Origin of the sequence: Enterobacter sp. KB-221C9 (genome assembly GCF_041320715.1) — a bacterium.
Classification (GTDB): Bacteria; Pseudomonadota; Gammaproteobacteria; order Enterobacterales; family Enterobacteriaceae; genus Enterobacter; species Enterobacter asburiae_D.
Window position 1 is genome coordinate 115,344 of record NZ_JBGIWG010000005.1, and the last position, 56,246, is coordinate 171,589.

Here is a 56,246-nt window from a genome sequence, read left to right on the forward strand (position 1 = left end):
CGAAGAGACTGGCACCACGATCGAAATCGAAGATGACGGTACTGTGAAGATCGCAGCAACCGACGGCGAGAAAGCGAAATTCGCGATCCGTCGCATCGAAGAAATCACTGCAGAGATCGAAGTGGGTCGCGTCTACGCAGGTAAAGTGACCCGTATCGTTGACTTTGGCGCGTTCGTTGCCATCGGTGGCGGTAAAGAAGGTCTGGTTCATATCTCTCAGATCGCTGACAAGCGCGTTGAGAAAGTGACCGATTACCTGCAGATGGGTCAGGAAGTACCGGTTAAAGTTCTGGAAGTTGATCGCCAGGGCCGTATCCGTCTGAGCATTAAAGAAGCAACCGAGCAGTCTCAGCCAGCTGCTGCGCCAGAAGCACAGGCAGCAGAACAGCAAGGCGAGTAAGTTGCCATTTGCCCTCCGCTTTGCGGAGGGCCTATTATCAGGCAGGACGCCTTGTTAAGCCGCCGGGGGACAGGACGTTCATCCAATAGTTGTCTTCGGGAGTGGGAAATGAAGCCTTTTTTGCGCTGGTGTTTCGTTGCGACAGCTTTAACGCTGGCAGGATGCAGCAACTCTGCCTGGCGTAAGAGCGAAGTCCTCGCAGTGCCATTGCAACCGACTTTGCAGCAGGAAGTGATTCTGGCACGCATGGAACAAATACTTGCCAGTCGGGCTTTAACCGATGAAGAACGCGCACAGCTTTTATATGAGCGCGGAGTGTTGTATGATAGTCTCGGTCTGAGGGCATTGGCGCGAAATGATTTTTCACAAGCGCTGGCTATCCGACCTGATATGCCTGAAGTATTCAATTACTTAGGCATTTATTTAACGCAGGCAGGCAATTTTGATGCTGCCTATGAAGCGTTTGATTCTGTACTTGAGCTTGATCCAACTTACAACTACGCGCACTTGAATCGCGGTATCGCACTGTATTACGGCGGTCGTGATAAGTTAGCGCAAGATGATCTGCTGGCGTTTTATCAAGACGATCCTAATGATCCTTTCCGTAGCCTGTGGCTTTACATCGTTGAGCGGAAGCTCGATGAGAAGCAGGCAAAAGAGGCACTGAAACAGCGCTTCGATAAATCGGACAAGGAACAATGGGGATGGAACATTGTCGAGTTCTACCTGGGCAACATTAGCGAAGCAACGCTGATGGAACGCCTCAAGGCGGACGCAACGGATAACACCTCGCTCGCTGAGCATCTCAGTGAAACCAACTTCTATTTAGGTAAGTACTACCTAAGTCTGGGGGATATGGACAGCGCTACGGCACTGTTCAAATTAGCGGTTGCTAACAACGTACACAACTTCGTTGAGCACCGTTATGCATTGTTGGAATTATCGCTCTTGGGCCAGGAGCATGACGACCTGGCAGAATCGGACCAGCAATAGCTGACGACATAAACATCAGCCCGTAATCTTTTGATTGCCATCACCTTAACTGGTGAGGGCGTTGTTGTTCGTCAATACACCTACTTTGAGCCGGTTCACACTTTTCAATGAAAATTGCTAATCATTTTCACGATGAGCTAAGTAGACTGGCCGCCATTAATATCGAGGCACTTGTACTACATGGCTGAATTCGAAACCACTTTTGCAGATCTGGGCCTGAAGGCTCCTATCCTTGAAGCCCTTAACGATCTGGGTTACGAAAAACCATCTCCGATCCAGGCTGAGTGTATCCCACACCTGCTTTCTGGTCGTGACGTGCTGGGCATGGCCCAGACTGGTAGCGGTAAAACTGCAGCATTCTCGCTGCCGCTGCTGAACAACATTGATCCGGACCTGCGTGCACCGCAGATCCTCGTCCTGGCTCCAACCCGTGAACTGGCTGTTCAGGTTGCAGAAGCAATGACGGAATTCTCTAAACATATGCGCGGCGTAAACGTGGTTGCCCTGTACGGCGGCCAGCGTTATGACGTGCAGTTACGCGCCCTGCGCCAGGGCCCACAGATTGTTGTCGGTACGCCGGGCCGTCTGCTGGATCACCTGAAGCGCGGTACTCTGGACCTCTCTAAACTGAGCGGCCTGGTACTGGATGAAGCAGATGAAATGCTGCGTATGGGCTTCATCGAAGACGTAGAAACCATCATGGCGCAGATCCCAGCCGGTCATCAGACCGCACTGTTCTCTGCCACCATGCCAGAAGCGATTCGTCGTATCACCAAGCGCTTCATGAAAGATCCTCAGGAAGTGCGTATTCAGTCCAGCGTAACCACTCGCCCGGACATCAGCCAGAGCTATTGGTCTGTGTACGGCATGCGTAAAAATGAAGCGCTGGTACGTTTCCTGGAAGCGGAAGATTTTGATGCGGCGATTATCTTCGTGCGTACCAAAAACGCGACTCTGGAAGTGGCTGAAGCCCTGGAGCGTAGCGGCTACAACAGCGCAGCGCTGAACGGCGACATGAACCAGGCCCTGCGTGAGCAGACTCTGGAGCGTCTGAAAGACGGTCGTCTGGATATCCTGATTGCAACCGACGTGGCAGCACGTGGTCTGGACGTTGAGCGTATCAGCCTGGTTGTTAACTACGACATCCCGATGGATTCCGAGTCTTACGTTCACCGTATCGGCCGTACCGGTCGTGCGGGTCGTGCTGGCCGCGCGCTGCTGTTCGTTGAGAACCGCGAGCGTCGTCTGCTGCGCAACATTGAACGCACCATGAAGCTGACCATTCCAGAAGCGGACCTGCCAAACGCAGATCTGCTGGGCAAACGCCGTCTGGAAAAATTCGCCGCGAAAGTACAGCAGCAGCTGGAAAGCAGCGATCTGGATCAGTACCGTGCGCTGCTGTCGCAGATTCAGCCTACCGCTGAAGGCGAAGAGCTGGACATGGAAACCCTGGCTGCAGCACTGCTGAAAATGGCTCAGGGCGAACGTAGCCTGATCGTGCCACCAGATGCGCCGATGCGTCCTAAGCGTGAATTCCGTGACCGTGACGATCGCTTCGAACGTCGTGGCGACCGTAATGACCGCAATGACCGTGGCCCACGTGGTGACCGTCCAGAGCGCGCTGGTGAAGACCGTCCGCGTCGTGAACGTCGTGACGCGGGTGATATGGAACTGTACCGCATTGAAGTGGGCCGTGATGATGGCGTTGAAGTTCGTCATATCGTTGGCGCGATCGCTAACGAAGGCGACATCAGCAGCCGTTACATCGGTAACATCAAGCTGTTCGGTACTCACTCAACCATCGAATTGCCAAAAGGCATGCCGGGCGAAGTTCTGCAGCACTTTACTCGCACCCGCATCCTGAACAAGCCGATGAACATGCAGCTGATGGGTGATGCGCAGCCTCGTCCAGAGCGTCGTGGTGGCGATCGTCCAGCGGGTGACCGTCGTAGCTTTGGTGGTGGCGAGCGTCGTGAAGGTAATCGTCCTCCTCGTCGCGAAGGCGCTGCACCTGGTGCCGGTCGTTTCAGCGGTGAACGCCGTGAAAACCGTGGCCCACGTCGCGAAGAAGGCCCAAGCCGTCGCCGTGACGCGTAAGCCTTACGCAACTGACGTAAAGTAAAATATACAGCCCCGATACACGCTATCGGGGCTTTTTTTATTCCTTTTGTACTCTTGTACTGGTACAGTGCGTCACATTAAAATGCAGAACCGCATGATTGACTGGAGAAAAGGCTGTATGGCGACACTAACCACCACCCAAACATCACCTTCGCTGCTTGGCGGCGTGGTGATCATCGGCGGAACCATCATTGGTGCCGGGATGTTTTCCCTGCCTGTGGTCATGTCCGGTGCGTGGTTCTTCTGGTCGCTGGCCGCGCTGGTCTTTACCTGGTTCTGCATGCTCCATTCCGGGCTGATGATCCTGGAAGCAAACCTGAACTACCGCATTGGCTCCAGCTTCGACACCATCACCAAAGATCTGCTGGGTAAAGGCTGGAACCTGGTGAACGGGCTATCCATCGCGTTTGTGCTCTATATCCTGACCTACGCGTATATTTCGGCGAGCGGCTCGATTCTGCATCACACCTTCTCGGAGATGTCGCTGAACGTTCCGGCGCGTCTGGCGGGGCTGTGTTTTGCGCTGGCTGTAGCGTTTATCGTCTGGATGAGTACTAAAGCGGTAAGCCGCATGACGGCGATCGTATTAGGCGCTAAGGTCATCACCTTCTTCCTGACGTTCGGCAGCCTGCTGGGGCACGTGACGCCCGCCACGCTGTTTAACGTCGCCGAGGTGAACACCTCCTATACGCCGTACCTGCTGATGACGCTGCCGTTCTGTCTGGCGTCGTTTGGCTACCACGGTAACGTGCCGAGCCTGATGAAGTACTACGGCAAAGATCCGCGCACCATTGTGAAGTGTCTGGTCTACGGTACGCTGCTGGCGCTGGGGCTGTATGTGATTTGGCTGCTGGGGACGATGGGCAACATCCCGCGTCCGGAATTTATCGGCATTGCCCAGAAGGGCGGTAACATCGACGTGCTGGTGCAGGCGCTGAGCGGCGTGCTGAACAGCCGCAGCCTGGATCTGCTGCTGGTTATCTTCTCTAACTTTGCGGTGGCGAGCTCTTTCCTCGGCGTAACTCTGGGCCTGTTTGACTACCTGGCGGATCTGTTTGGCTTTGATGATTCTGCGATGGGGCGCTTTAAAACCGCGTTGCTGACCTTCCTGCCACCGATTGTGGGCGGTCTGCTGTGGCCGAACGGCTTCCTGTACGCCATCGGCTATGCAGGGCTTGCCGCAACTATCTGGGCGGCGATTGTGCCGGCGCTGCTGGCACGTAAATCACGTAAACGCTTCGGCAGCCCGAAATTCCGCGTCTGGGGCGGCAAGCCGATGATTGCGCTGATCCTGGTGTTTGGTACTGGCAATGCCCTGGTACACGTGCTGTCGAGTTTTAACCTGCTGCCTGTTTACCATTAAACCGTGCGGCCTGATCCCCTCACCCCGCCCCTCTCCCGAAGGGAGAGGGAGAAAACCGTAGGCCGGATAAGGCGAAGCCGCCATCCGGCAAAAAGGCTACCCCGCCAACTCCTCTTTCACCTGCATGGCCAAATCAAACGAATGCAAACGCGCCTGGTGATCGAAAATCTGGCCGTTAACCATAATTTCATCCGCCTGCGTTTCGCGCAGCACCGCGTCCAGCCCGTGACGCACTTTCGCTTTATCGCCTACCAGCGACATACTCAGCGCCTGCTGAACGCCATACTGTTCGGAGGCTGACCACAGCTGATGCATATTCTCCACCGGCGGCGGAAGCTGGCCCGTTTCACCGCGACGCAGCTTCACAAACGCCTGCTGCATGGAGGTGAACAGGAATTCCGCGTCGCGATTGCTGTCGGCGGCAATGATGTTGATACACACCATCGCGTACGGCTTCTCAAGACGCTCGGACGGTTTGAAGTTCGTGCGGTAAAGATGCAGCGCCTGATGCAGCATATCCGGCGCGAAGTGCGAGGCGAAGGCAAACGGCAGCCCCAGCTGTGCGGCGAGCTGTGCGCTGTAGAGGCTTGAGCCTAACAGCCACACCGGGATCTTCTCACCGTAGCCCGGTACCGGGCGCACGTACGGATTCGGATCGCGCGCGTCGAACCAGTCCACCAGCTCGGCCACGTCGCGCGGGAAGTTGTCGATATCGCCGCTCATATGGCGGCGCAGGGCGCGCATGGTCGGCTGGTCGCTGCCCGGCGCACGGCCAAGACCCAAATCAATACGCCCCGGATAGAGGGTATTCAGGGTGCCAAACTGCTCGGCAATCACCAGCGGGGCGTGGTTAGGCAGCATCACGCCACCCGAACCAAGGTGTAAAGTTGTGGTGTTTGCAGCCAAATAGCCAATCAGAACCGAGGTGGCGGCGCTGGCGATGCCCACCATGTTGTGGTGCTCGGCCAGCCAGTAGCGGTGATAGCCACGCTTTTCGGCCAGCTGAGCCAGATCCAGAGAGTGCGAAAAGGCTTCTCTTGCCGAGGAGCCTTGTGGGATCGGCGCCAGATCCAGCACCGAAAACGGAATGGTTTTGTCAGTCATAACAGCTCACTTTGTCGACGGTGAATCTTTAATACTGCATTAAAAAATGATAACCGTTGTTAACAAAGTGAGCCTTTTTTACGCCTGCAATTCCAGCCCGGCGAGACGTCGCCAGTAGCCGTTGCAGTCGCTGTTGGCGGTTAGCGGCAGCGGAGACGCGCCGTTTTCGTTGGCGCGGAAGGCGTCCAGCATCGCGAACACGCCGGTATCCAGCGGCGACAGCCGAACCATATCCACCAGACCGTCCATCGACGCCAGCTCGTTGCCGAGGTTATAGACATAGCCGCTCATGGTTTGAATGCCGTTCAGGACAAACACCTGCTGATTCTCCTGCGACAGCACGCTGCGTCCGTTCGGGTACTTAATGCAGCAGGTTTCGCATTCGTCTTTCGGGCGGTCTTCCGAGCGCGCGGTAAAGCAGCGGGCGGAGTAGGCCAGCGGCAAATGACCGTAGCTCAGCACCTCCACTTCAAACTGATTGCGAATGCCCAGCTCTTCGCACTGGTTAAGCAGGTTAGCCAGCCAGTCTCGCGAGAGCTCTACCGGCATACACCAGCGCGTCATCCCCTGTTTGAGCAGCAGGCGCAGGGTCACGGCGTTATAGCAATTCAGGGCATGACCCGCGACAAACGGCAGTTTACGCTCGGCGCACATGTTCACCACGCCGAGATCGCTCGCTTCCAGCAGGAACTCGCCGTTTTCGACGTAGCGCTTCAGCTCGCCCAGTTCGGAAGACGCTTGCACCAGTGCGAGCGTCGAGAGCACCACCTGCTTGCCGCTGCCGGCCAGGCTTTTCGCCATATCCAGCCAGTCGCCCACTTTGGTGGCGCGGCGCTTGCTGCACACCGCTTCACCGAGGTAAATCACATCGGCGCTGCTGGTGGCGGCCTGTTGGTAAAAATCTTCCAGCGTCTCTTTTGGCCAGTAGTAGAGCACCGGTCCTAATGAATATTTCATGATTATCTCACTGCCATTTACGGTGATACGCGCCCAGCGTGGTTTGCGTGCCTTCGGACATCGATCCGAGCGTCTCCATCCAGGACTGCTGCGGAGCATAGTTCTGCGGATCCGCCATGCAGCGGTCGATGGCCTGACGCCACACTTTCGCCACCTGGCTCACATAGGCCGGGCTGCGCTGACGACCTTCGATTTTCACCGAGGCAATATTGGCCGCCAGCAGTTCCGGCAGCAGCTCCAGCGTGTTAAGGCTGGTAGGCTCTTCCAGCGCGTGGTAGCGCTCGCCGTCGACCAGATAGCGGCCTTTACACAGGGTTGGATAACCGGCGTTTTCGCCGTCCTGATAGCGGTCAATCAGCACCTCATTCAGGCGAGACTCCAGCCCCTGCGGGGTCTGCTGCCAGCGAACAAAGCGGGCAGGGGAGCAGGCTCCGACGGTATTCGGCGATTCACCGGTTAAATAAGAGGAAAGATAGCAACGGCCTTCGGCCATGATGCACAGGCTGCCAAAGGCAAAAACCTCCAGCGGTACTGGCGTGACGCGCGCGAGTTGCTTAACCTGATGAATAGAGAGCACGCGCGGCAGCACCACGCGGGCAACGTCGAAGTGTTGATGGTAAAAACGTACGGCCTCTTCGTTGGTGGCAGATGCCTGAACAGAGACGTGGCGCTCAATATGCGGATAGCGTTCTGCCGCATACTCAAGCATGGCGAGGTCGGCCAGGATCAGCGCATCGGCACCCAGCTGTGCCGCCATATCCACCGCGCGCTGCCAGCGGGCGTAGCCGTCAGGATGAGCAAAGGTATTGATGGCGATATGCAGTTTGCGGCGGTGCTGGTGAACGAAGTTAACGGCTTCCTGAAGCTTTTTCTCCGTAAAGTTGAGGCCAGCAAAATGGCGGGCGTTGGTGTCATCTTTCAGCCCGATATAGACCGCATCGGCCCCATTTTCGATGGCCGCCTTAAGCGCCGGAAGATTTCCGGCAGGGCAGAGCAGCTCCATAATTTATCCTGATGTAGTCGATCGCAAAATTGTTAACGAGCTGGGATTTTAATTAACCCATACGCGACAATTTTTGATTTAAGGCAGCTAATGGCGTATTGATGGCACCAATAATGAGGTACGACGGACGACGGTTTGTTGATTTACGCCGCTATGTTGCGCTTCGGATATGGCAAAATAGCAGGACTATAGATATCAGGGAGTAAAGCTCGTGCTGGATAAACTGCGTTCACGTCTCGTACAATTTGGTCCATCAATGCTGAGCGTGCCGGTCAAGCTGGCGCCGTTCGCGCTTAAACGCCAGGTGCTGGAGCAGGTCCTGAGCTGGCAGTTCCGCCAGGCGCTGCAGGATGGCGAGCTGGAATTCCTGGAAGGCCGCTGGTTAAGCATTGAAGTGCGTGACATCGGGCTGCGCTGGTTTACCTCCGTTGAGAATGACCAGCTGATCGTACGCGAATCCGCCGAGGCGGATGTGAGTTTTAGCGCCAATGCCAGCGATCTGCTGATGATCGCCGCGCGTAAGCAGGATCCGGATACGCTCTTCTTCCAGCGCCGTCTGGTGATTGAAGGCGACACGGAGCTGGGCCTGTACGTTAAGAATTTAATGGATGCCATTGAGCTGGAGCAGATGCCGAAAGCGCTGCGCGTGATGTTAATGCAAATGGCAGATTTCGTTGAGGCCGGGCTGAAAACCCCGCCGGACGGTAAACACACTTCAGTAGGTGAGCCATGCTGATTCGAGTCGAAATTGGGATTGATGCGCCGGGGATTGATGCGTTGTTACGCCGCGCCTTTGCGAGCGATGCCGAAGCCCAACTGGTCCACGACCTTCGCGAAGACGGCCTGATTACGCTGGGGCTGGTTGCCACCGATGACGAAGGTCAGGTGGTGGGCTATGTTGCCTTCAGTCCGGTCATCGTTCAGGGCGAAGAGCTGCAGTGGGTAGGCATGGCGCCGCTGGCGGTAGATGAAAGCTATCGCGGGCAGGGGCTGGCACGCCAGCTGGTCTATGAAGGACTGGATTCGCTCAATGAGTTCGGTTATGCGGCCGTTGTCACGCTGGGCGATCCGGCGTTCTATGGCCGTTTAGGCTTTGAGCAGGCCGCGCATTACGATCTGCGCTGCCGCTGGCCGGGGACGGAATCCGCTTTCCAGGTCCATCGTCTGGCGGACGACGCGCTCAACGGCGTCAATGGCCTGGTCGAGTACCACGACCATTTCAATCGCTTTTAATCAGGCTCTCGCGTAGCGCCTCAAAGGAGCCGTCTCCGGTCACGAGGCGCTCTTTCTGGCGCTTCGTCAGCTGCTTGATGCGGTATTCCAGCCTGAGCGCCAGCGATCGGTCGCCGACGGGCGCTGAGAAGGCGAGCTGTAATTCCCCTTTCCCCCGCAGCGCCTTTGCCCCTTTCCCCGTTTGATGTTGTAAAAAACGCCGCGCCACATCGGTGGTGATCCCGGTGTAGAGTGCGTTATCAGCGGTTCGGACAAGATAGAGAAACCAGCACACGGTAAACAGATTCAGTATGTTAAGGTGAACGCACCATAGCATGAGAGAGAACGAAAATGGAAACACTGGCCGCCATTAACCGCTGGCTGGCGAAGCAGCATGTTGTCACCTGGTGCGTCTATGACGAGGGTGAGATGTGGTGCGCAAATGCGTTTTACTACTACGATCCTGAGCGCGTGGCTTTTTATGTCATGAGCGAAGACAAAACGCGTCATGCGCAGATGACCGGCCAGCAGGCAAAGGTCGCGGGTACGGTGAATGGCCAGCCGAAAACGGTCGCGCTGATCCGCGGCGTGCAGTTCAAAGGGGAGATCCGCCGTCTGGACGGCGAAGAGAGCGACGCGCGCCGTAAGCTCTACACGCGCCGCTTTCCCGTTGCCGCTGCGCTAAAAGCCCCGGTGTGGGAAATCCGCCTCGATGAGCTGAAATTTACCGACAACACCCTGGGCTTTGGCAAAAAGCTCCACTGGTTACGCGCCGAGCAGGCGTAGCGCTTCGCGGTTAAACGCCGGGAGATCGTCCGGGGTACGGCTGGTGATCAGCTGGTCTTTGTCGTTGACCACCTCCTGATCGTAAAACTCGGCCCCCGCATTTTTCAGATCGATAACGATCGGCTTCACGGCGGTGAGCTTACGCCCGCGGACCACTTCTGCGCTGATGAGCAGCTGCGGGCCGTGACAGATGGCAAAGACCGGTTTGCCGGTGGAGACAAAGTCCCGGGTGAAGGTCACGAAGCGCTCGTCCCCGCGCAGGGAATCCGGGGAATGGCCGCCGGGTAACAGCAGGGCGTCGAAATCTGAGGGGCTCACGTTATCGATGGTCTCATCGATGGTTACGCTGGCCTCGCCCTTATGGCCTGTCACCGTTTTGCCCGCCTCTTTCTCAATGGTAATGACCTCATGTCCCGCCTTGCGGAACGCCTCTGCTGGAGAGGTGAATTCTGAATCTTCAAACTCGTCGGTAATCAAGACTGCGATTTTCTTACCCATGCTTCCTCCGTTGTTTTGGCTTCAGACTGATTTTTCTCCGCTTGTGGTAAATACTTACCTGTAACAGACTTCTAAGTGTGGTCGACGACGCTGAGTTCGCAAACGGACAATTCTGTAAAGGGGATAAGATGAGTCAGGTATTGATTACGGGTGCCACCGGGTTAGTGGGCGATCATCTGCTGCGGCTGCTGATTCAGGATCGCCGCGTGAACTATATCGCCGCCCCGACGCGTCGGCCGCTGGCGGACTTATCTGGCGTCTTTAATCCGCACGATCCTCAGCTGACGGACGCGCTGGCGCAGGTGCAGGATCCTATTGATATCGCCTTTTGCTGTCTGGGCACTACGCGGCGGGAGGCGGGCAGCAAAGAGGCATTTATCCACGCCGACTATACGCTGGTGGTGGATACCGCGCTCACGGCGAAAAAGCTGGGGGCAAAACATTTTCTGGTGGTCAGCGCGCTGGGCGCCAGTGCCGGATCGCCTTTCTTCTACAACAAGGTGAAGGGCAAGATGGAGGATGCACTGATAGCGCAGAAATGGGAGCAATTGACGATTGTGCGCCCGTCGATGCTGATCGGCCACCGGGACGAGCGCCGATTTAACGAGTCGATACTGGCCCCGCTGTTTCGCATCCTTCCCGGCAACTGGAAATCCATCGAGGCGCGGGACGTCGCCCGCGCGATGTTAAAAGAAGGACTGGCCCCGTCGAAAGCGGGCGTAAACATTATCCCCTCGGCAAAACTGCGTGAAATCGCGCAGGGCGAGGCGTAAACTCCCCCGGCTAATAACCTAATACTCTCCGGGGAATGCTATGACTGGTCAGTCTTCATCTCAGGCGGCAACACCTGTTCAATGGTGGAAGCCCGCACTTTTCTTTCTCGTGGTCATTGTTGGCCTCTGGTATGTGAAATGGCAGCCGTACTACGGCAAAGCCTTCACCGCCGCCGAAACGCACAGCATCGGTAAATCTATTCTCGCGCAGGCTGAGTCCAGCCCGCTGCAGGCGGCGTGGGATTATGCCATGGTCTACTTCCTTGCCGTCTGGAAAGCCGCCGTCTTAGGCGTGATCCTGGGGTCACTGATTCAGGTGCTTATCCCCCGCAACTGGCTGGTGAAAACCCTTGGGCAGCCGCGCTTTCAGGGCACGCTGTTGGGAACGATTTTCTCCCTGCCAGGGATGATGTGCTCCTGCTGTGCGGCACCCGTGGCCGCAGGGATGCGTCGTCAGCGCGTGTCGATGGGCGGCGCGCTGGCGTTCTGGATGGGGAACCCGCTGCTCAACCCGGCAACGCTGGTGTTTATGGGCTTTGTGCTGGGCTGGCATTTCGCATTCATCCGCCTGGTTGCCGGGCTGATGACCGTGCTGGTGGTGGCGACGCTGGTGCAAAAACTGGTGAAGGATACTGCCGCAGAACCCGCAGCCGTTGAGCTGGACGTCAGCGAGCCGCAGGGTGGCTTCTTTGCGCGCTGGGGCAGGGCGCTCTGGCAACTTTTCTGGAGCACCATCCCGGTCTATATCCTGGCGGTACTGGTTCTGGGGGCTGCGCGCGTCTGGCTCTTCCCGCATGCGGATGGCGCTATCGACAACACGCTGATGTGGGTCATTGCGATGGCCGTTGCAGGCTGCCTGTTTGTGATCCCAACAGCGGCGGAGATCCCGATTGTTCAGACCATGATGCTGGCCGGTATGGGTACCGCGCCGGCGCTGGCGCTGCTGATTACGCTGCCGGCGATCAGCCTGCCGTCGCTTATCATGCTGCGTAAATCGTTCCCGGCGAAAGCGCTGTGGCTGACCGCGGGGCTGGTGGCGTTGAGCGGCGTGATAGTGGGGAGTATTGCGTTGATGTAAAAAAAGCCCGGTAGGCGCTAGCGCCTACCGGGCCTACGGTCAGGTGTGGCTTACTTAATGTAAGTAAACGCGGTGGTGACGTGCTTCACGCCGCTCACCCGGCTGGCGATATCGGCCGCCGCTTTCCCTTCACGGTCGGTCACCAGACCCAGCAGGAACACTTCGCCGTTTTCAGTCGTCACTTTCACGTTGGAGGATTTCACCTGGTCCGAGCCCAGCAGCTGGGAACGCACTTTGGTGGTGATCCAGGTATCGGAAGAGGCGTCACCCAGGCCAATTGGCTTGCCCTGACGCACTTCGTTAAACACCTCTGTGGTCCCTTCGACGCCCATCGCAATCTGTTTCGCGCGAGAGGCGAGCTCCAGATTCGGCGCCTGGCCTGCCAGCAGCACTTTGCCCTGATAAGCCGTCACGTTGATACGCGCCTCTTTCTTGATTTGTTCGTCTTTCGACAGCGCACTGTTGACGCGCAGCTCCAGCGTACCGTCATCCACCTGCGTCCCCACAGTGCGTGGATCGGTTGCCGCTTTGGTGCCTACCGCGGCGGTACCCACAACGGCCGCAGCGATACATCCCTGAAGCAGTAATGCAGACATAAGGACTGCGAGGGTCGATAAAGCCTTCATAAGAACTCCTTAATCATCCTGGTGAGGGAAAAGCGTGTTATCGATCAAATCACATAAGCAGTTCACCGTGAGCATATGCATCTCCTGAATACGCGCGCTCCGGTGAGAAGGAATGCGGATTTCCACATCCTGCGGCCCAAGCAGACCCGCCAGCTCACCCCCGTCATAGCCGGTTAAGGCCACGATGGTCATGTCGCGGGTGACGGCGGCTTCAACGGCTTTGACAATGTCCCGGCTATTGCCGCGCGTGGAGATGGCCAGCAGCACATCACCGGCGTGACCCAGGGCCCGCACCTGCTTTGCGTAAATTTCGTCATGCAGACGATCGTTAGCAATCGCCGTTAAGACCACATTATCGGTATTAAGTGCAATGGCGGGTAAACTCGGGCGTTCTGTTTCAAAGCGATTGATCATGCTGGCAGCAAAATGCTGTGCGTTGGCGGCTGACGTGCCGTTGCCACAACAGAGGATTTTGTTGCCATTAAGCAGGGATTGCACCAGCGTCATTGCGGCACGCGAGATAGCATCCGGAAGGGCTTCCGCCGCGGCAATCTGAGTCTGGATGCTTTCTGTGAAGCACACTTTAATTCTTTCGAGCACGTTATCCCTTTTAAATCTTAATTATGCGTCTTCGCCAAAAGCGTTTTTAAGCCATTCGATCTCATTTCCGGTGAAGGCTATCACATCGAACCGGCAATCCACAGTATCAAAGCTCCCATTATGGCGGGCAAGCCACAAGTGGGCAGTCTGTAATAATTTATGTTGTTTGGCGAGCGTCACGCTGGCGGCAGCACCGCCAAAACGGGAGGACTGTCGAAAGCGGACTTCTACAAACACGATGACCTGACCGTCTTTCATGATCAGGTCGATTTCGCCGCCGCGCCCGCGGACGTTAGCGGCGATAAAGCGCAGTCCTTTGCCTTCAAGCCAGCGACGCGCCTTTAACTCCCACGCATCGCCGGTCTCTTTACGGCTTAACTGGCCGGGACGATTTGTCCCTGCTGGTATTTGAGCCATGATAACTTCCTGTTGATCACGCAGTCCTGGGTTGCGGTCAGATCGCCGGTGTTGCCGTTAAGCTCAAAGCCCGGCACCTGACGCATCTGGGTAAAGTGGTTCGCCAGCGCCCATGCATCGACACCCATCGCATACAGACGCGCCAGCGAATAATCGTTACGTACGGTACTCAGCGCCTGCTGCATCAGCGCCGGGTTGCTGCCTGCCAGCATCGGGATTTCGCTGTACTGCAGACCGTCCATTTCCAGACGGAAATCCGGGCCTGCGGTGCCCTGCGCGCTGCGCGAGCTGGCGTAGAGTGTTGCGCCGCTCTGGCTGCCGTTACGCATCGCGATCATCGGTTTGATAAAGGCGATCTCCTGCGGCGTGGCAACGATATAGGCCGCATCCACTTTACCGCCACCGCTAATCTGCGCGTCGGTAGGTGGGGCAGGGATCGTCAGGCCGCCAATCGTCACGCCCTGCTGCTGTGGCAGGCTCGCGGTGACAGGACTGCCGTTAAGCGCGATACCTGCTCCACCGTTTACGCCAGCGCGCAGTTCAGAGACGGAACCGAATTTCTGCTGCAGCACTACGCCGCCGCCCAGCTTCTGCCACTCATCGGCAAAGGCGTTGGCCACGCGATCCCCCAGCGCGCTGCGTGGGATGAGCAGCAGCGGAGCCTGCTTACCCTGCTCGTGAATATGACGCGCCGCGTCGCGGGCTTCATCTTCAGGGGAAAGCGCGAAGTAGCAAATATTGGCTCGGTTCTGAACCTGCTCAGGCTGGTTGAGCGCCAGCACGTTCAGCGTGGTATTGCTCTTCATCAGCTCTTCCACGTTGTTTTTCAGCAGCGGACCGACAACGATGCTCGCCCCGTCCTGTTGAACCTGTGCCAGAACCTGGTCAAGCGGCTGCGAGCTGGTGTCGTAGATTTTCAACTCAGCGCCCGGGTTGGCGCTGGTGGTTGCCACGGCCTGCGGCTGCGCAGCAGGTTGAGCCGCGGGTTGCGCAGGCTGCTGTTGAGGCTGTTCTGCTGTTGCGTCAGGCGCTGGTGCCGCTTGCGTCTCGGCCGGAGCCTGAGTAGCAGGTGCTGTAGTAGCCGGTGCAGGTGAAGCCGGAGGCGTCGTCGGAGCCGTCACCGGGTTTTGCATCGTACCCTGCGCCGGCGCTTGCGCCGTGGTCAGGTCGCTGGTCTCTGCGGCGGACGGGCTGACAACGTCATTTACGTTAGCCGCCTGGGCCGCCTGCGCGGGAACCGCGCTGCCGGTTACCGACGTCGTGCCGTTTTTCGCCGCTTCAAAGCCCTGCTGAATGGTACGGCCAAACACCGCCGCCTGGCCGTTCAGCGGCAGAAGCAGTGCGATTTTGCTGGTGGATGCTGGCTTAAAGTTCTGCACGTTCACCAGCTGGGTTGGCAGCATTTTCGCCCCCGGGTTTTGCGGGTAGCGCGTCTGCCAGTCCGTAATACCGGCCTTCAGCATCTTTGGATCGCTGCGGTTGTTAAACCACATCTGCTGCAGATCCAGCCAGCCCTGCAGGACGTTTTCATCGGCGTTGATGACCAGCGCCTGCGCCTGTTCCTGGGTCATAGAGGCAAGCGCTTGCCAGGTGGCATCAATATTTTTCTGCTTATCGGCACCGCCGAGCAGCGGCTCTTGCGCGACGAGGGCGCGGAGCAGCGTCAGGGAAGGTCGCCCCTGCTCTGCGGTAATGCCCGCCTGCCAGAAGCGAGCCTGCTGATTTTTATCCAGCGCGCTCACGTCGATGTCACCGAGGATCTTCTTCGCGGCGGCGTAATCTTTCAGCGCGACCTTCAGCTCGGCAGAGAGCAGGCTCTGCTCACGACGCTGGGCGTCGTTAAGATCTTTCGGCAACTGGTTAAACAGTTCGGCAGCCTGCTGGGTTTTACCCTCTTTCAGCAGTGCACGAATGGCGAGTAATTGCCAGTTGGTCTTGGTATCATTTGAACTCTGCGACATTTGTTGCAGATAAAAGCCAGAATCAGCCTGAGCAGAACCCTGAAGATGGGCGGTGCTCTGGTCAGGTGCCTGGGTGCCACAGCCTGCAAATATCAGGGCTGCCAGCAGAAGCGGCACGCTGCGCGTGGCTTTTTTTCTAAGAAACGTTAACGGTACCATACTGTATCCAGTGATTTTTTTTACGCAATGCTCAATATTAAATCGGCAATACGGACGAAACAATGAAACAACACGAAACGGCAGATAATTCTCAAGGCCAGCTTTATATTGTACCTACTCCTATCGGGAATTTGTCTGATATTACCCAACGTGCGCTCACCGTGCTGCAAGCTGTTGATTTAATTGCTGCTGAAGATACCCGCCACACTGGCCTGCTGCTGCAACATTTCGCGATTAACGCCCGTTTGTTTGCTCTGCACGATCACAATGAGCAACAAAAAGCCGAAACGCTGGTAGCGAAGCTGAAAGAGGGGCAGAACATTGCGCTGGTCTCCGACGCCGGTACGCCGCTGATCAACGATCCTGGCTATCACCTGGTGCGTACCTGTCGCGAAGCCGGTATTCGCGTTGTGCCACTGCCGGGGCCGTGCGCCGCCATTGCTGCGCTGAGCGCCGCAGGTCTGCCGTCGGACCGTTTCTGCTATGAAGGCTTCCTGCCAGCCAAATCCAAGGGCCGTCGCGACGTGTTAAAAGACCTGGAAGCGGAACCGCGCACCCTGATCTTCTACGAATCCACGCACCGCCTGCTGGAGAGCCTGGAAGATATGGTGACCGTCTGGGGAGAGGCCCGCTACGTGGTGCTGGCGCGCGAGCTGACCAAAACCTGGGAGACTATCCACGGCGCGCCGGTGGGTGAACTGCTGGCGTGGGTGAAGGAAGACGAAAACCGCCGCAAGGGCGAAATGGTGCTGATTGTCGAAGGACATAAAGCGCAGGAAGACGCGCTGCCTGCCGACGCGCTGCGCACGCTGGCGCTGCTGCAGGCGGAACTGCCGCTGAAGAAAGCGGCGGCATTAGCGGCGGAGATCCACGGCGTGAAGAAAAATGCGCTGTATAAGCATGCGCTGGAGCAGCAGGGGGAGTAATCCCCTGCCGCCTGTTTCGCCGGGTGGCGGCTGCGCCTTACCCGGCCTACAGATCTGAACACTTTTTATTTTCCTGGCACCGCCTCAAACACCAGCGTTTCCAGCGGCTGCAGCGTAATCACCACCGCGTTTTTGTACTCCTTCGGTACGGTTGAATTACTGCCGTACACCGCTTTCAGACTAAACTGCGCCGCGTTTCCCGTCGGGATTTCGAAATCTTTCGTCAAATCCAGGAAGTAGCTTTGCGGCTTATCCGACGGGTTACGCAAGCCGAGAATCGCTTTGTCCTTGCGCCAGGATGCCCAGCCGTAAACCTGCAGCGCGGTTGGATCGCCACCAATCCAGTGCGTATCCACCAGCACGCTGGCGTTATCCCGCGACCACTTTGCCGCCTGCGCCAGGGTATCCCACTTCGCCTTGTTCAGCATTGAAGGAGTGATATACAGCTCCTGCAGCTGCGTGCCGGTCGCGAAGTAGCTCCAGACCTGATCGGCAAAATCGCTGTCCGTTTGTACTTTCTCCAGCCCGTAGTAGGCGTTTTCCGCGCTGACGATCCCGTGGTACATCAGCGAGTTAAGCGGGAACAGCGGGCCTTTGCGCACAATGGAGCGGTACGTTTCCGCATCGCGGTAGGTCATCCACTGCTGCACCGGCGTGCCGGGGCCGTACAGGTTGATGTCATCGCCCTGGCGCCAGATCGAGTCGGCGTAGAACAGCCAGGACGGGCTGGCGTTGGTACCTGTCGTCAGGTTGATAAACAGATTCGGGTTGGCGCTGCGCATGTTATGCAGCAGGGCGATAGAGGCGTCAAAATCCGAGGCATACGGGCTGCCCTTGATATGCGCGTTGGCATTACCCATTCCGTCCAGCTTGAACGAGGTAATGTGTTCGTTTTTGATAAGATTAACGATCTGCTCATTGAAGTTCTTAAAGTAGTTCGGCCCCGACAGCGCCAGCTTCCCGTCGACGGTTTCGAACCCATACTCTTTTGCATGCGAGACGCGCACGTCGCGCGGCTTGTTGTAGCCTCCCCACGGTGAGAGCCACAGTCCGACCGAGCTGTGCAGGCTGTCGGCTTTTTCCCGAACCTTGCCAAAACCGTTGCTGAATGCCGGGCCAAACAGCCAGCGCCCGGTAAGGTCGTCCCAGCCGTCGTCCAGCAGGAAGGCGTCCAGCGCCACGCCGCGTCCGGTAATAAACTCCTTATTCCACTCGTCCATCCGCCCCAGCACATCCTGCTCGGTGTACGGATTGAAAAAGCCGATATCCATCCAGCTGTTGTAGTGCAGATAAGGCTTGTACGGTCGCGGACGCACGGCATCAATAAACTGGTTCACGCTGCGGCGCAGCTGGCTGATTTCCGGGAAGGTGCCGAACCAGGTGGTAAAGCTGACCGGCGACTCTGGCTGGATCGGCGTTTTCAATTCTACGTTGAGATTGGTGGTCGCTTCATAGGCGTAAGTGTTAACGATGGGCTTGTCCGGCAAAATAAAGAACGAATCAGCAACGATCGGCGAGCTGTTAATCGCCCCGTCAACATAGGGTGCCTGAGACTGCTTTTTCGTCGGGAAGAAGGTAATTTTCGCCACGTCTCGCGGCTGGCCGACTGCGGCAACGGTGTAGTCGATGCTGGCGTATTTTCCCTTCACCAGGTTCAGCTTCACCGTTACGTTAAAGTCCGGATGGGTAAAGTCGATGGCAATTGCGTTGTCCTGCTTTTCGACGTGCTTGATGGTGAAATCCGCGGTGTGGATTTTTGTCTCATCCGGCAGCGTCAGAAAGAACAGTTCCTGCGGCGTGAGCGGATGGTTAGCCTTATTATCCTTAACCACTACCGTTGAGTTTGCGTCATCAAACGACAGAGCAATATTGTCGTTATTGAGCGCGTAGTTGGCGGCCAGAGCGCCATGAGAAACAGAGAGAGCCAACAGCGAGAGGGTGAGCACTTTTTTCATCGGTTAAGATCCTAATCAGTAATGCTTCAGCATTCGGTTGATGGATTGCTCCAGCCAGTAGCGCTGGGTGCCGAAGTTAATCCGCAGGTAGTTTTCGCCGTTTTGCACGTAGTGGCTGCCGTCTTCAATTACGACACCGGCCTGCTGGGCGAAATGTTGGGTCAACTCTGTGGCGCTACGGTCGTCGGCGCTTACGTCTATCCAGGCCAGATACGACGATTCCGGGTTCATCATCTTCCACGCCGGGAAGTGGGTCTGAATAGCGTCCGCAAGGTAGCGGGCGTTCCCTTGCAGATAGCCGTTCAGCGCGTCGAGCCACGGCAGGCCGTGCTGGTAGGCGAGAATAATCCCCCATACGCCGAACATATTGGGGGAGGTAATCGAGTTCTTCTCAAGCTGCTGGCGGAAGCGCTGGCGCAGCGAATCGTCCGGGATCATGGAGTAGGACGTTTTTAGCCCGCCCAGGTTGAAGGCTTTATTTGGCGACGTCAGTACGATCAGGTTGTCCAGTGCGGCACAGCCCGAGGTCAGACAGCTGACGAACGTGCCGTCCAGAATGTGCTCAGCGTGAACCTCATCGACCACCAGAATCGTGCCGTAGCGTTTACAGAGATCGGAGACCTGGCGTATCTCATCCGCGCGCCAGATCCTGCCCGAGGGGTTATGCGGCGAGCAGAAGAACCACAGTTTTGGACGGTGGGTTTTGAGCTGCTCTTCAATCAGATCAAAATCCAGCTGATAGCGGTTATCTTCCACGCGCAGAGGGTTAGCCAGGACCTGCACGCCCTGGCGCTGCGCCGCCATCGCAAACGGATCGTAGACCGGCGTGTTCATCATTACGCTATCGCCAGGCGTGCAGAACGCCTGGACCGTGTAATGCAGCGTGGAGACGGTGCCGTAGGTCAGCGTGATCCACGACTTCTCCACCTCAACCTGATGACGCGTGCGCTGGAAGGCCATCACCGCGTCGTAAAATTCGTCGAAGCACCAGGTATAGCCAAAGGTGCCGTGCTCCACGATGCGCTGGAAGCCTTCAATAACGGCAGGCGGCGAGGTGAAATCCATGTCTGCGATCCACAGCGGGATAAACCCCTGCGGGACATCACCAAAGCGCGAGCGGACAAACGCATGGTCCCATTTACGGCACTTATCGCTTTTACGCTCGATGATTTTGTCGAAATCAAACACAACAACCCCCTGTTAAATTAAGGCTTCAATGCCGGTTTTGACGCTCTGCACCTGCGGGCCGATGATCACCTGAACGCTGTGAGCGTCCAGCACCACCACCGACAGGGCGCCAGCCGCTTTCAGCGCCTGCTGATCGATAAGCCCCATCTCCTTCACGACCAGGCGCAGGCGGGTGATGCAGTTGTCGAGCGACTCGATATTCTCTTTGCCACCGAGTGCGCGCAGGATAAGCCCGTGATCGTATTTCGATTTTCCACGCGCGCGGGTGTTGGCTTCGACGGCCTGCTGCGCACCCTGCGCGTCCACTTCACGTCCCGGCGTCTTGATATCGTGTTTGAGGATGTACCAGCGGAAGACGAAGAAGTAGATGGCAAACCAGGCGATACCGACCGGGAACAGCAGATACCATTTGGTCGACATCCCCTGCATCACGCCGAAGATCAGCAGATCCAAAATCCCGCCGTCGGTGTTGCCAATGGTTACCCCCAACAGGGCCATCACCATCAGCGCCAGGCCAGACATCACGATATGGAAGGCGTAAAGCGCGGGGGCGATAAACAGGAACAGAAACTCAATCGGTTCTGAAATACCGGTGACGACGGAGACCAGCACGCCAGAAAGCAGCAGCCCCTTAATCACCGGGCGGTTTTCCGGGCGCGCGGTGCGGTAGATGGCGTACGCCACGGCAGGCAGGCCAAAGATAAAGGTCGGCATAAAGCCTTGCGAAAGAAACGCGGTAACGTGCGGGCTAAACGGCAGTCCGGCTTTCAGCTCGGCGTAGAAAATATTCAGCGCGCCAGCCACTTCATGACCATTGACCATCTCAATGCCGCCTGCCGGCGTGAAGCGCACCATCGCCAGCAGAATATGGTGCAGACCAAAGGGCTTAAGCAGCAGCACGCCTACGCCGTAGAGGAACGGTCCGAAAACGCTGGTGCTCTGGATGATATGACCAATTCCGGCAATCCCCAGCGCCACGTATTCCCACAACAGCGGGATAAACAGCCCGACCAGCGACAGCGTGAGTGCGCTAATGATGGGCACAAAACGAATGCCGCTAAAGAAGGCAAAGGCGTCATGCAGCACCGTGTCCTGAAAACGCTCGTGCAGGAAGTAAGTGATTACCCCCACCACGATGCCGCCCAGCACGCCCATCTCCAGGGTCTGGATCCCCAGCACGATCGATTGTCCTACCTGTCTCATGGTGGCGGCGTCGGCAAGCTGGTGGGTGGCGGTCAGGTAGTAGTTGATGCTCATGTTCATCAGCATGTAGCCAACGAACCCGGCAAAGGCGCCCACGGCCTTGTTGCGTTTGGCGAGGCCCATCGGGATCGCCATGGCAAACATCAGCGGCAGATAGGTAAAGGCGAAGCCGCCCACCATGGCGATAAAGCCAAAGGTTAACTGCGTTAACTCGCCGCCCAGAAAGGGAAAACTTTTAATAGTTGAAGGGCTGGTGACGGAGCTACCGATACCCAGAAGCAACCCCATAAAGGCCAGCAGAGAGACCGGGAACATAAACGTCTTTCCCAGGCTTTGGAAAAATTCCCACGCTTTCGATTTAAACGACTTTTCCTGTGTCATGTAGGGACTCCTCGGATTTTTAGGATAATGGAAGGCGCTGTCCGGCTTAAGGACGCGCCTTCATATTTGCGAGGCTTATAGTTATTTTTTAGGTATTGACGTAATGCGCGATGGGATCAGGCTTCGGCAGGAAGCAGGAGCCGGTTTGCCGAGCCGCAAACGGCGATCTTGCTTCTGACCACCTCTTTCATGGCGTCCATGCCGACCCGCATGTAGAAGCGCGGATCGTTGCCCTGCGGGTTTTCGGCAAACCAGGCTTTAACCGCGTCAGAGAAGGCAATTTTCAGCTCGGTGGCCACGTTGACTTTGCACACGCCCAGCTCGATGGTGCGGCGAACAAACTCATCCGGCACATCGCTCGCGCCGTGCAGCACCAGCGGCACGGTGACCACTTCGCGGATTTCCGCCAGCCGCTGGAAGTCAATTTTCGGGCGTTTGGTATACAGGCCGTGCGCGGTGCCGATGGCGACGGCAAGGCTATCGACGCCGGTCAGTTCGACGAAGCGTTTCGCCTCCTGCGGATCGGTGAGGAACGCGCTTTCGGCGTCCACGCTCATGTCATCTTCCACGCCGCCCAGACGGCCCAGCTCGGCTTCGACGCTGCAGTCGTTGAGGTGGCAGAAATCGACCACCGACTTCACCAGCTTCACGTTTTGTTCAAACGGATAGTGGCTGCCGTCGATCATCGCGCTGCGTACGCCCGCGTTGACCTTGCGGCGAATATCGTCCAGAGATTCGTGGTGATCGAGGTGCAGCGCCAGCGGCATGTCGTAGGTGTGGGAGTACGCGCTGCACAGGGCGTAGATCTCTTCCAGCGCAATATGCTTAAAGGTGCCCGGCGTGCCCGCGAGGATCACCGGCGATCGCATTTCGCTGCACGCTTCGAGGATCGCCTGGATCGTCTCCGCGTTGTGGATGTTGAACGCCGGAACGGCGTAGCCTTTTGCCTGCGCGTCCTGCAGAAGATATTTGGTAGAAATAATACTCATGATCCGATCCTCTTAAGCCTGCCACGGATGAATAACAACGCCCTGCACCACGCGGTTGACCGTCCCGCTGGCGGATGGCGTATCGGGCGTATTGCCTACGCTGAGCGACTCGGTGAGTGCAAAGACCTGGGCATACATCAGGAAGCAGAACGCCTGTTCCATATCGATAAACGGCCGTGAAGGCGGCAGCAGGATGTGCGGACCCGCTTCAATCACCGGATCGCTTTCAGCGGCGATGGCGACGACGCGCAGGGCCTGACGATCGCGGCGCAGCTCGGCCAGCAGATCCAGATCGTACTGACGCGTATACGGGTGGCTGGAGATAAACACCACCACCAGCGTTTCGCTATCGACCAGAGACTTAGGCCCGTGACGGAAGCCCGTCGGGGAGTCGTAAAATGCCGCCAGCTTGCCCGCCGTCAGCTCCAGCACCTTCAGCGCCGATTCGCGCGCCGCGCCCTGCAGGCCGCCGCTTCCCAGATACACGATCCTTTTCCACGGCTCGCTGCCAAAGACGCCGTGGCTGAAATCGCCGAGCGAGGCGAGGATCGCCTGACAGCGATCTGCCACGTCGCGGAAGGTGTGGCTATTGATCGCTTCCGGAGCAAACACCGCCAGACAGCTCGCCATCATGGTGGTGATGCTGCTGGTCATCGCGAACCCGCGATCGTGCGTTTCGGCAGGCATCAGCAGGGCATAGGCGTTATCGCTGTCGACGGCGTTCTGGTACAGGCTCCCCGCCTCGTTGCAGGTAATCGACAGGTGGTAGCACTCCGGCACGAACTGGTTTGCCAGCTCAACGGCCGCGACGCTTTCCGGACTGTTGCCGGAGCGGGCAAATGAAATCAGCAGCAGCGGATGCGCAGGGCTGAAGTAGTCCATTGGGTTCGTGACCAGATCGGTTGTCGGGACGGCCGAGAAGTTTTTCCCGGTGTAGCTCGCGAGCCAGGGAGAAACGATATCGCCGATAAAGGCGGACGTGCCCGCGCCGGTCAGGACGATCCGCAGATCGTTCTTGCGCAGCAGCGGCGTCAGGAAACTGTCGATCGAAGCACGCAGGTTATCGATGTTGTTGAGCGAGCGGATCCAGCTGGCAGGCTGCTGGCGGATCTCTTCCTCGGTCCAGGTGCCGGTTGTGGCGGCGGTAGTGGTTTGTGGCATAACTCAGTCCTTAGTCGTGTGAATTCCACATCAGACGCTGGCAATCGTGTCGCTATCTTTCGTTTCGTTTCACTTGTTCACTTAAGCAGTTAAATAAAATCTATAGAAAAGAAATCGAAACTTCAATGGAAGAAAAGAAATAAAACGAAAAGTGTGATCGTGAAAGGAAAGGGTAAGTTTAAGGAAAGGAAAAGAAAGGCCTTACGATCGGGTGCCGTAAGGCCAACAGGAAACACAATGAAAGGGCTAAAGGGGGAGAGCCTGGCCCTGAATCCAGATCTGCTGGAGGTGTAAACCACCGTCCAGCGAAATAATATTGGCGCGTTTACCCGGGGCTATGGATCCGAGCTGACCGTCAATGCCCAGCAGCCGGGCAGGGTGCAGCGAGGCCATATGGATAGCGTCTTCGGGGGTTACGCCCGCATACTCCACCATATTCCTGACCGCGGCATCCAGCGACAGCGTGCTGCCCGCCAGCCCGCCGGAGGCGGTTTTCACCACGCCGTGGTGCATCGTGACCTCTTCACCACAGAGCGTATACCGTCCATCCGGCATACCTGCCGCCTGCATGGCATCGGTAATCAGCACCACGCGATCCTGCGCGCAGCAGCAGCATAAGCGCATTGCCCCCGGATGGACGTGGTGGCCGTCGGCAATCAGCTCCAGCCACGCCCGTTTGTCCGTAAGCCCTGCGCCGACCATGCCGGGCTCTCTGTGGTGCAGCCCCGTCATGCCGTTGTAGCAGTGAACCAGTCCGTCGGCACCCGCATCAAACGCGGCAAGAGTTTGCCGGTACGTGGCAGCGCTGTGGCCCAGCATCACGCGTATCCCGCGCTGTTTAAGGTGGCGAATCGCCTGCAGCGCGCCGGGCTTTTCTGGCGCGAGCGCCACTACCCGCAGCGTGCTCTGTGAAACGTCAACCAGCCTGTCCAGCTCGGCGATATCCAGCTCCCGGAACAGCTCCGGCGGATGCGCCCCTTTGTTCTGCGGCGTAAAGTACGGTCCTTCCAGATAGCTGCCCAGGAGCTGCGCGCCGGGGCCGCCGGACTGAGTGCGCCGGGCGATACGCATCAGCGCGGCGTGAATACTCTCCAGCGGCGCGGTCACGGTGGTGGGTAAAAATGCGCCCACGCCTTCGCGGGCTTTATGCATTGCCAGGGTGTCCAGCACGCCGGGCGCATCATCCATGACGTCCACGCCCGCGCCGCCGTGGACGTGCGTATCGATATACGCCGGGCAAAGCAGCTCTGCATCCCGCGTCGTAACGCCCGCCGGGATGGGTTCAATCGCCGCAACCGCACCGCTTTCAATGCGTAGCTGGTGGTCGTCCAGCCAGCCCTGTTCGGTAAGGATCCGTCGCGCACGCAGCAGCTGGCTCATATCCCTTCCTCGGCAGGCGCTTCCTCACGACAGCGCCCCAGCTCGTCCACCAGGCTCGTCAGGCCGCGGTGTCCGCACTCCAGCGCCTGCAGACGAAATGCTTCGCTGCTTAATCCGTCGCGCTCCAGCACCATCTCCAGCAGCAGCTGCAGGTTGGTGCCGGTGATCACTTCGCTGCCCGGCCTTTGCATCGCGAGCGTGGATGCCACGCGGAACGGCGTGCCGCCGAGCAGGTCGGTGAGAAACACAATATCGTGCTGCGCATCGAGTTCGCTCACCGCCTGCTCAAGCTGAGCGGTCAGCCGCGCGGTGGTGGAGGTTTCCGGAAAATCAATGGCGATAAACTGCGGCTGCTCGCCGAGGATCTGCTTCATCGCCTGCTCAAGCCCGCTGGCAAACCCGCCGTGACCCGTCAAAATAATCCCTAACATCGCAACCTCTTTGCTTTTACAGGAAGTGACAGAATTTGCCGACAACGCCCAGCAGCACGGTGATACCGATCAGCCGCAGCGGGCTCCAGCCGCGGCGTACCAGCCAGAACATGGTCAGGGTGTAGACCAGCGGCAGGAACGCGGGCATCAGCTTGTCGATGACGTCGGCCTGCAGTTTGACAACGGCATCACCCGCCTTGATTTCGAGCGTGGTGTTGAGGCGGACGTAGGTTGCCACCAGCGCGCCGATCACCGTCATCCCGACGATAGACGCCGCGTGGCCGACCTTTTTGGTGTTGGCTTTAATCAGCGGAATGGCCGCGACGCCCATCCGATAAGCGTAGTGCGCCAGGCCAAAACGCAGGCCAAGGTGTACCACGTTAAACAGCACGATAAAGACCACCGCGCCCAGAATCGACCCTTGCAGCGCCAGGCTGGCACCAATACCGCCGCAGATGGGCAGCAGGGTTAGCCAAAACATGGCGTCGCCAATGCCGCCAAGCGGCGCGCCGACGGCAATTTTGGTGCTCTGGATGCTGTTCACATCCTGCTTGGATCGCTCCATCGCCAGAATGATGCCGATAACAAAGGTCACCAGGAACGGGTGGGTGTTAAAGAAGCCCATATGGCCTTTCATTGCCCGCGCCAGGTCCCGCTTGTTGGTGTGGATCTTTTTCAACGCGGGCAGTAGCCCGTACAGCCAGCCGGAGGCCTGCATACGTTCATAGTTGAACGAGGCCTGCAGCAGCATGGAACGCCAGGCCACGCGGTTAATATCCTTTTTCGTCAGCTCGGCACCGATGTTTTGATCTTCGTAGACGTTTTCATTCACGCCGGTCAGCAGGGTCTCTTCAGTTTCAGAGACGCCTGGTAACGTTGTTTGATTAGATGCCATCTTCGAATTCCTCTTTCTGGGCTGCGGGAGCCGTCGGTTCAGGTGATTTACGCATCAGGTCGATCAGCGCCATGGCCAGCGCCGCCGCCGCAATCGCCAGCACCGGAAGCTTGAGCCAGGCGGCGGCGACAAAACCGATAATGAAGTAAGGGATGTAGACGTTTTTCATCATGATCTTCAGCAGCACGGCGAAGCCGATGGCTGGCATGATGCCGCCCGCGACGCCGAGGCCGTCAATCAACCGTGCTGGCAGAACGTCAATGGCGGTTTTTGCATGTTCCGCGCCGAAGTAGATCGGCAGGAACGCGCACAGAAAATAGAAGATGCCGAGCGCCAGCAGCGCAAGATAGTTAACCCGTTCAATACCGTTTGTATCTGCATTGGCCGCCATGCGATCGCAGCGCGACATGACGCCGGACATTACCGAGAAGAGGAACGTAATCCCCATCTGCACCGCAACGGCAAACGGCACGGCGACGCCAACCGCAACTTCTGGCTTCACGCCGGTGCTGATGGCAAATGCGGTACCCACGATGGTGCCGATAATGACGTTCGGCGGCTGGGCACCGGCGAGCGGGGCCAGCCCCATCCAGACCAGCTCTAACGTACCGCCGGTCAAAATGCCGGTGTGCAGATCGCCCAGAATCAGGCCGACCAGCGGCCCGAGTACCACCGGGCGGTGCATGTGCGTTAACCCGTTAAACATATCCAGACCGGCGATAAAGGCGAGTATGCCCAACCCCAGCGCCTGCAACAGACTGATTTCCATTGTGAATCCCTCAGAGCAGTTTAAAGAGATCCAAAGCAGTTTCTGTTGGAACGCCCTGAACGAAGCATTCCACACCGGCCGCTTTCAGGCCGTTGAACGCGGCGATATCGTTCGCGTCGACAGAGACCGTTTTGGCAATTTGTTGTTTGCCACTGGCGTAGTGCATGTTTCCGACGTTAATACGGGTGATGGGCACGCCGCCCTCAACCAGCTTCAGAAAATCGGCGGGTGATTTGCAGACCAGCAGGATTTTCTGGCGGTCAGCGGCGCGGTGAATGTTGTCGATCGCTTTTTGCAGCGACCAGAAGCGCACGGCGATCCCTTCCGCGAGCACCATTTCCATCAGGTTCTGTTGAACCGGATCCTCTGCGACCTCATCGTTAGCGACCAGCACCAGGTTTGCCCCCGCAAACCCCACCCACTGCACGCCCACCTGACCGTGGATCAGGCGTTCGTCGATGCGGCATAAAACAATGTTTGGCATAGCGTTTTCCTCTTTTTTAATTATGCGTTTTGAGTCGTTACGCCTTCGCAGGCGGCGTGGTACTGCTGGAGTATGTCCTGAATGTGGTCGATGATGAGTTCCCGTGGCGTTGACTTGAGAGCGCCCTCGCGAACTTTGCCGTACTGCAGCGGCAGGTACTGGCTGATCAGCGGCAGAGGAATAGGCTCGTCTGCCAGGTTACGCACCAGCCGTTCAAAGGCGTCGTCGATCTGGCTGTCCGGCCAGTAGTAGCGCACGCGGTCAGAGTAGCTGTAGCCGCGCGCCAGGCGACGCGCGTTACCGTCACCGTGGTAATGGCTTTGCCAGTATTCCGGGCGATCGAGCATGACGTTTTCCAGCACGTGACGCAGGCCGGAGCTGGCTTTTGCCGGCAGCAGCTCCTCTTCTATGGCGGCCAGCGAGAACAGCGCTTCGCGCAGGGCGAAGGTCAGGGCGGGGCCAACTTTCAGGATCGCAAAGTGATCGTTGACCAGCTGACGCAGCGCCTGCGGCGTCTGGTAGTCGGTAGAGTGCGCTTCAAACACCAGCGTATCGTAGGCTTCAACCATTTTGCTCAGGGCAACGGCTTTCTGCGGCTGATAGTCGCAGACGTGCGCGTGGTCGAACTCCACGCCAGGCTGGACCACCAGGCCAATAATGCGCGGCCAGATGTCGCTTAAGCCTTCCTTTTCGAACGCGTGGCGGTGCGCTTCAAGCGTGGCGCGGGCCGCGTCCGGCGTGGTGACGGCAAGTTCGGTGAGCGTCTCGTGCGCGCCGCCGGGAACCGGCACTTCCGTGCCGATAACGTAGACCAGATCGGATTCACCAAACCGATCGCGACAGGTCGCTTCGGCGATCTTCGCCAGGCGTGCGGCGCGTGCGGCAACGATCGCATCGGTCAGGGGAACCGGGTCGTCCTCGCAGGACATGCTGCAGTCGAGGTGGATCTTTTTGAATCCGGCAGAAACATAGCTTTTGATCAGATCGTCGGCATTGGCCATCGCCTGTCCCGCAGGGAGATTTTGCCAGCGGTTAGGGCCTAAATGATCGCCGCCGAGGATCAGCTGTGACGTCGGTAAACCGAGCGACTCGGCCAGCTGGCAGACAAACCCGTGAAAATCCGCAGGCGTCATGCCGGTATAGCCGCCAAACTGATCCACCTGGTTGGAGGTGGCCTCGATCAGCAGCGGCGACTGATGCGAATGCGCGTAACGAATGGCAGCTTCAAGTACCAGCGGATGCGCGGAACAGACGGCATAGATCCCGTTTGAATTCCCTCGTTTATGGTGTTCCACCATTTCTGTCAGATGTTTCACTTTCCTCTCCATTTCGGATGGTAATGATACTTGTCTTTCGTTTTGTTTCATTTAATCCTGCATCATGGTGATATAAAAATAAAACGAAAGATAATAGTTTTCCGATCTGTTTCACAAAAGAAACATAATGAAAGGTTTCAGCGCCATGTTGGCTTGCGTCTGGACGTCAGGCGGGACTTGCATTCCCGTAAAAGAAAGGCCTTAATAGACAAAACGAAATGAAACGAAAGTGTATTTATTAAGGAGCTCGTATGAGCAGCACCGATTCATCCGCGGAAAAGCGCATCACCGGCACCAGTGAAAGGCGAGAGCAGATCATTCAGCGGCTGCGGGCGCAGGGAAGCGTGCAGGTTAACGACCTGTCTCATCTGTACGGCGTATCGACGGTGACGATCCGCAACGACCTGGCGTTCCTGGAGAAGCAGGGCATTGCCGTTCGCGCTTACGGTGGGGCATTGATTTGCGAAGGCAACATGCCGGGCGCTGAGCCTTCCGTGGAGGATAAAAGCTCGCTGAATACGGCGGTGAAGCGCAGTATCGCGCAGGCCGCTGCCGCGCTGGTTAAACCTGGGCACCGTATTATTCTGGACTCCGGCACCACGACGTTTGAAATCGCCCGCATGCTGCGCCAGCACACGGACGTCATTGCGATGACCAACGGGATGAACGTGGCGAATGCGTTGCTGGAAGCGGAAGGGGTGGAGTTGCTAATGACCGGCGGGCATCTGCGCCGTCAGTCGCAATCCTTCTACGGTGACCAGGCAGAACAGTCGCTACAGAATTACCATTTTGACCTGCTGTTCCTGGGCGTTGACGCCATCGATCTCGATCGCGGCGTGAGCACGCACAACGAGGATGAAGCCCGTCTGAACCGCAAAATGTGCGAGGTGGCGGAGCGTATTATCGTTGTCACTGACTCCAGCAAATTTAACCGCTCAAGCCTGCATAAAATCATTGATACGCAAAGGATTGATATGATTATTGTCGATGAAGGCATTCCGGCGGAGAGCCTGGACGGGCTGCGGAAAAGCGGGATTGATGTGGTGTTGGTTTAAGGTTTTTACCCTCTCCCCTATGGGGAGAGGGCAGGGTGAGGGGAAGTCACGTCACCGGTGCCGGGTTAAACACCGCCAGCTGATTGTGTAATCCCCATTGATCGGAGAAGGTTTTCTTCCGCCCGCTGGCGACATCCAGAATGAAGTGGAACAGCTTCCAGCCCACATCCTCAATGCTCTCTTCCCCGGTGGCGATGGTGCCCGCGTTGATGTCCATTAAGTCATACCAGCGGTTTGCCAGCTCGGTGCGGGTCGCCATCTTGATCACCGGCACCGCCATCAGGCCGTACGGCGTGCCGCGGCCGGTGGTAAAGACCTGCACCGTAATGCCGGACGCCACCTGTTGCGTGCCGCAGACGAAATCGCTGGCTGGCGTTGCCGCGTAAATCAGGCCGCGCTTCGTCGGGCGCTGGCCCGGAGAGAGCACTTCGACAATCGCGCTTTGGCCGGATTTGGCAATCGACCCAAGGGCTTTTTCCACTACGTTGGCCAGGCCGCCTTTTTTGTTGCCCGGCGACGGGTTGGCGCTGCGGTCGGTTTGGCCCATATCAAGATAGTTATCGTACCAGGCCATCTCTTCCAGCAGGCGTTTGCCCACCTCTTCGTTGACGGCGCGCGGCGTCAGCAGGTGGATGGCGTCACGCACTTCGGTCACTTCGGAGAACATCACCGTGGCGCCGCAGCGCACGAACAGATCGGACGCATAGCCCACCGCCGGGTTGGCGGTCACGCCGGAAAACGCATCGCTGCCGCCGCACTGGGTTCCCACCACCAGCTCAGAGGCCGGGCAGGTTTCTCGCTGACGTTTGTTGAGCTTGTCCAGATGGCGTTCAGCCACCTGCAGAATATCGTCGACCATCGATCGAAAACCGACGTGATGCTCGTCCTGCAGACGCACGATGCTGGCATCGTCTACCGGAATCGCTTTCACATCCTCGGTGCCCTGCAGCAGGCGCTCAGGCTGTAGCTTTTCACACCCCAGACCGATGACCATCACCTCGCCGCCAAAGTTCGGGTTGAGGGCAATATTGTGAATGGTGCGGATCGGCACCACGGCAGCGGGCGCGTTGATCGCCACGCCGCAGCCGTAGAGGTGGTTCAGACCCACTACGCCATCCACGTTCGGGTATTTCGGCAGCAGATCGCGCTCGATGATTTTTACCACGTAATCCACCACGCCCGCCACGCAGTGCACGCTGGTGGTAATACCGAGCAGGTTCTTGGTGCCGACGCTGCCGTCCGCATTGCGGTAGCCTTCGAAGGTATAGCCCTCCAGCGGAGGAAGCGGTTCCGGCACGCGGGTCGCCAGCGGAAGCGTATTCAGCGGCGGCGCTTTTGGCAGTTCAACCAGCGACTCTTCAATCCAGCTTCCCTGCGGGATAGCGCGGACGGCATAGCCAATAATTTCACCGTAGCGCACGATTTCACCGTGCGCCGGGATATCCACCAGCGCCACCTTATGCCCCTGCGGAATATGCTCAATCAATTCCAGCCCGTCCGGGAAACGGGTTCCCGCTTTTAAGCCGTTGTCGTTGACAATAATCGCCACGTTATCGGTGTCATGTACTTTTATATAAAACGCCGTCGGCGATGCCTGTCGAATTTCAATGTCGGCCATTGTTCACTATTCTCCAGCAAAGTGTCTGATCATTAATGCAGCCATGCAGATAGTTATTTACTTTTATCGAAATAAAGACGCTGCTTTCTTAAATAAAGAATGTCAGGACTTGTGATATAAGAATGTGATCCAGATCACCCCCTAAAGCGAGAGATAGCGCACTGTGGCTGTGAATACGTGATTCTGTGCAGCAGCGCCCAGTGCTTTGTGCATATGCTCAAAAACTTATTCATTTCAGGTGTGATAATTGAGCGTTAATCCAGTGCGATGCCATAAAGTGATGATTATACTAAATCACATTGATATTGCGTCTGGTTAATTACCTGATATTGCCTGCTATCGATAAATAATCAGGAAATATGTTTTCTAAAATTATAAATATAAATTCGCTGTGCCTGAGGAAATAAAAATGATTCTGGATACCGTTGTAGAATCGAAAAAGGGTGTACCCACTCGCTATTTAATATTATTGATTATTTTTATCGTCACGGCCATTAACTACGCTGACCGTGCGACGCTGTCGATTGCCGGTACGGAGGTGGCAAAAGAGCTGCAGCTCAGTGCCGTCTCGATGGGGTATATCTTCTCCGCCTTCGGCTGGGCCTACCTGCTGATGCAAATCCCCGGCGGCTGGCTACTGGATAAGTTCGGCTCGAAAAAGGTCTATACCTACAGCCTGTTCTTCTGGTCGCTGTTCACCTTTATGCAGGGCTTTGTGGATGTCTTCCCGCTGGCCTGGGCGGGGGTGTCGATGTTCATCATGCGTTTTATGCTCGGCTTCTCGGAAGCGCCGTCGTTCCCTGCCAACGCCCGTATCGTGGCGGCCTGGTTCCCGACCAAAGAGCGCGGCACCGCGTCTGCGTTATTTAACGCCGCGCAGTATTTCTCGCTGGCAATCTTCTCCCCGCTGCTGGGCTGGCTGACCTTTGCCTGGGGTTGGGAACATGTCTTTACCGTAATGGGCGTGATTGGTTTCGTGCTGACCGGCGTATGGGTGAAGTACATCCATAACCCGACCGAGCATCCTCGTATGTCAGAGCAGGAGCTGAAGTTCATCTCCGAAGGCGGCGCGGTGGTGGATATGGACCACAAAAAGCCCGGTGCGCAGGTCGCAGGCGGTCCGAAGCTCCATTACATCAAACAGTTGTTGACCAACCGCATGATGTTGGGCGTCTTTTTTGGTCAATACTTTATCAACACCATCACCTGGTTCTTCCTTACCTGGTTCCCGATTTATCTGGTGCAGGAAAAAGGAATGTCGATTCTGAAAGTGGGCCTTGTGGCCTCCATTCCGGCGCTGTGCGGTTTTGCCGGTGGCGTGCTGGGCGGGGTGTTCTCGGATTATCTGATTAAGCAGGGCAAGTCGATAACCCTGGCACGCAAGCTGCCGATTGTGCTCGGCATGCTGCTGGCGTCGTCCATCATTCTGTGCAACTACACCAACAACACCACGCTGGTGGTGGCCCTGATGGCGCTGGCGTTCTTCGGCAAAGGCTTTGGTGCGCTGGGCTGGCCGGTGATTTCCGACACCGCGCCGAAAGAGATTGTTGGCCTGTGCGGCGGGGTATTTAACGTCTTTGGCAACGTGGCGTCCATCGCGACTCCACTGGTCATTGGTTATCTGGTCAGTGAGCTGCATTCATTCAACGCGGCACTGGTATTCGTTGGCTGTTCAGCGTTGATGGCGATGTTCTGCTACCTGTTTGTGGTAGGCGACATCAAACGTATGGAATTGCAGAAATAAGCAAAGGTATAAGCGATGAGTAACGATATCTTCCCGAACAAGTTTAAAGCGGCCCTCGCGGCACACCAGATTCAGATTGGCTGCTGGTCTGCGCTGGCAAGCCCGATCAGCACCGAAGTGCTGGGGCTGGCCGGGTTCGACTGGCTGGTGCTGGACGGCGAACATGCGCCAAACGACATCAGCACCTTTATTCCGCAGCTGATGGCGCTGAAGGGCAGCCATAGCGCGCCGGTGGTACGCGTGCCGACGAACGAGCCGGTCATCATCAAGCGCCTGCTGGATATCGGTTTCTACAACTTCCTGATCCCGTTCGTGGAAACGGAAGAAGAGGCGGTGCTGGCCGTGGCCTCTACCCGCTATCCGCCGGAAGGCATTCGCGGTGTGTCCGTTTCGCACCGCGCCAACATGTTTGGCACCGTGCCGGACTACTTCGCCCAGTCCAACAAGAACATCACCATCCTGGTGCAGATTGAGAGCCAGCAGGGCGTGGATAACGTCGATGCCATCGCCGCAACCGACGGCGTGGACGGCATCTTTGTCGGTCCAAGCGACCTGGCCGCAGCGTTCGGGCATCTGGGTAATGCGGGCCATCCTGACGTGCAGCGCGCCATTCAGCACATTTTCGCGCGTGCCAAAGCGCACGGCAAACCGTGCGGCATTCTGGCCCCGGTTGAAGCCGATGCCCGCCGCTATCTGGAGTGGGGGGCGACGTTCGTTGCCGTTGGCAGCGATCTCGGCGTGTTCCGCTCCGCCACGCAGAAATTAGCAGACGCTTTTAAAAAATAACCATCACTGAGGAAAAGATTATGACGCTGAAAGTGGGCTTTATTGGCTTAGGTATCATGGGTAAACCAATGAGTAAGAACCTCATCAAAGCGGGTTACTCACTGGTGGTGTTAGACCGTAATTCAGACGCCGTGGCGGAAGTGATTTCAGCCGGGGCGGAAGCGGCAACCACGGCCAAAGCGATTGCCGAGCAGTGCGATGTGATCATCACCATGCTGCCAAACTCCCCGCACGTGAAAGAGGTCGCTCTGGGCGAGAACGGCATTATCGACGGTGCGAAGCCGGGCCTTGTGGTGATCGACATGAGCTCTATTGCCCCGCTGGCCAGCCGTGAAATCAGCGAGGCGCTTAAGGTGAAAGGCGTGGACATGCTGGACGCACCGGTCAGCGGCGGCGAGCCAAAAGCCATCGACGGCACGCTGTCGGTGATGGTGGGCGGCGATAAGGCGATTTTCGACAAATATTACGACCTGATGAAAGCCATGGCCGGTTCCGTGGTGCATACCGGTGAAATCGGCGCGGGTAACGTCACCAAGCTGGCGAACCAGGTGATTGTGGCGCTGAATATCGCGGCGATGTCAGAAGCGTTGACGTTGGCCACCAAGGCGGGCGTGAACCCGGATCTGGTGTATCAGGCAATCCGTGGCGGCCTTGCGGGCAGCACGGTGCTGGATGCGAAAGCGCCGATGGTGATGGATCGTAACTTCAAGCCGGGTTTCCGCATCGATCTGCACATTAAAGATCTGGCTAACGCGCTGGATACCTCTCACGGCGTGGGCGCACAGCTGCCGCTGACCGCTGCGGTCATGGAGATGATGCAGGCGCTGCGCGCGGACGGTTTGGGCACCGCCGACCACAGCGCGATTGCATGCTACTACGAAAAACTGGCGAAAGTGGAAGTTGCTCGCTAATGACGTCCTGCCCGGTGGCGCTTTGCCTACCGGGCCTACGGTCCAGGCCGGATCCGTGCTGTAACAGGCTACAACTATGAAAATCGTAATCGCGCCAGACTCTTATAAAGAAAGCCTTTCTGCCACCGAGGTAGCTCAGGCGATAGAAAAAGGATTTCGGGAAATCTTCCCCGACGCACTTTATGTTTCTGTTCCCGTTGCTGACGGCGGGGAAGGCACGGTTGAAGCGATGATCGCCGCCACCCACGGCAGCGAACATTATGCCGTCGTCACGGGCCCGCTGGGTGAAAAGGTGAATGCCTGCTGGGGAATGTCCGGCGACGGCAGCACGGCATTTATCGAGATGGCGGCAGCCAGCGGTCTGGCATTAGTCCCTCCGGCACAGCGCAACCCGCTGGTTACCACTTCACGCGGCACCGGGGAGCTTATCCTCTGCGCGCTGGATAAAGGCGCGCGCAATATTATTATTGGTATCGGCGGCAGCGCGACCAATGACGGTGGCACGGGGATGATGCAGGCGCTCGGGGCGAAGCTCAGCGATGCCAATGGCACTGAGATCGGCTACGGCGGCGGAAGCCTGATGGCGCTTAACGGTATTGATCTTTCGGGTCTTGATACGCGTCTTCAGCGTTGTGCGATCCACGTCGCCTGCGACGTCACCAACCCGCTGGTGGGGGAGAAAGGCGCGTCGCGCGTCTTCGGCCCACAAAAAGGGGCGACAGAGGGGATGATCCTCGAGCTGGACGCCAATCTCAGCCACTTTGCAGACGTGATTAAAAAATCCCTGCGTATCGACGTGAAGCACGTACCGGGAGCTGGTGCTGCGGGCGGTATGGGCGCGGCGCTGATGGCGTTTCTCGGCGCGGAACTTAAGAGTGGGATTGAGATTGTCACCCAGGCTCTCAACCTTGAAGAGCATATCCACGACTGCACCTGGGTGCTGACGGGGGAAGGGCGCATCGACAGCCAGAGCATTCACGGCAAAGTGCCCGTCGGCGTAGCGAACGTCGCAAAAAAATACCATAAGCCGGTGATAGGCATTGCCGGTAGCCTGACCCAGGACGTTGGCGTAGTACACCAGTACGGCATTGACGCCGTGTTCAGCGTGCTGACCAGCATTGGTTCACTGGAAGAGGCGTTTCGTGGCGCCTATGACAACATTTACCGCGCTTCCCGCAATATCGCCGCGGCTTTGCAGGTGGGGATGCACACCCAAGGGTGACAGCGGCGCGCAAACCCTCTATACTGCGCGCCGAAGCTGACCAGACAGTCGCCGCTTCGTCGTCGTCCCTTTCGGGGGAGACGGGCGGAGGGGAGGAAAGTCCGGGCTCCATAGGGCAGGGTGCCAGGTAACGCCTGGGGGGGAAACCCACGACCAGTGCAACAGAGAGCAAACCGCCGATGGCCCACGCAAGCGGGATCAGGTAAGGGTGAAAGGGTGCGGTAAGAGCGCACCGCGCGGCTGGTAACAGTCCGTGGCACGGTAAACTCCACCCGGAGCAAGGCCAAATAGGGGTTCACAAGGTACGGCCCGTACTGAACCCGGGTAGGCTGCTTGAGCCAGTGAGCGATTGCTGGCCTAGATGAATGACTGTCCACGACAGAACCCGGCTTATCGGTCAGCTTCAACTTCTTAAAAAACCCCGCTTCGGCGGGGTTTTTGCTTTCAGGGTGCTGTAGGTCGGGTAAGCGCAGCGCCACCCGACAAACGACATCAATTCTCATATTTGCGACATTAAGCACATTTCACTGTTTTTATCCCCTCGGTATCGCTTCTGCATCTGTAGACGATCGCCATCACAAAATTTCACGCTAAAAAACAGGTGATTTTTAGTATTGATAATTTGTTATGATTGTTACCTTAATGATCGCGAAACTTTTCTCGTTTGATATGCATATATTGAAAACAAATACATTTCTCCCGTGAATATGTGACGTATTCCACTCTTTTCCGCAAGCCTGAAAATTCACGTCGTAAAAAATTGATAAATTGAAAGAATGTTTCAAACAAATAGCGGTTATTTATTGGCCTTTAATTGCCTGAAATATCGTCTTTATTGATTTTTTCTGAACGGTAAAATTTATCAGGGTTATCGCCATAAAATAAATTTATTACCGCTATTTTTGTTGATCAATATCAGCGTAGTAGCGTATTTGTATTATGGTATCTTTTTGATAAATAGTGATTTTATTGGTTTTTTGATGTGTGGGTTAAGGGGCCTGGAAAGCAAATTGTGAGTAACAGCACATACCCCTTCAAACATTATTGGGTAGAATTCATTCCGTCATAGGGAAATAAGTGCAGAATATTATGAACACTATTATTCTACCGAAAACACAGCACCTCGTGGTATTTCAGGAAGTCATTAAAAGTGGCTCCATAGGTTCTGCAGCAAGACAGCTGGGCCTGACGCAACCCGCCGTCAGCAAAATCATCAGCGATATTGAGTCCTACTTCGGCGTGGAAGTGATGGTGCGTAAAAACACCGGCGTAAAACTCACCGCCGCGGGCCAGGTTCTGCTCTCGTACTCAGAGTCGATCACCCGCGAAATGAAAAACATGGTGAGTGAGATTAACAGCCTGAGTTTCAGTACCGTTATGGACGTCTCCTTTGGCTACCCGTCGCTGATCGGCTTTACCTTCCTGTCTGAGATGATCAAAAAATTCAAGGAAGTGTTCCCGAAAGCGCGCGTCTCGATGTATGAAGCTCAGCTCTCTTCTTTCCTTCCGGCCATTCGAGACGGTCGTCTGGATTTCGCTATCGGCACGCTGAGTGATGAAATGCTGCTGCAGGATCTGCACGTCGAACCGCTGTTTGAGTCCGAGTTTGTGCTGGTCGCCAGCAAAACGCGAACGTGCACCGGCCCGACGACACTGGCATCGCTCACGCACGAGCAGTGGGTGATGCCGCAAACCGATATGGGCTACTACAAAGAACTTCTGACCACTCTGCAAGACAACCACATCAGCATCGAAAACATCGTCCAGACCGATTCCGTCGTCACCATTTATAACCTTGTGCTGAACGCCGATTATCTGACGGTCATTCCCCGCGACATGATTGCACCGTTCGGTTCTGACCAGTTTATTGTGCTGCCAGTAGAAGATGAATTACCCGTTGCGCGTTATGCCGCCGTGTGGTCAAAAAATTACAGGATTAAGAAATCGGCGTCAGTATTAGTTGAGCTGGCAAAACAATATTCGTCGATGAATATCGAAAGACGACGATGAATAATTAGCACCCATTTTAAAAACACCCAGAGCGTTAACGTGTTAACGCGCTGATACCCTGACTTTGCCTGAAAAGAATGAATTATTATAACGAGGATATTATGCATATTACCTACGATCTCCCGGTAACGATTGAAGATATTCAGGACGCCAGAAAACGACTGGCAGGAAAGATATATAAAACCGGTATGCCACGTTCGAATTATTTGAGCGAACGTTGTAAGGGCGAAATATTCCTGAAGTTTGAGAACATGCAGCGTACCGGCTCGTTTAAGATCCGCGGCGCGTTTAACAAGTTAAGCTCGCTGACCGACGCTGAAAAACGTAAAGGCGTTGTCGCCTGTTCCGCGGGGAACCACGCGCAGGGTGTGTCCCTCTCCTGCGCCATGCTGGGCATCGACGGCAAAGTGGTGATGCCGATGGGCGCGCCGAAATCCAAGGTTGCCGCTACCCGCGATTACTCCGCAGAAGTCGTGCTGCACGGCGAGAACTTCAACGACACGATCGCCAAGGTCAGCGAAATCGTCGAGATGGAAGGGCGTATTTTTATCCCTCCTTATGATGACGCCAAAGTCATTGCTGGGCAGGGCACCATCGGTCTGGAAATTCTCGAAGATTTATACGACGTGGATAACGTCATTGTGCCTATCGGCGGTGGCGGTTTAATTGCCGGGATCGCGACGGCAATTAAATCCATCAACCCCACCATTAATATCATCGGCGTGCAGTCAGAAAATGTTCACGGCATGGCGGCATCGTATCAGGCCGGAGAAATAATGAGCCATCGCGTTACCGGCACGCTGGCCGACGGCTGTGATGTTTCTCGTCCCGGTAATTTACCGTTCGAAATTGTTCGCGAGCTGGTTGATGACATTGTGCTGGTCAGCGAGGACAACATTCGCGACAGCATGATCGCGCTTATTCAGCGAAATAAAGTGGTGACGGAAGGGGCCGGCGCGCTGGCCTGTGCCGCGTTATTAAGCGGCAAGCTCGACCACTATATTCAGGGTCGTAAAACCGTCTGCATTATTTCCGGCGGCAATATCGACCTCTCTCGTGTTTCCCAAATTACCGGCTTCGTTGACGCATAAAGGTGACCTATGAGCAACACAGAAAGCATTATCGTTGGCCAGACAAAAACGTCCTCCTGGCGTAAGTCTGATACCACCTGGACGCTTGGCCTGTTTGGTACCGCCATTGGCGCAGGCGTGCTGTTCTTCCCCATTCGCGCAGGCTTTGGTGGATTGATCCCTATCCTGCTGATGCTGGTTCTCGCGTTCCCGATTGCGTTTTACTGCCACCGCGCGCTGGCGCGTTTGTGTCTGTCCGGTAGCAACGTCTCCGGCAACATCACCGAAACGGTGGAAGAGCACTTTGGTAAGACCGGCGGGGTGGTGATCACTTTCCTCTACTTCTTCGCCATCTGCCCGCTGCTGTGGATTTACGGTGTCACCATTACCAATACCTTTATGACCTTCTGGGAAAACCAGCTCCAGATGCCCGCGCTGAACCGCGGCGTGGTGGCGCTGTTCCTGCTGCTGCTGATGGCCTTTGTTATCTGGTTTGGTAAAGACCTGATGGTGAAGGTCATGAGCTTCCTGGTGTTCCCGTTTATCGCCAGCCTGGTGCTGATTTCCCTGTCGCTGATCCCTTACTGGAACTCGGCGGTGATCGACCAGGTCAACCTGAGCGATATCGCCTTCACCGGTCATGACGGCATTCTGGTCACGGTGTGGCTGGGTATCTCCATCATGGTCTTCTCCTTCAACTTCTCGCCTATCGTCTCCTCGTTTGTGGTCTCCAAGCGCGAAGAGTACGAGCCGACGTTCGGTAAAGAGTTCACCCAGCAGAAATGTTCCAAAATCATCGGCCGCGCCAGCCTGCTGATGGTGGCCGTGGTGATGTTCTTCGCCTTTAGCTGCCTGTTCACGCTCTCTCCGCAGAACATGGCGGAGGCCAAAGCGCAGAACATTCCGGTGCTCTCCTACCTGGCGAACCACTTTGCATCAATGTCAGGAACCAAATCGACGTTCGCAACGGTACTGGAATACGGTGCCTCCATCATCGCGCTGGTGGCTATCTTCAAATCCTTCTTCGGCCACTACCTGGGCACGCTGGAAGGGCTGAATGGCCTGATCCTCAAGTTCGGCTACAAGGGCGACAAGAAGAAAGTCTCTGTTGGCAAACTGAACACCATCAGCATGGTGTTCATCATGGGCTCCACCTGGGTTGTGGCCTACGCCAACCCGAACATTCTGGACCTTATTGAAGCCATGGGTGCGCCAATCATCGCCTCTCTGCTGTGCCTGCTGCCGATGTACGCCATCCGCAAAGCGCCGGCGCTGGCGAAATACAAAGGGCGTACCGAGAACATCTTCGTTACCGCGGTCGGCCTGCTGACCATTCTGAATATCGTTTACAAACTGTTCTAACCCATTGCTCAGGAAGAGCGGAGTCACATGATGATTGAGTTTCCGGTTGTACTGGTTATTAACTGCGGATCGTCCTCTGTTAAGTTTTCGGTGCTCGACGCCAGCAGCTGCGATGCCCTGATGACGGGCATTGCAGATGGGATCAACACCGAGAAGGCCTTTATTTCCGTGAACGGGGGTGAGCCAGCCAGACTGGCTCACCAGGACTACGAAGGGGCGCTGGCTGCCATCGCCCTGGAGCTGGAGAAGCGTAACCTGATGAGCAGCGTGGCCTTAATTGGCCACCGCATTGCGCACGGCGGCGACCTCTTCAGCGAGTCGACCCTGATCACGGAAGAGGTGATCGCGCAGATCCGCCAGGTCTCCCCGCTGGCGCCACTGCATAACTACGCCAACCTGAGCGGCGTGGAAGCGGCAGAGCGCCTGTTCCCGGGCGTGCAGCAGGTCGCGGTATTTGATACCAGCTTCCACCAGACGCTGCCGCCGCAGGCGTATCTGTACGGATTGCCGTACCGCTATTTTGAAGCGCTGGGCGTGCGCCGCTACGGCTTCCACGGGACCTCTCACCGCTACGTGGCCGCGCAGGCGCATACGCTTCTCGGGCTGTCCCCCGATGACAGCGGCCTGGTGATTGCCCATCTCGGCAACGGGGCGTCCATCTGTGCGGTACGCAACGGCGAAAGCGTCGATACCTCGATGGGAATGACGCCGCTGGAAGGGCTGGTGATGGGTACGCGCTGCGGCGACGTGGACTTCGGCGCGATGGCGTGGATTGCCCAGCAGACCGGGCAGTCGTTTGAGGATCTGGAGCGCGTGGTCAATAAAGAGTCCGGGCTGCTTGGGATCTCCGGTATCTCCTCCGATTTACGCGCGCTGGAGCAAGCCTGGCACGAAGGCAATGAGCGGGCGCATCTGGCGATTCAGACCTTCGTTCACCGCATCGCGCGGCACATTGCGGGTCACGCTGCGTCGCTGCATCGCCTGGATGGGGTGGTCTTTACCGGCGGCATTGGCGAAAACTCGAAGCTTGTCCGCGCGCTGGTGGCGGAACATCTGAACGTGTTCGGCATCCGCCTCGACGACGCCAAAAATGCCCTGCCGGGCAGCGCGGGTGAGCGCGTGATCTCCACCGAGTCGTCCCGCGTGGCCTGCGCGGTGATCCCTACCAACGAAGAAAAAATGATCGCGCTGGACGCCCTCCGTCTTGGGAAGGTTACCCCGGCCGCGGCTTACGCCTGATAAAGCGAGAAACACATGAAAGTAACAATCGATACGGGCGTCGCGCCCTACAGCGACGCATGGGCCGGGTTTCGCGGTGAAGAATGGAAAAACGCCGTCAACGTCCGCGATTTTATTCAGCATAACTACACCCCTTATGAAGGCGATGAAGCTTTCCTCGCGCAGGCGACGCCAGCAACGACGGCGCTGTGGCAGAAGGTAATGGTCGGCATTCGCCAGGAGAATGCCACCCACGCCCCGGTGGATTTTGATACCAACATTGCCACCACCATTACGGCCCACGGGCCGGGCTATATCGACCAGGATCTGGAGACGATCGTCGGCCTGCAAACCGATAAGCCGCTCAAGCGTGCGCTGCACCCGTACGGTGGGATCAACATGATTCGCAGCTCGTTCGAAGCCTATGGCCGGGAGATGGATCCGCAGTTCGAGTACCTGTTTACCGACCTGCGCAAAACCCACAACCAGGGCGTGTTTGACGTCTACTCCCCGGAGATGATGCGCTGCCGTAAATCCGGCGTGCTGACCGGTCTGCCGGACGGCTACGGGCGCGGACGCATCATCGGTGACTATCGTCGCGTGGCGCTGTACGGGATCGCTTATCTGGTGCGCGAGCGTGAACTCCAGTTTACGGATCTGCAGGGCAGGCTGGAGCGTGGTGAAGATCTGGAGGCGACGATCCGCCTGCGTGAAGAGCTGGCGGAGCACAGGCGCGCGCTGCTGCAGATCCAGCAGATGGCGGCTAACTACGGCTTTGATATCTCACGCCCGGCGATGAACGCCCAGGAAGCGGTACAGTGGGTCTATTTTGCCTACCTTGCCGCGGTGAAATCCCAGAACGGCGGAGCGATGTCGCTGGGGCGCACGGCCTCGTTCCTCGATATCTACATTGAACGCGACATGCAGGCAGGCAGGCTGAATGAAGTCCAGGCGCAGGAGCTGATCGACCACTTCATCATGAAGATCCGCATGGTGCGCTTCCTGCGCACGCCGGAATTCGACACGCTCTTCTCCGGCGATCCGATCTGGGCGACGGAAGTGATCGGCGGCATGGGGCTGGACGGGCGCACGCTGGTGACCAAAAACAGCTTCCGCTATCTGCACACGCTGCACACCATGGGGCCTGCGCCGGAGCCAAACCTGACGATCCTCTGGTCTGAACAACTGCCGATCGCGTTCAAGAAATACGCCGCGCAGGTGTCGATCGTCACCTCTTCGCTGCAGTATGAGAACGACGATCTGATGCGTGCGGACTTCAACAGCGACGACTACGCCATTGCCTGCTGCGTCAGCCCGATGGTGATCGGCAAGCAGATGCAGTTCTTTGGCGCGCGTGCCAACCTCGCCAAAACGCTGCTGTACGCGATCAACGGCGGGGTGGACGAGAAGCTGAAGATCCAGGTCGGGCCAAAAACCGAGCCGCTACTGGACGACGTGCTGGATTACGATACCGTGATGGCGAGCCTCGATCACTTTATGGACTGGCTGGCGGTGCAGTACATCAGCGCCCTGAACCTCATTCACTACATGCATGATAAGTACAGCTACGAAGCCTCGCTGATGGCGCTGCACGACCGGGACGTCTATCGCACCATGGCCTGCGGCATTGCCGGGCTGTCGGTAGCCGCGGATTCCCTGTCGGCCATTAAATATGCCACGGTGAAGCCGGTGCGCGACCATACCGGACTGGCGGTCGATTTTGTGATTGAAGGGGACTATCCTCAGTACGGCAACAACGACGACCGCGTGGACAGCATCGCCTGCGACCTGGTGGAACGCTTTATGAAGAAAATTCAGGCGCTGCCAACCTACCGCAACGCGGTGCCAACCCAGTCGATCCTGACCATCACCTCCAACGTGGTGTACGGCCAGAAGACCGGGAACACGCCGGACGGACGCCGCGGCGGCACGCCGTTTGCGCCAGGCGCGAACCCGATGCACGGCCGTGACAGAAAAGGGGCGGTGGCCTCGCTAACGTCGGTTGCCAAACTGCCGTTCACCTATGCGAAAGACGGGATCTCGTATACCTTCTCCATCGTGCCGCAGGCGCTGGGCAAGGACGAGCTGGTGCGCAAAACCAACCTGGTAGGGCTGCTGGACGGGTATTTCCATCACGAAGCATCTATAGAGGGCGGGCAGCATCTGAACGTCAACGTCATGAACCGGGAAATGCTGCTGGATGCCATCGCGCATCCCGAGAATTACCCGAACCTGACGATCCGCGTGTCAGGCTATGCGGTGCGTTTTAATGCGCTGACGCGCGAGCAGCAGCAGGATGTGATTTCGCGAACGTTTACCCAATCTATCTAAAAGCGAGTTCTCATGCCCCCTCAACGCAGGGGGCATTTTTTTGCCCGCTAAACATACAAAATTGTTTATATAATTACTCACACATATTCATCCGCTCTTGAAAAACAATACGCCTGCTTTTCCCTATAACAGCATGTAAGGACAGTAAGATGATGAAAATGACCCGTATTGCGCTGGTTGCCGCCTCGCTGGCAGTGTGCAGTTTTACGGCACAGGCCGCGAACGTTGAGGCAGCCCCTTCTCCATCGCAGGATCCGCTGGTACAGCACCTGAAGCTCAGCAATGAGCAGGTTAAGAAGATTGACGATCTGCATAAGCAGCTTGAACAAAATGTCAGCAAGATCCCGGTGACGGGCGTGAAGGACGGCGCGCTGATCGACATGTTCCAGGCGGGTAAATGGGACGAAAGCACGGTGAAAAGCCAGCTTGCTGCCTTTAGCAAAATTGAAGAGCAGACCCGCTATTACCGCGTGAAATATTACTTCGACGTCAGCCAGGTTTTGACGCTGGAACAGCGTAAACAGATTAGAACCGATATGGCCAACGCGCTGGCAGAGTGATTTCGGACGTCGCGTACGGCACCGGTTGATTCTGCCGTGGCTCGATCGGTTCCCTCTCCCATTGGGAGAGGGTTAGGGTTAGGGTTAGGGTGAGGGTATTCTTTAAACCGGCAAATCAATCAGCAGCGCGCGCAGCGGCGTATCCGCCACCAGGGTGATATTCGCTTCATCACGAATAAACGCCCCGTCGCCGCAGGTGAGCGCTTCTTTCTCTTCCGTGTGCGTCACCGCATGCACCGTACCGTGAATAGACTGCAAATAGGCGCGCGGACCATGAAGCTGGAAGCTCGCCTGTTCACCTTTCTTCAGCTCGATATGGTGCAGCCACACCTGCTGACGCAGCTGAAGACTACCTTTACTGCCGTCCGGCGATGCAATCAGCTGCTGCTTATCGCCCGTTAAATCTAACTTCTGTACCAGCGGATTTTCCCGCTCAGGGCAGGCGTCCAGCCAAAGCTGCATACGGGTCAGCGTTTTGTCTTTGCTGAGGTTATGCTCGCTGTAGCTGATGCCCGGCTGCGTGGAAATTAACAACGCTTCGCCAGCCTTTGCCTGGACATGATTGCCCTCGCTATCGCGGTATTCTGCCTCGCCTTCCAGGATCAGGTTCAGGATATCGACTTTCGGGTACGTACGCGGCTGGAAGGAGGCGCCCGGGGCGAGCACTTCCTGGTTCAACACGCGCAGTGAAGCGTAACCGAGGAGTTTAGGGTCAAAGTAGTGTCCAAAGGAAAAGGTGTAGCGGGCCTGCAGCCAACCGAAATCGGCTTGTCCGCACTGTTTAGCTGTTCTTGTCGTAATCATAAACTTGACCTCTCTTTACACTAAAACAATGGTAAAGGTATGGACGCTGCATTGTTAGCCAGATATTCTGCCCGGTATGTTCAAATTTCCTGAATGAGAACGAGATGGCTAAAGAGAGAGCATTGACGCTTGAGGCGCTTCGCGTCATGGACGCGATTGACCGGCGCGGCAGTTTTGCTGCGGCGGCAGATGAGCTGGGGCGCGTTCCGTCTGCGCTAAGCTACACCATGCAGAAGCTGGAGGAAGAGCTGGACGTGGTGCTGTTTGACCGCTCCGGTCATCGAACAAAATTCACCAACGTGGGGCGAATGCTGCTGGAGCGCGGCCGCGTGCTGCTGGAAGCGGCGGACAAGCTCACGACGGATGCGGAAGCGCTGGCGCGCGGCTGGGAAACCCATCTGACGCTGGTGACGGAAGCACTGGTGCCGACTGAAGCGCTGTTCCCGCTGGTGGACCGCCTGGCGGCGAAGGCCAATACGCAGCTGTCAATCATCACCGAGGTGCTGGCAGGCGCGTGGGAACGTCTGGAGACGGGCAGGGCGGATATCGTCATTGCGCCGGACATGCACTTCCGTTCCTCATCGGAAATCAACTCGCGCAAGCTTTACAGCGTGATGAACGTCTACGTTGCCGCACCTAATCACCCGATTCACCAGGAGCCGGAGCCGCTCTCAGAGGTGACGCGCGTGAAGTATCGCGGCGTGGCGGTAGCGGATACCGCGCGCGAGCGTCCGGTGCTAACGGTGCAGCTGCTGGATAAGCAGCCTCGTCTGACGGTGACCTCCCTGGAAGACAAACGGCAGGCGCTATTGGCAGGTCTGGGCGTGGCGACCATGCCGTACCCGTTTGTGGAAAAAGACATTGCTGAGGGGCGGCTGCGCGTTGTCAGCCCGGAATATAGCCACGAGGTAGATATCATTATGGCGTGGCGTCGCGACAGCATGGGCGAAGCTAAATCGTGGTGCCTGCGCGAAATACCGAAACTCTTCGCCCACCACAATAAATAAACGAGTAGGCCCGGTAAGCGTAAGCGCCACCGGGCGTTATTTTACGCGCCGATCTTAGGATCGGGGCCAAAGCGGTTTTCGCCCGGCGTCCCGCTCTGGCAGTTGAAAATCAAAATCACGATCCAGCCAATAATCGGTATCAACAGCAGCAATAGCCACCACGCTGAACGATCGGTGTCGTGCAGTCGACGGAACAGCACCGCCCATGATGGCAGCAGGACCAACAGGCCATAAATGGTGGTCAGCACGCCTTCACCGCCAGCCCGCTCCCAGCCGAGAATTTTATCCACAATACCCAGCACCATGATGAGGATGAAGTTCACAAGAACGAACATCCAGTACTCTTTGCGGCGGGCACGGCCACCAAATCCAATGTAGTTGCGCAGTACTTTTAAATACCAGTCCATTTTTCCTTGCCTCAATAGTCGGTCAATCACTTGTTTTCTAAGCAATCAAAGTAAGGATAGATGGAGATTGTGAATTAAAAAAGGGCATCCATTGATGCCCTTAATATTTATCCAAAACGGACGTCGCGCCCGTGAGGTTCATCCAGATCCTGCCACGGACCTATGGAGATAATGCCCGTCGGGTTGATGGTTTTGTGGCTGCGGAAATAGTGGGTGCGAATATGGTCGAAGTCGACCGTGTCGGCAATACCCGGCATCTGGTAGATGTCGCGCAGGAAACCATACAGGTTCAGGTAATCGCTGATGCGGTGCTTGTCGCACTTAAAGTGGGTGACATAGACCGGATCGAAACGAACCAGCGTGGTCCAAAGGCGAATGTCCGCTTCCGTCAGGCGATCGCCCGTCAGGTAGCGATGCTTGCCCAGGAGCTGTTCCAGACGCTCCAGCGATTCAAACACCTTTCCAACCGCTTCGTCATACGCTTCCTGGCTGGTGGCGAAACCGGCCTTGTAGACACCGTTGTTGACGTTGTCGTAAATCCAGCTGTTCAGCTCATCAATTTTCTCACGCAGCTCAACCGGATAGTAATCTCCGGCACGGGCGCCGTGCGCGTCAAACGCGGTATTGAACATGCGGATGATTTCCGCAGACTCATTGCTGACAATCGTCTGGTTTTTCTTGTCCCACAGCACCGGCACGGTAACGCGCCCGGTGTAATGGGGATCGGCGCGCAGATAGAGCTGGTAAAGGAAATCGTGGTGGTAAAGATCGTCGCCGGTCGCCGCAGGGAAATCACTGTCAAACGTCCAGCCATTTTCCAGCATCAGCGGGTTCACGACTGAAACAGGAATGAAGGATTCGAGACCTTTAAGCTTGCGCACGATCAGCGTGCGGTGTGCCCACGGGCAGGCAAGTGAAACATAAAGATGATAACGGTCTTTCTCCGCCTCGAAGCCGCCTTCGCCGCTCGGGCCTGGCGCACCGTCGGCGGTCAGCCAGTTACGGAAGGCCGAAACTGAGCGCTTGAAGCGACCTCCGGTGGATTTGGTGTCATACCAGACATCCTGCCATACGCCGTCTACGAGTTGTCCCATTTTTTCTCCTCCGTCAGATAGCAAAAGCGAGGAGATGTCTCCTCGCTTTGTGTTCATTCAGTATAGCGTGCTTACCATTTCTTATTCAGAACGCGGTCGATGCTGTATGCGCCCGGGCCAGTGACGGCCAGCAGCAGGAAGCCACCCGCGATGGTCAGGTTTTTCATGAACATCAGAGAGTTCACGCCTTCCGCAAAGTTGCTGTGGAAGATGAACGCCGTCAGCACGGTGAAGCCTGCGGTAAACAGCGCGGTGGTACGGGTCAGGAAGCCGAACAGTACCGCCAGGCCGCCGCCGAACTCAAGAAGAATGGTCAGCGGCAGCAGGAACCCCGGAACGCCCATGGCTTCCATATACTGCTGGGTACCCGCATAACCGGTGATTTTTCCCCAACCTGCCACGATGAACAGAATTGGCATCAGAATACGCGCGACCAGTACACCAACATCTTCTAATTTTTTCATTTTACTCTCCAGGAAACCACATGAGCGGCTGAACTTTATTTGTCTGCAATTCCGGGTAGATACCGCGGTATTGCTGTCGATGGAGAGCATCATAAACGGGGCGGGTGGCAATTGTTAGCAAGGAAAACTGTCAATCTAATTCAAAGATATTGAGTAAGGGAGGGGAGCGATTTTGCCGGGTGGCGCTGCGCTTACCCGGCCTACGATTGCATGTAGGTCGGGTAAGGCGTAGCCGCCACCCGGCGGGCTAGCGTAATTGCTGCTGACGGATCGTCGCTTTTACCAGACGCCAGGCGCTCCAGGCGCCAAACCCACGACGGGCCCAGCGGATCAGCATATTCGGATGACGAACGGACCAGATAGCCATCACGCTGCTGCCGACCAGCGCCCATGAACGCAGGCTCAGGACGGTATTCCAGCCCCGGTCAAACCGTCGCGTCGCGTCAATCCAGTCGCGACGACTGGCAGACAGATCCAGCCGTTGCTGCTGGATCTGGCTTAACAGGTACGCTTTTCGCTTTTGACGTTCGGCATTACCGCTCACGGCTAGTCATCCTCCAGCAGGGCGCGATCGTTCGCCAGCTCCTGACGCGTATGGCGCAGGAAAGTGGACTTGCGCGCTTTACGCAGCGTCCAGATACCGCCAATCAACGCTGCGACCAGCAGAACGACGGTGGTGGCAATCATCGCGTTAAGACGATACTGCGGGTCAATGGCCCAGATGATTAACACCATCAGGCTCATCAGACCAAACGCGGCGAAAAGCATGGTCAGCCCAAGCATCAGCAGCATCTGGAAGAGGTTCGCTTTCTCCTCTTCCAGCTCGACCACTGCCAGCCGGACGCGCGTTTCGGCAATCCCGACCAGCGTGGTTAAAATACGCTGGCCGATGCCGAGGACGTTGTTAGCAGGCCCTTGTGCGTGACGAGGATCTTCCATATCAACGACGCGTCAGAAGGACACCCAGTACCACACCCACTGCGGCACCAATCCCTACACCCGTCCATGGATTATCACGCACATATTCGTCCGCGCGCGCAGCCGCTTCGCGGGTCTGTTTCGCCAGTGCATCACCGGTTTCACCCAGGCGATAGCGGCTCTCTTTCAGCGCCTGCTCCGCCTTGCTGCGCAGCTTGCTGACCTCTTCTTTTGACTTGTCAGCAGAGGAGTTCAGCACCTCTTCAAGGGTATCGGCCAGGGATTTCAGTTCAGCGCGCAGATGTTCAGACGTCGTATCTTTTGACATGATTCTCTCTCCTGTTGAGATTTCCGTTAACTCAATAATCGCGAGCTTCCAGCGCTTTCAGATCATCCTGCGCTTCTTTCAACTTCTTCTCGCGCTTAGCAATTTTTTCTGCATCACCTTTCTCTTTCGCTTCCTGCAGGTCGCGACGGCGCTCGGCTATCTCGTCCTTCTGTTCAGCGATTTTCTTCTTGTGGTCGGCACGAAGCTTGCTGTCTGAACAGTTCGCTTTCACTTCGCTCAGCGCTTTTTTAAGACCATCAACACGGTGCTGATTGTTATGCTTTTGGGCATAACCGATCTCACGCTGAATATCCTGTTCTTTCTCCTGACAGAGAGAGTTTGCGAAGGATGCTGTGCTTAAAGAAAAAAGGGCCAGAGCCAGAGTAATGCGGAATTTCATTATCGAAACCTTCCATTGTGTGGCGGCATAAGCCGCTATCCAAAGTTATGCGGAGTACATCGAGGGGTGCTCCGCGTACTTAAGCATAGTAAGTAAACGGGGGATTCACCAAAGTGAGTGAAAAGATTCGGAATCCTGGAAGTTATCCAAACCGATGCGACGTATCGCGAATCAATGAGAGCCAGGCTGCAGGCTGGCTCTCATCTTCCTGCTGAGCAATGATATACCCGTGCGGCAGCGTACGGTCGAGAACCACTTTCGCGGCGGCACTTTGCGCACGGGAATCAAACTTGATCAGTAAAACATCGTCCTGTGGAGTGATGCTCTTAAAGCGGATACCGTTCGCATCCAGATGATGCCAGACAGAAAAACCGTCAGGCACGCTGGCTCCCTGGTTTACCGGGCGAATAGCCAGCGTCGATTCCTGATGCGAAAGCGCGCTCCATGCCAGCAGCAGGGCGCTGAGCACCACCAGCGTAATCATGGCAAAGGCAAAACGGCGCAGAGCGAGCGGTGAGATAACCATCGTCAGCCTCTGGCTCCATATTTCTTTTTCCACAGGACAACCAGTGAGCCAATCAGGCCGAAGACCAGCAGAACCACGGGCAGCAGCATCAGGCAGGACATCAGCTGATCTTCATATTTCATGAAGACCGGGGTTTTACCCAACGCATAGCCCAGCGTCGTCAGAATAAGCACCCATAGCAGACCGCTCATCCAGTTAAAGAACTGGAAGCGCGCGCTGCTCAACCCCGACAGACCGGCAATGGTAGGCAGCAGGGTGCGAACAAAGGCGATAAAGCGGCCAATCAGCAGCGCGGAAAGCCCGTGCTTGTGGAAAAGGTGGTGCGCCCGCTGGTGATAATGCGCGGGAAGATGAGAGAGCCAGTTCTGGACGATCCGGGTATTGCCCAGCCATCTTCCCTGGATATAGCTCACCCAGCAGCCCAGGCTGGCCGCCACGGTCAGTAATAAAATGGTGTGTGGAAACGCCATCGCCCCTTTGGCACACAGCACGCCGACAAGCACCAGCAAACTGTCACCGGGCAGGAAGGCAGCAGGCAGCAAACCGTTCTCAAGGAACAGGATCATAAACAAGACGAAATAGAGCATGCCAATCATGGAGGGGTTGGCCAGCGTTTCAAAATCCTGCGCCCAGAGGGCATGCAGTAGTTGGGTCAAAAGTTCCATTCAGTGTTCCTGGAAATCGGTTAACGTCACGCCTGTTATCCGGGACAAACAGCACGGCGACATTGTTGTGATTTCATTATGGTCGCTCGCGGACACATTGCGGTGTGGCCAACACTGTTCCCTGTTAATTGGCTGGTTAGCAAGCACTAACTTACAAAATAAGGAATTGAATCCAATTGTAACAAAGCCCAACGTTCTGCGTCACAGAATTTGCAGGGGTGAGTTGATTTTGGCGTAAGCCCAGGAAGTGAGCGAGGGGATTTACAAAGGCTGACACTATATATGTTTTGCTTACCCATGTAAGCCGGAAGGCGCAACGTAGCGCCTGCCGGCAGAAAGGTCATCTATTTTGCGGCACTGGATGCCGTATCGAGATGAACAACCGGATTATCGGCAAAAAGATAGCGGTCAGCGTTAAATTCGAAGTCATCGCTGGTTTCGTTGAACAGCATCTGCTTGGTGTTTTCCAGGTGCTGCCACATCGCCAGCTTGGCGGCATGCGGATCTTTACGAATCAGCGCCTTAAGGATTTGGTCGTGATCGTCACACCAGTTGTCGACGGTACGGGAATCGATATGGTCGTGCAGTTTTTTCCAGTACGGGTTGTGAACGCGCTGAGTCCACATTTTTTCAACGATTGCCGCCAGGGCCGTATTTTGGGTTGCCAGGGCGACCTGAACGTGGAACTGAAGATCCCACTCTGAATCGCGGAAACATTTTTCCTTACGGGCGTTCTCCTGGATCTCCATCAGCTTCATGATGTCCTGCTTGGTCACCTGCGTGGCTGCAAACTCAGCAATGTTGCTTTCGATCAGCTGGCGAGCCTGGAGCAGCTCAAACGGGCCATAGCTGGCAAATTCCAGGCTTTCGTCCGCGACGGGAGAGTGTTTCGGCAGATTAGAAATCACGTGAATGCCGGAGCCTTTGCGTACCTCAACGTAGCCTTCCACTTCCAGCATGATAATCGCTTCACGCACCACGGTGCGGCTCACGCTTTTTTCATCCGCGATAAAGCGCTCGGCGGGAAGTTTATCACCGACAAGATAGACCCCTTGCTCGATGCGATCTTTCAGCTCCGCAGCAAGTTGTTGATATAAACGACGTGGTTCGGTGATTTCCATATGCGCTCCAGGCAGGGTACGGCAGATGATTTGTTATACCACTTTTGCGTGTCACTCTCCAGATTTTGCCATTAAAAAAGCCGCCCGGAGGCGGCTTTTGAGAAGATTTTGCCGGGTGGCGCTGCGCTTACCCGGCCTACGGTTTTATTGGGTTTTGTAGGCCGGGTCAGGCGAAGCCGCCACCCGGCACAACAACGCTAACTCTGCGTCGCCGGTCCTCCGAGGGACTCTTTCGCCAGCTCCTCTGCCGATTTGCTTTTCAGCACCGTCCAGATAACCACCGCCCCCATCAGGTCGAAGATCGCCAGCACGGCGAACAGCGGGCTGAAGCCGATGGTATCCGCCAGCGCGCCGACCACCAGAGCGAACATCGTACTCGCGGTCCAGGCGGCCATGCCGGTCAGACCGTTGGCGGTTGCCACTTCGTTTCGACCAAAGACGTCAGACGAGAGCGTAATCAGCGCGCCGGACAGGGACTGGTGCGCAAAGCCACCGATGCACAGCAGGGCAATGGCGATGTACGGGCTGGTGAACAGGCCGATCATGCCTGGGCCAATCATCAGCAGTGCACCCATGGTCACCACCAGCTTACGGGAAACAATCAGGTTCACCCCAAACCAGCGCTGGAACAGCGGTGGCAGGTAGCCGCCCACGATACAGCCCAGGTCAGCGAACAGCATTGGCATCCAGGCGAACATCGCGATCTCTTTCAGGTTAAAGCCGTAGACTTTAAACATGAACAGCGGGATCCACGCGTTAAAGGTACCCCAGGCCGGTTCAGCCAGGAAACGCGGCAGGGCGATACCCCAGAACTGACGGGTGCCCAGGATCTGCCAGACGGTCATTTTTTTGCCGTTGTTGGTCTGATGCTGCGCTTCCTGACCGCCAATGATGTATTCGCGTTCTTCTTCGGAGAGCTTTTTCTGATCGCGCGGGTGTTTGTAGAAAATCAGCCACGCCATCGCCCAGGCAAAGCTCAGCACGCCCGAGATGATGAACGCCATCTGCCAGCTGTGCATCACGATAGCCCACACCACCAGCGGCGGCGCAATCATCGCCCCGATGGACGAGCCCACGTTGAAGTAGCCGACAGCAATGGAGCGCTCTTTCGCCGGGAACCACTCGGAGCTGGCCTTGAGGCCAGCCGGGATCATTGCGGCTTCAGCCGCACCGACCGCACCGCGAGCCAGCGCCAGTCCACCCCAGCTGCCTGCCAGCGCGGTTGCACCGCAGAACACCGCCCAGGCGATGGCGAAGAAGGCATAACCGATTTTGGTACCGAGAATGTCCAGCACATAGCCAGCAACAGGCTGCATGATGGTATACGCCGCGGAATAGGCGGCAATGATGTAGGAGTATTGCTGCGTGGAGATATGCAGCTCTTCCATCAACGTTGGCGCTGCTGCTGCCACGGTGTTACGCGTCAGGTAGCCCAGCACGGTGCCTAACGTCACCAGTGCGATCATATACCAACGTAACCCTTTAATTTTACGCATCTAAAACCTCATCGTTATGTTATTTCCGCGCCGGGGCACGGCAACCTCTCAACCATTTCCGGGAGCAGTTGTGTAACGGGAGGGGCGTAGCCGGGAACATGTCCCGGAACGGCCCGAACCTTGCCATAAGTAAGCGTGCATAAGTCGGTATCCGTACCGTTAAACCCGATGTATCAAACACCGGCAATGCATTCCGTCGGCTTATAGTTTGCGACGGCGAAAAGATAACTTGTCATACAACTTTAAAAGGTGAGTGACATCACAAATGTATGATTATTTGTGGGGACATTAATCGTTGCGCGCAAAGCCAGTAATGGCGGGGGGTGCAGAAGGGTTTACTCCATTGAGGGTAATTTATTTGTTGGCGTTTATTGATCTCACTCACGAAAAAAGCTTCGGTGGGTGGAAATTGGTGTGATAACTTTGCAGCATATGAACATACGCTTTCTGCGCTCCCGTAATGAGGAAGACGATAATGACGCCGTTTATGACCGAAGATTTTCTGTTAGATACCGAATTTGCTCGCCGCCTGTACCACGACTACGCAAAAGACCAGCCGATTTTCGACTACCACTGCCATTTACCGCCGCAGCAGGTTGCCGAAAATTACCGTTTCAAAAACCTGTATGACATCTGGCTGAAGGGTGACCACTACAAATGGCGCGCCATGCGCACCAACGGCGTCGCCGAGCGCCTGTGTACCGGCGATGCGACCGACCGCGAGAAGTTTGACGCCTGGGCGGCGACCGTTCCGCACACCATCGGCAACCCGCTCTACCACTGGACGCATCTCGAGCTTCGTCGTCCGTTTGGCATCACCGGCAAGCTGCTCTCCCCAACGACCGCCGATGAAATCTGGGATCGCTGCAATGCGCTGCTGGCGCAGGATAACTTCTCCGCGCGCGGCATCATGAAGCAGATGAACGTGAAGATGGTGGGCACTACCGACGATCCGATTGACTCCCTGGAACATCATGCCGTTGTCGCCAAAGACGCCTCTTTTGATATCAAAGTGCTGCCAAGCTGGCGCCCGGACAAAGCCTTCAACATTGAGCAGGCCACCTTCACCTACTACATGGCGAAGCTGGCGGAAGTGTCGGATACCGACATCCGTCGTTTCGCTGACCTGCAAACCGCGCTGACCAAACGTCTGGACCACTTCGCGGCGCACGGCTGTAAAGTGTCTGACCACGCGCTGGACGTGGTGCTGTTTGCGGAATCAAACGAAGCCGAGCTGGACAGTATCCTTGCGCGTCGTCTCTCCGGCGAAGGCTTGAGCGAGCACGAAGTGGCGCAGTTTAAAACGGCGGTGCTGGTGTTCCTCGGCGCGGAATACGCCCGTCGCGGCTGGGTACAGCAGTACCATATCGGCGCGCTGCGCAATAACAACCAGCGCCAGTTCAAACTGCTGGGCGCGGACGTGGGCTTCGACTCCATCAACGACCGTCCGCTGGCGGAAGAGCTGTCCAAACTGCTGAGCAAACAGAACGAACAAAACCTGCTGCCAAAAACCATCCTGTACTGCCTGAACCCGCGCGATAACGAAGTGCTGGGCACCATGGTCGGCAACTTCCAGGGCGAAGGGATGCCGGGCAAGATGCAGTTCGGTTCCGGCTGGTGGTTCAACGATCAGAAAGACGGCATGGAGCGTCAAATGACGCAGCTGGCACAGCTGGGTCTGCTGAGCCGCTTTGTCGGTATGCTGACCGACAGCCGCAGCTTCCTGTCCTATACCCGCCATGAGTACTTCCGCCGCATTCTGTGCCAGATGATTGGCCGCTGGGTGCACGCGGGCGAAGCGCCAGCGGATATCCAGCTGCTGGGCGAAATGGTGAAAAACATCTGCTTTAACAATGCGCGTGACTACTTCGCCATTGAACTGAACTAAGGCCGTTTGAGGTTGATATGCAATACATCAAAATCCATTCGCTGGATAACGTGGCCGTCGCGCTGACGGATCTCTGTGAAGGCGACGTGGTGACCGTTGATAACCAAAATGT

58 protein-coding genes and 1 other RNA gene (2 of these 59 cut by a window edge) are annotated in these 56,246 nt (G+C 56.7%); 26 read left to right on the forward strand and 33 right to left on the reverse strand.

Annotation, left to right across the window (positions count from 1 at the left end):
* The 5 genes from pnp to mtr all read left to right on the forward strand — a co-directional run.
* Positions 1-400 carry the 3' end of a polyribonucleotide nucleotidyltransferase gene (gene pnp / locus AB8846_RS08810; protein WP_063143570.1) on the forward strand. Its footprint begins 1,739 nt before the window's first position, so only the last 400 of its 2,139 coding nucleotides appear in the window; its start codon lies beyond the left edge, outside the window; the stop codon is at positions 398-400.
* A 108-nt stretch (positions 401-508) separates the two neighbouring features.
* Positions 509-1,393, forward strand: a complete 885-nt coding sequence (nlpI, locus tag AB8846_RS08815) for a lipoprotein NlpI (RefSeq protein WP_023309331.1) — start codon at positions 509-511, stop codon at positions 1,391-1,393.
* 107 nt (positions 1,394-1,500) lie between these two features.
* Complete coding sequence (gene yrbN, locus AB8846_RS08820; RefSeq protein ID WP_097397692.1) at positions 1,501-1,581, forward strand: protein YrbN; 81 nt, start codon at positions 1,501-1,503, stop codon at positions 1,579-1,581.
* Positions 1,574-3,490, forward strand: a complete 1,917-nt coding sequence (locus AB8846_RS08825; RefSeq protein ID WP_370732521.1) for a DEAD/DEAH family ATP-dependent RNA helicase — start codon at positions 1,574-1,576, stop codon at positions 3,488-3,490. Before yrbN ends, AB8846_RS08825 begins: the two co-directional genes overlap by 8 nt.
* A gap of 142 nt (positions 3,491-3,632) precedes the next feature.
* On the forward strand, positions 3,633-4,877 hold the full coding sequence (mtr, locus tag AB8846_RS08830; RefSeq protein ID WP_370732522.1) for a tryptophan permease: 1,245 nt from the start codon (positions 3,633-3,635) through the stop codon (positions 4,875-4,877).
* Positions 4,878-4,973: 96 nt separating this feature from the next.
* Here mtr and AB8846_RS08835 read toward each other — a convergent pair whose 3' ends face one another.
* The 3 genes from AB8846_RS08835 to AB8846_RS08845 form a co-directional block, all read right to left on the reverse strand.
* Positions 4,974-5,981, reverse strand: coding sequence for a luciferase-like monooxygenase (locus AB8846_RS08835; RefSeq protein WP_370732523.1), 1,008 nt, complete (start codon positions 5,979-5,981; stop codon positions 4,974-4,976).
* Between the two features lie 78 nt (positions 5,982-6,059).
* Positions 6,060-6,938 carry a U32 family peptidase gene (locus tag AB8846_RS08840; RefSeq protein WP_370732524.1) on the reverse strand — a complete coding sequence of 293 codons (879 nt, stop codon included), beginning with the start codon at positions 6,936-6,938 and terminating at the stop codon, positions 6,060-6,062.
* A 7-nt stretch (positions 6,939-6,945) separates the two neighbouring features.
* Entirely contained in the window at positions 6,946-7,941 is a 996-nt protein-coding gene (locus AB8846_RS08845; RefSeq protein ID WP_148243349.1) for a peptidase U32 family protein, read from the reverse strand.
* Between the two features lie 211 nt (positions 7,942-8,152).
* Between AB8846_RS08845 and AB8846_RS08850 the strand changes: the two genes are divergently transcribed.
* Complete coding sequence (locus AB8846_RS08850; RefSeq protein ID WP_023333580.1) at positions 8,153-8,677, forward strand: SCP2 domain-containing protein; 525 nt, start codon at positions 8,153-8,155, stop codon at positions 8,675-8,677.
* Positions 8,671-9,174: a GNAT family N-acetyltransferase gene (locus AB8846_RS08855; protein ID WP_023309324.1), complete on the forward strand. Its 504-nt coding sequence runs from the start codon at positions 8,671-8,673 to the stop codon at positions 9,172-9,174. The genes AB8846_RS08850 and AB8846_RS08855 overlap by 7 nt, the downstream gene beginning before the upstream one ends.
* Here AB8846_RS08855 and AB8846_RS08860 read toward each other — a convergent pair.
* Complete coding sequence (locus tag AB8846_RS08860) at positions 9,161-9,490, reverse strand: GIY-YIG nuclease family protein (RefSeq protein WP_008501484.1); 330 nt, start codon at positions 9,488-9,490, stop codon at positions 9,161-9,163. The two genes, AB8846_RS08855 and AB8846_RS08860, sit on opposite strands and share 14 nt — an antisense overlap.
* Before the next feature lie 14 nt (positions 9,491-9,504).
* Between AB8846_RS08860 and AB8846_RS08865 the strand changes: the two genes are divergently transcribed.
* A complete protein-coding gene (locus tag AB8846_RS08865) occupies positions 9,505-9,939 on the forward strand; it encodes a YhbP family protein (protein WP_023309322.1) in 435 nt (144 codons plus the stop codon).
* Here AB8846_RS08865 and AB8846_RS08870 read toward each other — a convergent pair.
* Complete coding sequence (locus AB8846_RS08870; RefSeq protein ID WP_115876340.1) at positions 9,919-10,437, reverse strand: type 1 glutamine amidotransferase domain-containing protein; 519 nt, start codon at positions 10,435-10,437, stop codon at positions 9,919-9,921. The genes AB8846_RS08865 and AB8846_RS08870 overlap by 21 nt on opposite strands.
* A 128-nt stretch (positions 10,438-10,565) precedes the next feature.
* Here AB8846_RS08870 and AB8846_RS08875 point away from each other — a divergent pair, with 128 nt between their 5' ends.
* Positions 10,566-11,210 (forward strand): NAD(P)H-binding protein, encoded by a 645-nt coding sequence (locus AB8846_RS08875; protein WP_193941440.1) that lies wholly within the window; start codon positions 10,566-10,568, stop codon positions 11,208-11,210.
* Positions 11,211-11,250: 40 nt separating this feature from the next.
* On the forward strand, positions 11,251-12,288 hold the full coding sequence (locus AB8846_RS08880) for a permease (RefSeq protein ID WP_370732526.1): 1,038 nt from the start codon (positions 11,251-11,253) through the stop codon (positions 12,286-12,288).
* 50 nt (positions 12,289-12,338) lie between these two features.
* On the opposite strand, the gene dolP is transcribed toward AB8846_RS08880, so the two are convergent.
* The 4 genes from dolP to AB8846_RS08900 are packed head-to-tail and all read right to left on the reverse strand — an operon-like array spanning position 12,339 to position 16,051.
* Positions 12,339-12,914 carry a division/outer membrane stress-associated lipid-binding lipoprotein gene (dolP, locus tag AB8846_RS08885; RefSeq protein WP_029739641.1) on the reverse strand — a complete coding sequence of 192 codons (576 nt, stop codon included), beginning with the start codon at positions 12,912-12,914 and terminating at the stop codon, positions 12,339-12,341.
* A 9-nt stretch (positions 12,915-12,923) separates the two neighbouring features.
* Positions 12,924-13,514 carry a DnaA initiator-associating protein DiaA gene (diaA, locus tag AB8846_RS08890; RefSeq protein WP_003861754.1) on the reverse strand — a complete coding sequence of 197 codons (591 nt, stop codon included), beginning with the start codon at positions 13,512-13,514 and terminating at the stop codon, positions 12,924-12,926.
* Between the two features lie 21 nt (positions 13,515-13,535).
* The gene (locus tag AB8846_RS08895; RefSeq protein WP_213328885.1) at positions 13,536-13,931 is read right to left on the reverse strand and encodes a YraN family protein; all 396 of its coding nucleotides are present in this window, start codon (positions 13,929-13,931) and stop codon (positions 13,536-13,538) included.
* Positions 13,889-16,051 carry a penicillin-binding protein activator gene (locus AB8846_RS08900; RefSeq protein WP_063143561.1) on the reverse strand — a complete coding sequence of 721 codons (2,163 nt, stop codon included), beginning with the start codon at positions 16,049-16,051 and terminating at the stop codon, positions 13,889-13,891. The genes AB8846_RS08895 and AB8846_RS08900 overlap by 43 nt, the downstream gene beginning before the upstream one ends.
* 62 nt (positions 16,052-16,113) lie before the next feature.
* On the opposite strand from AB8846_RS08900, the gene rsmI reads away from it, so the two are divergent.
* On the forward strand, positions 16,114-16,977 hold the full coding sequence (gene rsmI / locus AB8846_RS08905; RefSeq protein ID WP_023309315.1) for a 16S rRNA (cytidine(1402)-2'-O)-methyltransferase: 864 nt from the start codon (positions 16,114-16,116) through the stop codon (positions 16,975-16,977).
* Between the two features lie 65 nt (positions 16,978-17,042).
* On the opposite strand, the gene AB8846_RS08910 is transcribed toward rsmI, so the two are convergent.
* The 11 genes from AB8846_RS08910 to kbaZ all read right to left on the reverse strand — a co-directional run bounded on the left by AB8846_RS08910 (position 17,043) and on the right by kbaZ (position 29,141).
* Complete coding sequence (locus AB8846_RS08910; RefSeq protein WP_370732527.1) at positions 17,043-18,932, reverse strand: enterotoxin; 1,890 nt, start codon at positions 18,930-18,932, stop codon at positions 17,043-17,045.
* Positions 18,933-18,947: 15 nt separating this feature from the next.
* Positions 18,948-20,120 (reverse strand): MalY/PatB family protein, encoded by a 1,173-nt coding sequence (locus AB8846_RS08915; protein WP_370732528.1) that lies wholly within the window; start codon positions 20,118-20,120, stop codon positions 18,948-18,950.
* A gap of 12 nt (positions 20,121-20,132) precedes the next feature.
* Positions 20,133-21,704 carry a maltose/glucose-specific PTS transporter subunit IIBC gene (gene malX / locus AB8846_RS08920; RefSeq protein ID WP_370732529.1) on the reverse strand — a complete coding sequence of 524 codons (1,572 nt, stop codon included), beginning with the start codon at positions 21,702-21,704 and terminating at the stop codon, positions 20,133-20,135.
* Between the two features lie 116 nt (positions 21,705-21,820).
* On the reverse strand, positions 21,821-22,693 hold the full coding sequence (kbaY, locus tag AB8846_RS08925) for a tagatose-bisphosphate aldolase subunit KbaY (RefSeq protein WP_045134778.1): 873 nt from the start codon (positions 22,691-22,693) through the stop codon (positions 21,821-21,823).
* 12 nt (positions 22,694-22,705) lie between these two features.
* Positions 22,706-23,854 (reverse strand): SIS domain-containing protein, encoded by a 1,149-nt coding sequence (locus tag AB8846_RS08930; RefSeq protein ID WP_370732530.1) that lies wholly within the window; start codon positions 23,852-23,854, stop codon positions 22,706-22,708.
* A 246-nt stretch (positions 23,855-24,100) separates the two neighbouring features.
* Positions 24,101-25,234 (reverse strand): N-acetylglucosamine-6-phosphate deacetylase, encoded by a 1,134-nt coding sequence (gene nagA / locus AB8846_RS08935; protein WP_370732531.1) that lies wholly within the window; start codon positions 25,232-25,234, stop codon positions 24,101-24,103.
* A complete protein-coding gene (agaF, locus tag AB8846_RS08940) occupies positions 25,231-25,665 on the reverse strand; it encodes a PTS galactosamine/N-acetylgalactosamine transporter subunit IIA (RefSeq protein WP_023333563.1) in 435 nt (144 codons plus the stop codon). The genes nagA and agaF overlap by 4 nt, the downstream gene beginning before the upstream one ends.
* 16 nt (positions 25,666-25,681) lie before the next feature.
* A complete protein-coding gene (agaE, locus tag AB8846_RS08945) occupies positions 25,682-26,560 on the reverse strand; it encodes a PTS N-acetylgalactosamine transporter subunit IID (RefSeq protein WP_370732532.1) in 879 nt (292 codons plus the stop codon).
* Positions 26,550-27,329 (reverse strand): PTS N-acetylgalactosamine transporter subunit IIC, encoded by a 780-nt coding sequence (gene agaW, locus AB8846_RS08950; RefSeq protein WP_023309308.1) that lies wholly within the window; start codon positions 27,327-27,329, stop codon positions 26,550-26,552. The genes agaE and agaW overlap by 11 nt, the downstream gene beginning before the upstream one ends.
* Before the next feature lie 10 nt (positions 27,330-27,339).
* A complete protein-coding gene (agaV, locus tag AB8846_RS08955) occupies positions 27,340-27,813 on the reverse strand; it encodes a PTS N-acetylgalactosamine transporter subunit IIB (protein WP_063143553.1) in 474 nt (157 codons plus the stop codon).
* Between the two features lie 20 nt (positions 27,814-27,833).
* A complete protein-coding gene (kbaZ, locus tag AB8846_RS08960) occupies positions 27,834-29,141 on the reverse strand; it encodes a tagatose-bisphosphate aldolase subunit KbaZ (protein ID WP_370732629.1) in 1,308 nt (435 codons plus the stop codon).
* Positions 29,142-29,380: 239 nt separating this feature from the next.
* On the opposite strand from kbaZ, the gene AB8846_RS08965 reads away from it, so the two are divergent.
* Positions 29,381-30,184, forward strand: a complete 804-nt coding sequence (locus AB8846_RS08965; RefSeq protein WP_063143552.1) for a DeoR family transcriptional regulator — start codon at positions 29,381-29,383, stop codon at positions 30,182-30,184.
* A 46-nt stretch (positions 30,185-30,230) separates the two neighbouring features.
* Here the strand turns inward: AB8846_RS08965 and garD are convergent, their stop codons facing one another.
* Positions 30,231-31,802, reverse strand: a complete 1,572-nt coding sequence (garD, locus tag AB8846_RS08970; RefSeq protein WP_126545292.1) for a galactarate dehydratase — start codon at positions 31,800-31,802, stop codon at positions 30,231-30,233.
* Positions 31,803-32,211: 409 nt separating this feature from the next.
* Between garD and AB8846_RS08975 the strand changes: the two genes are divergently transcribed.
* The 11 genes from AB8846_RS08975 (at position 32,212) to AB8846_RS09025 (ending at position 45,016) form a co-directional block, all read left to right on the forward strand.
* A complete protein-coding gene (locus tag AB8846_RS08975) occupies positions 32,212-33,546 on the forward strand; it encodes an MFS transporter (RefSeq protein WP_370732533.1) in 1,335 nt (444 codons plus the stop codon).
* A 15-nt stretch (positions 33,547-33,561) separates the two neighbouring features.
* Entirely contained in the window at positions 33,562-34,332 is a 771-nt protein-coding gene (garL, locus tag AB8846_RS08980; protein WP_126545290.1) for a 2-dehydro-3-deoxyglucarate aldolase, read from the forward strand.
* 20 nt (positions 34,333-34,352) lie between these two features.
* A complete protein-coding gene (gene garR / locus AB8846_RS08985; protein WP_063143548.1) occupies positions 34,353-35,243 on the forward strand; it encodes a 2-hydroxy-3-oxopropionate reductase in 891 nt (296 codons plus the stop codon).
* A gap of 76 nt (positions 35,244-35,319) precedes the next feature.
* Positions 35,320-36,465 (forward strand): glycerate 2-kinase, encoded by a 1,146-nt coding sequence (gene garK, locus AB8846_RS08990; protein WP_370732534.1) that lies wholly within the window; start codon positions 35,320-35,322, stop codon positions 36,463-36,465.
* Positions 36,466-36,497: 32 nt separating this feature from the next.
* An RNA gene (rnpB, locus tag AB8846_RS08995) (RNase P RNA component class A) lies at positions 36,498-36,874 on the forward strand.
* A gap of 680 nt (positions 36,875-37,554) precedes the next feature.
* A complete protein-coding gene (gene tdcA / locus AB8846_RS09000) occupies positions 37,555-38,475 on the forward strand; it encodes a transcriptional regulator TdcA (protein WP_008501504.1) in 921 nt (306 codons plus the stop codon).
* Between the two features lie 101 nt (positions 38,476-38,576).
* Positions 38,577-39,566, forward strand: a complete 990-nt coding sequence (gene tdcB / locus AB8846_RS09005; RefSeq protein WP_032640996.1) for a bifunctional threonine ammonia-lyase/L-serine ammonia-lyase TdcB — start codon at positions 38,577-38,579, stop codon at positions 39,564-39,566.
* 9 nt (positions 39,567-39,575) lie between these two features.
* Complete coding sequence (tdcC, locus tag AB8846_RS09010) at positions 39,576-40,907, forward strand: threonine/serine transporter TdcC (RefSeq protein ID WP_370732535.1); 1,332 nt, start codon at positions 39,576-39,578, stop codon at positions 40,905-40,907.
* A gap of 30 nt (positions 40,908-40,937) precedes the next feature.
* Positions 40,938-42,146: a propionate kinase gene (gene tdcD / locus AB8846_RS09015; RefSeq protein ID WP_370732630.1), complete on the forward strand. Its 1,209-nt coding sequence runs from the start codon at positions 40,938-40,940 to the stop codon at positions 42,144-42,146.
* A gap of 15 nt (positions 42,147-42,161) precedes the next feature.
* Positions 42,162-44,456, forward strand: coding sequence for a formate C-acetyltransferase (gene pflB / locus AB8846_RS09020; RefSeq protein ID WP_059347593.1), 2,295 nt, complete (start codon positions 42,162-42,164; stop codon positions 44,454-44,456).
* Positions 44,457-44,605: 149 nt separating this feature from the next.
* Positions 44,606-45,016 carry a Spy/CpxP family protein refolding chaperone gene (locus AB8846_RS09025; protein ID WP_370732537.1) on the forward strand — a complete coding sequence of 137 codons (411 nt, stop codon included), beginning with the start codon at positions 44,606-44,608 and terminating at the stop codon, positions 45,014-45,016.
* 102 nt (positions 45,017-45,118) lie between these two features.
* On the opposite strand, the gene AB8846_RS09030 is transcribed toward AB8846_RS09025, so the two are convergent.
* Positions 45,119-45,820: a pirin family protein gene (locus AB8846_RS09030; RefSeq protein ID WP_023309295.1), complete on the reverse strand. Its 702-nt coding sequence runs from the start codon at positions 45,818-45,820 to the stop codon at positions 45,119-45,121.
* Between the two features lie 104 nt (positions 45,821-45,924).
* Here AB8846_RS09030 and AB8846_RS09035 point away from each other — a divergent pair, with 104 nt between their 5' ends.
* A complete protein-coding gene (locus tag AB8846_RS09035) occupies positions 45,925-46,827 on the forward strand; it encodes a LysR family transcriptional regulator (RefSeq protein ID WP_023333543.1) in 903 nt (300 codons plus the stop codon).
* Between the two features lie 41 nt (positions 46,828-46,868).
* Here the strand turns inward: AB8846_RS09035 and AB8846_RS09040 are convergent, their stop codons facing one another.
* From AB8846_RS09040 to AB8846_RS09090, 11 genes are all read right to left on the reverse strand, one after another.
* Positions 46,869-47,234: a DUF805 domain-containing protein gene (locus AB8846_RS09040; protein ID WP_029739660.1), complete on the reverse strand. Its 366-nt coding sequence runs from the start codon at positions 47,232-47,234 to the stop codon at positions 46,869-46,871.
* A gap of 107 nt (positions 47,235-47,341) precedes the next feature.
* On the reverse strand, positions 47,342-48,328 hold the full coding sequence (locus AB8846_RS09045; RefSeq protein ID WP_370732538.1) for a glutathione S-transferase family protein: 987 nt from the start codon (positions 48,326-48,328) through the stop codon (positions 47,342-47,344).
* Positions 48,329-48,399: 71 nt separating this feature from the next.
* Positions 48,400-48,792, reverse strand: coding sequence for a DoxX family protein (locus AB8846_RS09050; protein WP_023309292.1), 393 nt, complete (start codon positions 48,790-48,792; stop codon positions 48,400-48,402).
* Positions 48,793-49,039: 247 nt separating this feature from the next.
* On the reverse strand, positions 49,040-49,336 hold the full coding sequence (locus AB8846_RS09055) for a YqjK-like family protein (RefSeq protein WP_063143538.1): 297 nt from the start codon (positions 49,334-49,336) through the stop codon (positions 49,040-49,042).
* A 2-nt stretch (positions 49,337-49,338) separates the two neighbouring features.
* On the reverse strand, positions 49,339-49,731 hold the full coding sequence (locus tag AB8846_RS09060) for a phage holin family protein (RefSeq protein WP_023333540.1): 393 nt from the start codon (positions 49,729-49,731) through the stop codon (positions 49,339-49,341).
* Position 49,732: 1 nt separating this feature from the next.
* Entirely contained in the window at positions 49,733-50,038 is a 306-nt protein-coding gene (locus AB8846_RS09065; RefSeq protein ID WP_008503141.1) for a YqjD family protein, read from the reverse strand.
* A gap of 31 nt (positions 50,039-50,069) precedes the next feature.
* Positions 50,070-50,438: a DUF1090 domain-containing protein gene (locus AB8846_RS09070; RefSeq protein ID WP_370732539.1), complete on the reverse strand. Its 369-nt coding sequence runs from the start codon at positions 50,436-50,438 to the stop codon at positions 50,070-50,072.
* A 142-nt stretch (positions 50,439-50,580) separates the two neighbouring features.
* Positions 50,581-50,964, reverse strand: a complete 384-nt coding sequence (gene mzrA / locus AB8846_RS09075; protein WP_121424730.1) for an EnvZ/OmpR regulon moderator MzrA — start codon at positions 50,962-50,964, stop codon at positions 50,581-50,583.
* 2 nt (positions 50,965-50,966) lie between these two features.
* On the reverse strand, positions 50,967-51,629 hold the full coding sequence (gene yqjA / locus AB8846_RS09080) for a DedA family general envelope maintenance protein YqjA (protein WP_023309289.1): 663 nt from the start codon (positions 51,627-51,629) through the stop codon (positions 50,967-50,969).
* 344 nt (positions 51,630-51,973) lie between these two features.
* Positions 51,974-52,750 (reverse strand): transcriptional regulator ExuR, encoded by a 777-nt coding sequence (exuR, locus tag AB8846_RS09085; protein ID WP_023309288.1) that lies wholly within the window; start codon positions 52,748-52,750, stop codon positions 51,974-51,976.
* 197 nt (positions 52,751-52,947) lie between these two features.
* The gene (locus AB8846_RS09090; RefSeq protein ID WP_370732540.1) at positions 52,948-54,246 is read right to left on the reverse strand and encodes an MFS transporter; all 1,299 of its coding nucleotides are present in this window, start codon (positions 54,244-54,246) and stop codon (positions 52,948-52,950) included.
* Positions 54,247-54,721: 475 nt separating this feature from the next.
* Here AB8846_RS09090 and uxaC point away from each other — a divergent pair, with 475 nt between their 5' ends.
* Together uxaC and AB8846_RS09100 are read left to right on the forward strand one after the other, a co-directional pair.
* On the forward strand, positions 54,722-56,134 hold the full coding sequence (uxaC, locus tag AB8846_RS09095; RefSeq protein ID WP_370732541.1) for a glucuronate isomerase: 1,413 nt from the start codon (positions 54,722-54,724) through the stop codon (positions 56,132-56,134).
* A gap of 17 nt (positions 56,135-56,151) precedes the next feature.
* Positions 56,152-56,246, forward strand: the 5' portion of a protein-coding gene (locus tag AB8846_RS09100; protein ID WP_370732542.1) for a UxaA family hydrolase. 1,393 nt of this gene lie beyond the right edge of the window; 95 of the gene's 1,488 nt are visible here — the first part of the coding sequence; it begins with the start codon at positions 56,152-56,154; its stop codon lies off the right edge, out of view.

Excerpts from the sequence above, each read along its gene's own strand:
- kbaY (WP_045134778.1), bottom strand. The coding sequence starts at position 22,693 with ATGAGTATTATTTCTACCAAATATCTTCTGCAGGACGCGCAGGCAAAA.
- AB8846_RS09035 (WP_023333543.1), top strand. The coding sequence starts at position 45,925 with ATGGCTAAAGAGAGAGCATTGACGCTTGAGGCGCTTCGCGTCATGGAC.
- mtr (WP_370732522.1), top strand. The coding sequence starts at position 3,633 with ATGGCGACACTAACCACCACCCAAACATCACCTTCGCTGCTTGGCGGC.
- garD (WP_126545292.1), bottom strand. The coding sequence starts at position 31,802 with ATGGCCGACATTGAAATTCGACAGGCATCGCCGACGGCGTTTTATATA.
- AB8846_RS08845 (WP_148243349.1), bottom strand. The coding sequence starts at position 7,941 with ATGGAGCTGCTCTGCCCTGCCGGAAATCTTCCGGCGCTTAAGGCGGCC.
- dolP (WP_029739641.1), bottom strand. The coding sequence starts at position 12,914 with ATGAAGGCTTTATCGACCCTCGCAGTCCTTATGTCTGCATTACTGCTT.
- uxaC (WP_370732541.1), top strand. The coding sequence starts at position 54,722 with ATGACGCCGTTTATGACCGAAGATTTTCTGTTAGATACCGAATTTGCT.
- AB8846_RS09030 (WP_023309295.1), bottom strand. The coding sequence starts at position 45,820 with ATGATTACGACAAGAACAGCTAAACAGTGCGGACAAGCCGATTTCGGT.
- agaE (WP_370732532.1), bottom strand. The coding sequence starts at position 26,560 with ATGGCATCTAATCAAACAACGTTACCAGGCGTCTCTGAAACTGAAGAG.
- yqjA (WP_023309289.1), bottom strand. The coding sequence starts at position 51,629 with ATGGAACTTTTGACCCAACTACTGCATGCCCTCTGGGCGCAGGATTTT.
- agaV (WP_063143553.1), bottom strand. The coding sequence starts at position 27,813 with ATGCCAAACATTGTTTTATGCCGCATCGACGAACGCCTGATCCACGGT.
- malX (WP_370732529.1), bottom strand. The coding sequence starts at position 21,704 with ATGACACAGGAAAAGTCGTTTAAATCGAAAGCGTGGGAATTTTTCCAA.
- tdcB (WP_032640996.1), top strand. The coding sequence starts at position 38,577 with ATGCATATTACCTACGATCTCCCGGTAACGATTGAAGATATTCAGGAC.
- AB8846_RS08975 (WP_370732533.1), top strand. The coding sequence starts at position 32,212 with ATGATTCTGGATACCGTTGTAGAATCGAAAAAGGGTGTACCCACTCGC.
- AB8846_RS09070 (WP_370732539.1), bottom strand. The coding sequence starts at position 50,438 with ATGAAATTCCGCATTACTCTGGCTCTGGCCCTTTTTTCTTTAAGCACA.
- AB8846_RS08910 (WP_370732527.1), bottom strand. The coding sequence starts at position 18,932 with ATGAAAAAAGTGCTCACCCTCTCGCTGTTGGCTCTCTCTGTTTCTCAT.
- AB8846_RS08900 (WP_063143561.1), bottom strand. The coding sequence starts at position 16,051 with ATGGTACCGTTAACGTTTCTTAGAAAAAAAGCCACGCGCAGCGTGCCG.
- AB8846_RS09060 (WP_023333540.1), bottom strand. The coding sequence starts at position 49,731 with ATGGAAGATCCTCGTCACGCACAAGGGCCTGCTAACAACGTCCTCGGC.
- AB8846_RS09065 (WP_008503141.1), bottom strand. The coding sequence starts at position 50,038 with ATGTCAAAAGATACGACGTCTGAACATCTGCGCGCTGAACTGAAATCC.
- agaF (WP_023333563.1), bottom strand. The coding sequence starts at position 25,665 with ATGTTAGGGATTATTTTGACGGGTCACGGCGGGTTTGCCAGCGGGCTT.
- AB8846_RS08825 (WP_370732521.1), top strand. The coding sequence starts at position 1,574 with ATGGCTGAATTCGAAACCACTTTTGCAGATCTGGGCCTGAAGGCTCCT.
- pflB (WP_059347593.1), top strand. The coding sequence starts at position 42,162 with ATGAAAGTAACAATCGATACGGGCGTCGCGCCCTACAGCGACGCATGG.
- AB8846_RS08875 (WP_193941440.1), top strand. The coding sequence starts at position 10,566 with ATGAGTCAGGTATTGATTACGGGTGCCACCGGGTTAGTGGGCGATCAT.
- AB8846_RS09045 (WP_370732538.1), bottom strand. The coding sequence starts at position 48,328 with ATGGGACAACTCGTAGACGGCGTATGGCAGGATGTCTGGTATGACACC.
- nagA (WP_370732531.1), bottom strand. The coding sequence starts at position 25,234 with ATGAGCCAGCTGCTGCGTGCGCGACGGATCCTTACCGAACAGGGCTGG.
- AB8846_RS08835 (WP_370732523.1), bottom strand. The coding sequence starts at position 5,981 with ATGACTGACAAAACCATTCCGTTTTCGGTGCTGGATCTGGCGCCGATC.
- yrbN (WP_097397692.1), top strand. The coding sequence starts at position 1,501 with ATGAAAATTGCTAATCATTTTCACGATGAGCTAAGTAGACTGGCCGCC.
- AB8846_RS08865 (WP_023309322.1), top strand. The coding sequence starts at position 9,505 with ATGGAAACACTGGCCGCCATTAACCGCTGGCTGGCGAAGCAGCATGTT.
- AB8846_RS08855 (WP_023309324.1), top strand. The coding sequence starts at position 8,671 with ATGCTGATTCGAGTCGAAATTGGGATTGATGCGCCGGGGATTGATGCG.
- AB8846_RS08870 (WP_115876340.1), bottom strand. The coding sequence starts at position 10,437 with ATGGGTAAGAAAATCGCAGTCTTGATTACCGACGAGTTTGAAGATTCA.
- AB8846_RS08880 (WP_370732526.1), top strand. The coding sequence starts at position 11,251 with ATGACTGGTCAGTCTTCATCTCAGGCGGCAACACCTGTTCAATGGTGG.
- nlpI (WP_023309331.1), top strand. The coding sequence starts at position 509 with ATGAAGCCTTTTTTGCGCTGGTGTTTCGTTGCGACAGCTTTAACGCTG.
- tdcC (WP_370732535.1), top strand. The coding sequence starts at position 39,576 with ATGAGCAACACAGAAAGCATTATCGTTGGCCAGACAAAAACGTCCTCC.
- AB8846_RS08930 (WP_370732530.1), bottom strand. The coding sequence starts at position 23,854 with ATGCCACAAACCACTACCGCCGCCACAACCGGCACCTGGACCGAGGAA.
- AB8846_RS09025 (WP_370732537.1), top strand. The coding sequence starts at position 44,606 with ATGATGAAAATGACCCGTATTGCGCTGGTTGCCGCCTCGCTGGCAGTG.
- AB8846_RS08860 (WP_008501484.1), bottom strand. The coding sequence starts at position 9,490 with ATGCTATGGTGCGTTCACCTTAACATACTGAATCTGTTTACCGTGTGC.
- garL (WP_126545290.1), top strand. The coding sequence starts at position 33,562 with ATGAGTAACGATATCTTCCCGAACAAGTTTAAAGCGGCCCTCGCGGCA.
- tdcD (WP_370732630.1), top strand. The coding sequence starts at position 40,938 with ATGATTGAGTTTCCGGTTGTACTGGTTATTAACTGCGGATCGTCCTCT.
- AB8846_RS09040 (WP_029739660.1), bottom strand. The coding sequence starts at position 47,234 with ATGGACTGGTATTTAAAAGTACTGCGCAACTACATTGGATTTGGTGGC.
- mzrA (WP_121424730.1), bottom strand. The coding sequence starts at position 50,964 with ATGGTTATCTCACCGCTCGCTCTGCGCCGTTTTGCCTTTGCCATGATT.
- AB8846_RS09050 (WP_023309292.1), bottom strand. The coding sequence starts at position 48,792 with ATGAAAAAATTAGAAGATGTTGGTGTACTGGTCGCGCGTATTCTGATG.
- agaW (WP_023309308.1), bottom strand. The coding sequence starts at position 27,329 with ATGGAAATCAGTCTGTTGCAGGCGCTGGGGTTGGGCATACTCGCCTTT.
- AB8846_RS08965 (WP_063143552.1), top strand. The coding sequence starts at position 29,381 with ATGAGCAGCACCGATTCATCCGCGGAAAAGCGCATCACCGGCACCAGT.
- AB8846_RS09090 (WP_370732540.1), bottom strand. The coding sequence starts at position 54,246 with ATGCGTAAAATTAAAGGGTTACGTTGGTATATGATCGCACTGGTGACG.
- garK (WP_370732534.1), top strand. The coding sequence starts at position 35,320 with ATGAAAATCGTAATCGCGCCAGACTCTTATAAAGAAAGCCTTTCTGCC.
- AB8846_RS08840 (WP_370732524.1), bottom strand. The coding sequence starts at position 6,938 with ATGAAATATTCATTAGGACCGGTGCTCTACTACTGGCCAAAAGAGACG.
- rsmI (WP_023309315.1), top strand. The coding sequence starts at position 16,114 with ATGAAACAACACGAAACGGCAGATAATTCTCAAGGCCAGCTTTATATT.
- AB8846_RS08895 (WP_213328885.1), bottom strand. The coding sequence starts at position 13,931 with ATGGCTCAAATACCAGCAGGGACAAATCGTCCCGGCCAGTTAAGCCGT.
- exuR (WP_023309288.1), bottom strand. The coding sequence starts at position 52,750 with ATGGAAATCACCGAACCACGTCGTTTATATCAACAACTTGCTGCGGAG.
- kbaZ (WP_370732629.1), bottom strand. The coding sequence starts at position 29,141 with ATGGAGAGGAAAGTGAAACATCTGACAGAAATGGTGGAACACCATAAA.
- tdcA (WP_008501504.1), top strand. The coding sequence starts at position 37,555 with ATGAACACTATTATTCTACCGAAAACACAGCACCTCGTGGTATTTCAG.
- garR (WP_063143548.1), top strand. The coding sequence starts at position 34,353 with ATGACGCTGAAAGTGGGCTTTATTGGCTTAGGTATCATGGGTAAACCA.